At 62.5% G+C, this 56,641-nt stretch carries 56 protein-coding genes, 1 other RNA gene and 1 pseudogene (2 of these 58 running past the window's edge); 42 read left to right on the forward strand and 16 right to left on the reverse strand.

What is annotated here, in order from left to right; translation table 11 throughout:
• From YH63_RS09760 to tkt, 7 genes are all read right to left on the reverse strand, one after another.
• Positions 1-693, reverse strand: partial view of an inositol monophosphatase family protein gene (locus YH63_RS09760; RefSeq protein ID WP_046829620.1) — the 5' portion only. 96 nt of this gene lie to the left of the window's left edge; only the first 693 of its 789 coding nucleotides appear in the window; the start codon lies at positions 691-693; its stop codon lies off the left edge, out of view.
• Between the two features lie 201 nt (positions 694-894).
• Positions 895-1,992 (reverse strand): tetratricopeptide repeat protein, encoded by a 1,098-nt coding sequence (locus YH63_RS09765; RefSeq protein ID WP_046827774.1) that lies wholly within the window; start codon positions 1,990-1,992, stop codon positions 895-897.
• A 7-nt stretch (positions 1,993-1,999) separates the two neighbouring features.
• Positions 2,000-2,680, reverse strand: coding sequence for a thiamine phosphate synthase (locus tag YH63_RS09770; protein WP_046827773.1), 681 nt, complete (start codon positions 2,678-2,680; stop codon positions 2,000-2,002).
• Between the two features lie 192 nt (positions 2,681-2,872).
• On the reverse strand, positions 2,873-3,940 hold the full coding sequence (fba, locus tag YH63_RS09775) for a class II fructose-bisphosphate aldolase (protein WP_046827772.1): 1,068 nt from the start codon (positions 3,938-3,940) through the stop codon (positions 2,873-2,875).
• A gap of 220 nt (positions 3,941-4,160) precedes the next feature.
• Positions 4,161-5,354: a phosphoglycerate kinase gene (locus YH63_RS09780; protein ID WP_046827771.1), complete on the reverse strand. Its 1,194-nt coding sequence runs from the start codon at positions 5,352-5,354 to the stop codon at positions 4,161-4,163.
• A 44-nt stretch (positions 5,355-5,398) separates the two neighbouring features.
• Entirely contained in the window at positions 5,399-6,406 is a 1,008-nt protein-coding gene (gene gap / locus YH63_RS09785; RefSeq protein WP_046827770.1) for a type I glyceraldehyde-3-phosphate dehydrogenase, read from the reverse strand.
• 95 nt (positions 6,407-6,501) lie between these two features.
• Positions 6,502-8,493, reverse strand: coding sequence for a transketolase (tkt, locus tag YH63_RS09790; protein WP_046827769.1), 1,992 nt, complete (start codon positions 8,491-8,493; stop codon positions 6,502-6,504).
• 268 nt (positions 8,494-8,761) lie between these two features.
• Here tkt and YH63_RS09795 point away from each other — a divergent pair, with 268 nt between their 5' ends.
• From YH63_RS09795 to YH63_RS09815, 5 genes are all read left to right on the forward strand, one after another.
• Positions 8,762-9,091: a DUF4164 domain-containing protein gene (locus YH63_RS09795; protein WP_046827768.1), complete on the forward strand. Its 330-nt coding sequence runs from the start codon at positions 8,762-8,764 to the stop codon at positions 9,089-9,091.
• On the forward strand, positions 9,088-9,471 hold the full coding sequence (locus YH63_RS09800; protein ID WP_019195440.1) for a cell division protein ZapA: 384 nt from the start codon (positions 9,088-9,090) through the stop codon (positions 9,469-9,471). Before YH63_RS09795 ends, YH63_RS09800 begins: the two co-directional genes overlap by 4 nt.
• A gap of 54 nt (positions 9,472-9,525) precedes the next feature.
• A non-coding RNA gene (gene ssrS / locus YH63_RS09805) (6S RNA) lies at positions 9,526-9,686 on the forward strand.
• 55 nt (positions 9,687-9,741) lie between these two features.
• Positions 9,742-10,332: a 5-formyltetrahydrofolate cyclo-ligase gene (locus tag YH63_RS09810; protein WP_046827767.1), complete on the forward strand. Its 591-nt coding sequence runs from the start codon at positions 9,742-9,744 to the stop codon at positions 10,330-10,332.
• Complete coding sequence (locus YH63_RS09815) at positions 10,333-11,151, forward strand: TIGR00282 family metallophosphoesterase (RefSeq protein ID WP_046827766.1); 819 nt, start codon at positions 10,333-10,335, stop codon at positions 11,149-11,151.
• Positions 11,152-11,294: 143 nt separating this feature from the next.
• Here YH63_RS09815 and YH63_RS09820 read toward each other — a convergent pair whose 3' ends face one another.
• Complete coding sequence (locus YH63_RS09820; RefSeq protein ID WP_046827765.1) at positions 11,295-13,046, reverse strand: methyl-accepting chemotaxis protein; 1,752 nt, start codon at positions 13,044-13,046, stop codon at positions 11,295-11,297.
• A gap of 230 nt (positions 13,047-13,276) precedes the next feature.
• Here YH63_RS09820 and YH63_RS09825 point away from each other — a divergent pair, with 230 nt between their 5' ends.
• From YH63_RS09825 to ruvC, 3 genes are all read left to right on the forward strand, one after another.
• Complete coding sequence (locus YH63_RS09825; RefSeq protein ID WP_046827764.1) at positions 13,277-14,023, forward strand: YebC/PmpR family DNA-binding transcriptional regulator; 747 nt, start codon at positions 13,277-13,279, stop codon at positions 14,021-14,023.
• A gap of 223 nt (positions 14,024-14,246) precedes the next feature.
• On the forward strand, positions 14,247-15,620 hold the full coding sequence (mgtE, locus tag YH63_RS09830; protein WP_046827763.1) for a magnesium transporter: 1,374 nt from the start codon (positions 14,247-14,249) through the stop codon (positions 15,618-15,620).
• A gap of 37 nt (positions 15,621-15,657) precedes the next feature.
• A complete protein-coding gene (gene ruvC, locus YH63_RS09835) occupies positions 15,658-16,170 on the forward strand; it encodes a crossover junction endodeoxyribonuclease RuvC (RefSeq protein ID WP_046827762.1) in 513 nt (170 codons plus the stop codon).
• Positions 16,171-16,229: 59 nt separating this feature from the next.
• On the opposite strand, the gene YH63_RS09840 is transcribed toward ruvC, so the two are convergent.
• Positions 16,230-16,565: a GIY-YIG nuclease family protein gene (locus YH63_RS09840; RefSeq protein WP_046827761.1), complete on the reverse strand. Its 336-nt coding sequence runs from the start codon at positions 16,563-16,565 to the stop codon at positions 16,230-16,232.
• Between the two features lie 29 nt (positions 16,566-16,594).
• On the opposite strand from YH63_RS09840, the gene ruvA reads away from it, so the two are divergent.
• The 7 genes and pseudogenes from ruvA (at position 16,595) to YH63_RS09875 (ending at position 21,475) form a co-directional block, all read left to right on the forward strand.
• Entirely contained in the window at positions 16,595-17,212 is a 618-nt protein-coding gene (ruvA, locus tag YH63_RS09845) for a Holliday junction branch migration protein RuvA (RefSeq protein ID WP_019195447.1), read from the forward strand.
• The gene (locus tag YH63_RS09850) at positions 17,209-17,742 is read left to right on the forward strand and encodes a hypothetical protein (RefSeq protein WP_046827760.1); all 534 of its coding nucleotides are present in this window, start codon (positions 17,209-17,211) and stop codon (positions 17,740-17,742) included. Before ruvA ends, YH63_RS09850 begins: the two co-directional genes overlap by 4 nt.
• On the forward strand, positions 17,739-18,791 hold the full coding sequence (gene ruvB / locus YH63_RS09855; protein WP_046827759.1) for a Holliday junction branch migration DNA helicase RuvB: 1,053 nt from the start codon (positions 17,739-17,741) through the stop codon (positions 18,789-18,791). The genes YH63_RS09850 and ruvB overlap by 4 nt, the downstream gene beginning before the upstream one ends.
• A gap of 50 nt (positions 18,792-18,841) precedes the next feature.
• Positions 18,842-19,759: a metallophosphoesterase gene (locus YH63_RS09860; RefSeq protein WP_046827758.1), complete on the forward strand. Its 918-nt coding sequence runs from the start codon at positions 18,842-18,844 to the stop codon at positions 19,757-19,759.
• A 40-nt stretch (positions 19,760-19,799) separates the two neighbouring features.
• On the forward strand, positions 19,800-20,252 hold the full coding sequence (gene ybgC / locus YH63_RS09865; protein ID WP_046827757.1) for a tol-pal system-associated acyl-CoA thioesterase: 453 nt from the start codon (positions 19,800-19,802) through the stop codon (positions 20,250-20,252).
• 172 nt (positions 20,253-20,424) lie between these two features.
• Positions 20,425-20,893: pseudogene (locus tag YH63_RS09870) on the forward strand (DUF1348 family protein).
• A gap of 21 nt (positions 20,894-20,914) precedes the next feature.
• Positions 20,915-21,475 (forward strand): TetR/AcrR family transcriptional regulator, encoded by a 561-nt coding sequence (locus YH63_RS09875; protein ID WP_046827756.1) that lies wholly within the window; start codon positions 20,915-20,917, stop codon positions 21,473-21,475.
• Positions 21,476-21,586: 111 nt separating this feature from the next.
• Here YH63_RS09875 and YH63_RS09880 read toward each other — a convergent pair whose 3' ends face one another.
• Positions 21,587-22,231 (reverse strand): glutathione S-transferase N-terminal domain-containing protein, encoded by a 645-nt coding sequence (locus tag YH63_RS09880; RefSeq protein WP_046827755.1) that lies wholly within the window; start codon positions 22,229-22,231, stop codon positions 21,587-21,589.
• A gap of 88 nt (positions 22,232-22,319) precedes the next feature.
• Between YH63_RS09880 and YH63_RS09885 the strand changes: the two genes are divergently transcribed.
• The 3 genes from YH63_RS09885 to YH63_RS09895 all read left to right on the forward strand — a co-directional run bounded on the left by YH63_RS09885 (position 22,320) and on the right by YH63_RS09895 (position 24,318).
• Positions 22,320-22,988, forward strand: a complete 669-nt coding sequence (locus YH63_RS09885) for a TetR/AcrR family transcriptional regulator (protein ID WP_046827754.1) — start codon at positions 22,320-22,322, stop codon at positions 22,986-22,988.
• 50 nt (positions 22,989-23,038) lie between these two features.
• Positions 23,039-23,707: a TetR/AcrR family transcriptional regulator gene (locus YH63_RS09890; protein WP_046827753.1), complete on the forward strand. Its 669-nt coding sequence runs from the start codon at positions 23,039-23,041 to the stop codon at positions 23,705-23,707.
• A 104-nt stretch (positions 23,708-23,811) separates the two neighbouring features.
• A complete protein-coding gene (locus YH63_RS09895; protein ID WP_046827752.1) occupies positions 23,812-24,318 on the forward strand; it encodes a DUF2852 domain-containing protein in 507 nt (168 codons plus the stop codon).
• A gap of 1,139 nt (positions 24,319-25,457) precedes the next feature.
• On the opposite strand, the gene YH63_RS09905 is transcribed toward YH63_RS09895, so the two are convergent.
• Positions 25,458-26,072 carry a DUF6498-containing protein gene (locus YH63_RS09905; protein WP_046827751.1) on the reverse strand — a complete coding sequence of 205 codons (615 nt, stop codon included), beginning with the start codon at positions 26,070-26,072 and terminating at the stop codon, positions 25,458-25,460.
• Between the two features lie 138 nt (positions 26,073-26,210).
• Here YH63_RS09905 and YH63_RS09910 point away from each other — a divergent pair, with 138 nt between their 5' ends.
• From YH63_RS09910 to YH63_RS10005, 21 genes are all read left to right on the forward strand, one after another.
• The gene (locus YH63_RS09910) at positions 26,211-26,450 is read left to right on the forward strand and encodes a hypothetical protein (RefSeq protein ID WP_046827750.1); all 240 of its coding nucleotides are present in this window, start codon (positions 26,211-26,213) and stop codon (positions 26,448-26,450) included.
• Between the two features lie 345 nt (positions 26,451-26,795).
• The gene (locus YH63_RS22025; protein ID WP_083992588.1) at positions 26,796-27,104 is read left to right on the forward strand and encodes a hypothetical protein; all 309 of its coding nucleotides are present in this window, start codon (positions 26,796-26,798) and stop codon (positions 27,102-27,104) included.
• Positions 27,105-27,339: 235 nt separating this feature from the next.
• Positions 27,340-28,053 (forward strand): protein TolQ, encoded by a 714-nt coding sequence (gene tolQ / locus YH63_RS09920; protein ID WP_046829619.1) that lies wholly within the window; start codon positions 27,340-27,342, stop codon positions 28,051-28,053.
• 37 nt (positions 28,054-28,090) lie between these two features.
• The gene (tolR, locus tag YH63_RS09925) at positions 28,091-28,543 is read left to right on the forward strand and encodes a protein TolR (protein ID WP_046827748.1); all 453 of its coding nucleotides are present in this window, start codon (positions 28,091-28,093) and stop codon (positions 28,541-28,543) included.
• A 1-nt stretch (position 28,544) separates the two neighbouring features.
• Positions 28,545-29,486, forward strand: coding sequence for a cell envelope integrity protein TolA (locus YH63_RS09930; protein WP_046827747.1), 942 nt, complete (start codon positions 28,545-28,547; stop codon positions 29,484-29,486).
• A 155-nt stretch (positions 29,487-29,641) separates the two neighbouring features.
• On the forward strand, positions 29,642-30,979 hold the full coding sequence (gene tolB / locus YH63_RS09935; protein ID WP_137325301.1) for a Tol-Pal system beta propeller repeat protein TolB: 1,338 nt from the start codon (positions 29,642-29,644) through the stop codon (positions 30,977-30,979).
• Between the two features lie 184 nt (positions 30,980-31,163).
• On the forward strand, positions 31,164-33,479 hold the full coding sequence (locus tag YH63_RS09940; RefSeq protein ID WP_046827745.1) for a putative bifunctional diguanylate cyclase/phosphodiesterase: 2,316 nt from the start codon (positions 31,164-31,166) through the stop codon (positions 33,477-33,479).
• Between the two features lie 179 nt (positions 33,480-33,658).
• Entirely contained in the window at positions 33,659-34,408 is a 750-nt protein-coding gene (locus YH63_RS09945) for an N-acyl amino acid synthase FeeM domain-containing protein (protein ID WP_046829618.1), read from the forward strand.
• A 264-nt stretch (positions 34,409-34,672) separates the two neighbouring features.
• Complete coding sequence (pal, locus tag YH63_RS09950; protein ID WP_019195469.1) at positions 34,673-35,164, forward strand: peptidoglycan-associated lipoprotein Pal; 492 nt, start codon at positions 34,673-34,675, stop codon at positions 35,162-35,164.
• A 136-nt stretch (positions 35,165-35,300) separates the two neighbouring features.
• Positions 35,301-36,311, forward strand: coding sequence for a tol-pal system protein YbgF (gene ybgF / locus YH63_RS09955; protein WP_046827744.1), 1,011 nt, complete (start codon positions 35,301-35,303; stop codon positions 36,309-36,311).
• Positions 36,312-36,522: 211 nt separating this feature from the next.
• Entirely contained in the window at positions 36,523-37,575 is a 1,053-nt protein-coding gene (tilS, locus tag YH63_RS09960) for a tRNA lysidine(34) synthetase TilS (protein ID WP_046827743.1), read from the forward strand.
• Positions 37,576-37,798: 223 nt separating this feature from the next.
• A complete protein-coding gene (gene ftsH, locus YH63_RS09965; protein ID WP_046827742.1) occupies positions 37,799-39,715 on the forward strand; it encodes an ATP-dependent zinc metalloprotease FtsH in 1,917 nt (638 codons plus the stop codon).
• A 190-nt stretch (positions 39,716-39,905) separates the two neighbouring features.
• Positions 39,906-40,676 carry an AzlC family ABC transporter permease gene (locus tag YH63_RS09970; protein ID WP_046827741.1) on the forward strand — a complete coding sequence of 257 codons (771 nt, stop codon included), beginning with the start codon at positions 39,906-39,908 and terminating at the stop codon, positions 40,674-40,676.
• Positions 40,673-40,990, forward strand: a complete 318-nt coding sequence (locus tag YH63_RS09975) for an AzlD family protein (RefSeq protein ID WP_046827740.1) — start codon at positions 40,673-40,675, stop codon at positions 40,988-40,990. Before YH63_RS09970 ends, YH63_RS09975 begins: the two co-directional genes overlap by 4 nt.
• Before the next feature lie 107 nt (positions 40,991-41,097).
• Positions 41,098-41,790, forward strand: a complete 693-nt coding sequence (locus YH63_RS09980) for a TetR/AcrR family transcriptional regulator (protein WP_046827739.1) — start codon at positions 41,098-41,100, stop codon at positions 41,788-41,790.
• 179 nt (positions 41,791-41,969) lie between these two features.
• Positions 41,970-43,463: an FAD-linked oxidase C-terminal domain-containing protein gene (locus YH63_RS09985; RefSeq protein ID WP_046827738.1), complete on the forward strand. Its 1,494-nt coding sequence runs from the start codon at positions 41,970-41,972 to the stop codon at positions 43,461-43,463.
• Positions 43,463-43,636 (forward strand): hypothetical protein, encoded by a 174-nt coding sequence (locus tag YH63_RS21615; protein ID WP_170978679.1) that lies wholly within the window; start codon positions 43,463-43,465, stop codon positions 43,634-43,636. The genes YH63_RS09985 and YH63_RS21615 overlap by 1 nt, the downstream gene beginning before the upstream one ends.
• On the forward strand, positions 43,624-44,856 hold the full coding sequence (locus tag YH63_RS09990; protein ID WP_046827737.1) for an FAD-binding protein: 1,233 nt from the start codon (positions 43,624-43,626) through the stop codon (positions 44,854-44,856). The genes YH63_RS21615 and YH63_RS09990 overlap by 13 nt, the downstream gene beginning before the upstream one ends.
• An 18-nt stretch (positions 44,857-44,874) precedes the next feature.
• Positions 44,875-46,242: a glycolate oxidase subunit GlcF gene (glcF, locus tag YH63_RS09995; protein WP_046827736.1), complete on the forward strand. Its 1,368-nt coding sequence runs from the start codon at positions 44,875-44,877 to the stop codon at positions 46,240-46,242.
• Between the two features lie 42 nt (positions 46,243-46,284).
• The gene (locus tag YH63_RS10000) at positions 46,285-46,689 is read left to right on the forward strand and encodes a hypothetical protein (RefSeq protein WP_046827735.1); all 405 of its coding nucleotides are present in this window, start codon (positions 46,285-46,287) and stop codon (positions 46,687-46,689) included.
• A 407-nt stretch (positions 46,690-47,096) separates the two neighbouring features.
• A complete protein-coding gene (locus YH63_RS10005; RefSeq protein WP_046829617.1) occupies positions 47,097-48,086 on the forward strand; it encodes a TorF family putative porin in 990 nt (329 codons plus the stop codon).
• A gap of 166 nt (positions 48,087-48,252) precedes the next feature.
• Here YH63_RS10005 and YH63_RS10010 read toward each other — a convergent pair whose 3' ends face one another.
• Positions 48,253-50,001: an ABC transporter ATP-binding protein/permease gene (locus tag YH63_RS10010; protein WP_046827734.1), complete on the reverse strand. Its 1,749-nt coding sequence runs from the start codon at positions 49,999-50,001 to the stop codon at positions 48,253-48,255.
• Positions 50,002-50,343: 342 nt separating this feature from the next.
• Here YH63_RS10010 and YH63_RS10015 point away from each other — a divergent pair, with 342 nt between their 5' ends.
• Positions 50,344-50,748 (forward strand): META domain-containing protein, encoded by a 405-nt coding sequence (locus YH63_RS10015; RefSeq protein ID WP_046827733.1) that lies wholly within the window; start codon positions 50,344-50,346, stop codon positions 50,746-50,748.
• A 4-nt stretch (positions 50,749-50,752) separates the two neighbouring features.
• On the opposite strand, the gene YH63_RS10020 is transcribed toward YH63_RS10015, so the two are convergent.
• The 4 genes from YH63_RS10020 to groES all read right to left on the reverse strand — a co-directional run bounded on the left by YH63_RS10020 (position 50,753) and on the right by groES (position 55,722).
• Positions 50,753-52,297, reverse strand: a complete 1,545-nt coding sequence (locus YH63_RS10020; protein ID WP_046827732.1) for a phytoene desaturase family protein — start codon at positions 52,295-52,297, stop codon at positions 50,753-50,755.
• A 41-nt stretch (positions 52,298-52,338) separates the two neighbouring features.
• Complete coding sequence (locus YH63_RS10025) at positions 52,339-53,541, reverse strand: hypothetical protein (RefSeq protein WP_046827731.1); 1,203 nt, start codon at positions 53,539-53,541, stop codon at positions 52,339-52,341.
• A gap of 148 nt (positions 53,542-53,689) precedes the next feature.
• Positions 53,690-55,342, reverse strand: coding sequence for a chaperonin GroEL (groL, locus tag YH63_RS10030; protein WP_046827730.1), 1,653 nt, complete (start codon positions 55,340-55,342; stop codon positions 53,690-53,692).
• 83 nt (positions 55,343-55,425) lie between these two features.
• Positions 55,426-55,722: a co-chaperone GroES gene (gene groES, locus YH63_RS10035; RefSeq protein WP_046827729.1), complete on the reverse strand. Its 297-nt coding sequence runs from the start codon at positions 55,720-55,722 to the stop codon at positions 55,426-55,428.
• Between the two features lie 317 nt (positions 55,723-56,039).
• Between groES and YH63_RS10040 the strand changes: the two genes are divergently transcribed.
• Together YH63_RS10040 and YH63_RS10045 are read left to right on the forward strand one after the other, a co-directional pair.
• Positions 56,040-56,564: a hypothetical protein gene (locus YH63_RS10040; protein ID WP_046827728.1), complete on the forward strand. Its 525-nt coding sequence runs from the start codon at positions 56,040-56,042 to the stop codon at positions 56,562-56,564.
• 60 nt (positions 56,565-56,624) lie between these two features.
• Positions 56,625-56,641 carry the start of an MFS transporter gene (locus tag YH63_RS10045; RefSeq protein WP_046827727.1) on the forward strand. The gene runs 1,180 nt beyond the window's last position, so 17 of the gene's 1,197 nt are visible here — the first part of the coding sequence; the start codon lies at positions 56,625-56,627; its stop codon lies off the right edge, out of view.

Raw genomic sequence — 56,641 nt, forward strand, 5'->3', positions numbered from 1 at the left:
GCCGCTGATGACACCGCCGGCCTCGCGCACCATGATCAGTCCGGCTGCGATGTCCCACGGCTGGAGATTGCGTTCCCAGTAACCGTCGAGGCGGCCGGCCGCGACATACGCGAGATCGAGCGAGGCCGCGCCGAAGCGGCGCAGGCCCGCGACGCGCTGCTGCATCTCCGCCATTTCGCGGCGAGACTGTTCGTGGTCGCCGCGCCCGATATGCGGCAGACCGCACGCGATCACGCATTCGTTGAGCTGCTGACGGGCCGCGACGCGCAAGCGCTGATCGTTGAGGAACGCGCCCTTGCCGCGCTCGGCCATGTAAAGTTCATCGGTTGCGGGATTGTAGATCACGCCGGCGATGATCGTGCCTTCGCGCTGCAGAGCGATCGAAATCGCGAACTGCGGGATGCCGTGCAGGAAGTTCGTCGTGCCGTCGAGCGGATCGACGATCCATGTGTTGGATTTGTCGGTGCCTTCGCGCGTTCCGCCTTCCTCACCGAGAAATCCGTAACCCGGCCGCGCTTTGGTCAGATCGTCATAGAGCATCTGCTCTGCGCGCTTGTCGGCGAGCGAGACGAAATTCGCCGGCCCCTTCATTGAAACCTGAAGGTTCTCGATCTCGCCAAGATCGCGACTGAGGCTGCGGCCCGCGCGGCGCGCGGCCTTGACCATGACGTTGATGAGAGCTGAATGGATCATGCGTCCGGCTTGATAAGGATCCGAATGAGGCCGGATCGGGATGAAGGATTGGGGCTTTGATGCCGGATGCTTGGCGTCAAAGCGCAGGCGCGTCAAGGGCGTTCAGGGCATTTGGAGAGAAGCGGACGGCGGTTTGCGTGAAGAAAAAGCGTCAAATGAGAGCTTCGGTTCGAATTAAGCCGGACTGAGGAAAATCCCGGCTCATTTCGTGCCAAACCACTTTTTGGCGAGGTCTTCAGCCTTGGCTTTCTCCAGCGGGGAGAGTTGGGCGAACTGCGCATCGAGGTCGGGATCGCCGTTGCCGGCGGTTTTCGCGATCAGATGCCATTTGAAGCCCTGAACCTTGTCCACTGGGACGCCGAGGCCGTCGACGAGAATGCGCGCCAGGCGGTTCTGCGCGATCGGGCTGTTCTGGCGGGCCGCCCTGTTCAGCAGCGCAATCGCGGTGGGCACATCCTTGGGCGTGCCGGTGCCGTTATAGAGCGCGATGGCGTATTCCACTTCGGCGTCGAGATTGTCGACCATCGCGGCGGCGCGCATCAACTTCGCGGCCTCGACAAGATTCTTCTCCACACCGCGGCCCTCCTTGTAGAGCGTCGCGAGCGCGTACTGCGCCTCGGGGTTGCCGGCATTCGCGGCCTGACGGAACAGTTCGGCGGCGCGCTTGACGTCCTGCGGGAAGGTCTGGCCTTCCAGATAAAGCAGCCCGAGATTGTAGGCGGCGGCGGCTTTCCCAAGCTTGGCGGACGACGCCAGTAGCCGGGCGCCTTCTTCGCGATTGGTTGGACCGCCGCGTCCGGCGATCCGCATCATACCGAGCGCGAACATCGCTTCGCGGTCGCCGCGGTCGGCAGCCTGCTTGTACCATTCCGCGGCCTTGGCGTCGTCGCGCTTGATGCCGAGCGCGTTGGAATAGAGTTCGCCCAGCAGCGTCATCGATTTAGGATCGCCCATCTCCTGCGCACGCTTCAGCGCGATGTTGAAGGCGGTGCGGTACAGGCCTTGCTGATAGGCGCCGTAGGCGAGATCGGCGTTGGGATTGTCGGGGGGCGCAGGCGGTGTCGCCGCTTTCGCAGGTTCGCTTTTCGGTTTCGGCGCACTCGCTTTCGGCGCGGCAGCTTTTGGCGGGGTGGATTTGGCCGCCGGAGGTTTCTCGGCGGGCTTGATCGGCTCCGGAAAGGGATTCGGCGTGCCCTGTGCGACAGCACTCGCCGAAAATGCGACAACGCCCGCAACGACAGATGCAAGAAATCTTGCATGAGCGGCTGCGAACGGCGTGGCCCGGCGAAGCGCGGTCATCGTGGTCTTATCCTCCCGTCAGCGTGGCTTGCGCGAGAGAAGTCTCAAAGCCGCGCGCGATGGCCTGGCTGGCCTCGATCAGGGCGGCGTGAGCGCCGCGCGAATCCTGCCAGATGAAATCGCCGACCAGAACAAAGTCCGCGCCGGCTGCCGCGAACAACTGCGCCTCGTCCAGTGTCGTAGCGTAGCCCACGCAAGGCGGTTCGAACAGTTCGGCCCACCAATCCAGCCGTTCGCAGATCGCGTCCGCCGACGGGCGTTCGCCATTCGCATCCGGTTCGCCGAACAGCACGTAATCCGCGCCGGCCTCACCAGCCACCATCGCATCGTGCCGCGTGATCAAGCCGCCGACGCCGAGAATGCGATCGGGCTTCAGCGTCGGCATCGCCTCCTGCATTGCCACAATGCCGATGAGGTTGGCGCCGTCCGCGCCGCCGCGTGCGACCAGTTCGAAATGTCCGTCGAGCAGCACGGCAACGCCGGCCTTCTGGATCACAGGCGCCAGCGCCTTGACGCGCTGGATCATGCCGCGCTCATCGGCCGGCGTGAGCCGCAGCAAGACCGCCGCGACATCGGCGGCTGCCAGCAGCGCGGGCAGATCGGACGCAAGCTGCGCGGGATCGGTCACCGGCGGTGTCGCCAGATAGAGCCGCGGCGCGGGGCGTGGTGGGGGAGGTTTTGTGGCCATGATGGCGTATCTGCCCGTTGACTGCGGCCAAAAAAGGGGCGGGCAATCTGCCCATTGCCCGGATGAAACGAGAACGGCTCAGATTCTGTAACTCGTCATGGCCGGGCTTGTCCCGGCCATCCACGCCTTCATCATCTAACAGGTAAGACGTGGATGCCCGGCACAGGGCCGGGCATGACGCAAGCTATGTTGTTAAGCGATCTTTGCCTGAAGCTCGCCCTTGGCGTAGCGCTGCGCCATTTGGGCGGTGGTCAGCACCTTCTTGATCTTGCTGGCCTGACCCGCGGTGTTGAATTCCTGCAGGCGCTGCTTGCAGAGCTTGGTCATCGCTTCCATCGCGGGCTTCAGATACTTGCGCGGATCGAACTCGCTTGGATTCTCGCTCAGGATCTTGCGGATCTGGCCGGTCATCGCCATCCGGTTGTCGGTGTCGATGTTGATCTTGCGCACACCGTGCTTGATGCCGCGCTGGATCTCGGAGACCGGAACGCCCCAGGTCGGCTTCATCTGGCCGCCGAACTTGTTGATGATCTCCTGCAGATCCTGCGGCACCGACGACGAGCCGTGCATCACAAGATGCGTGTTCGGCAGCTTGCGGTGAATTTCTTCGATCACGTTCATGGCGAGGATGTCGCCGTCCGGCTTGCGGGTGAACTTGTAGGCGCCGTGCGAGGTGCCCATCGCAATCGCCAGCGCGTCGACCTGGGTTTCCTTGACGAACTTCACGGCTTCGTCGGGGTTGGTGAGGAGCTGGTCGTGAGACAGCTTGCCCTCGAAACCGTGGCCGTCTTCCTTCTCGCCTTCACCGCTTTCCAGCGAGCCGAGCACGCCGAGTTCGCCTTCCACCGAAATGCCGCCGAGATGCGCCATGTCGGTCACGGTCTTGGTCACGCCGACATTGTAGTCCCAGTCGCCCGGCGTCTTGCCGTCGGCCTTGAGCGAGCCGTCCATCATCACCGAGGTGAAGCCGGCCTGAATCGCGGTCATGCAGGTGGCGGGTTCGTTGCCGTGATCGAGGTGCACGCACACGGGGATCTGCGGATAGATTTCCGTCACCGCGTCCATCATGTGCTTGAGCATCACGTCGTTGGCGTAGGAGCGCGCGCCGCGCGATGCCTGAATGATAACCGGCGCATCGACGGAACTGGCGGCTTCCATGATGGCCAGCGCCTGTTCCATGTTGTTGATGTTGAATGCCGGCACGCCGTAGTCGTTCTCAGCAGCATGATCCAGCAATTGACGCAACGTGATGCGAGCCATGGGTGCTTGTTCTCCGTGGTCTTGAAGGCAGCGCCAGAGGCGCCAGATCCGTTGAAATCTAGTGTCTAGAATTCGAAGTTCGCTCAATTCTGCAGCATCTTCGGTAGCGAACTTCGAATTCGAAAGGACACTAGAAAATTATGATTCTAGTGTGGTTTTGGTTTGCAAGTCCGCAGACGGAACGTGCTGTAACAGTGATGCGGACTTGCAAACCACCACACTAGCGTACTCTAAGAACCTCGACGCCGGGCAAAGGTTTCCCTTCCATCCACTCAAGAAAGGCGCCGCCGGCGGTCGAAACGTAGGTGAAATCCTTGCCCACGCCAGCGTGGTTCAACGCCGCAACAGTGTCTCCGCCGCCTGCGACGGACACCAGTTTGCCGGCCTTGGTGCGTGCTGCCGCATATTTGGCGGCCTGAACCGTACCACGGTCGAACGGCGACATTTCGAACGCGCCGAGCGGGCCGTTCCATACCAGCGTCGCGGCGTCGTCGATGGCCGCATCGATCCGCTTGATGGACTGAGGGCCGACATCGAGGATCATGCCGCTTGCCGGGATGGCGTCGAGGCCACAGGCCTGCGAGGGCGCATTGGCTTCGAATTTCTCGGCGACCACGGCATCGACCGGCAGGATGATCGCGCAGTTGGTGGAGTTCGCCTTGACGAGGATACGCAGCGCGGTGGCGGCGAGGTCCTTCTCACAAAGCGATTTGCCGACATCGACGCCCTGCGCGTGCAGGAAGGTGTTGGCCATGCCGCCGCCGATCACCAGCGCATCGACCTTGCTGACGAGATTCTCCAGCAAATCGATCTTGGTCGAAACTTTCGAGCCGCCGACAATGGCGATCACCGGATGGACCGGCTGTTCCAGCGCTTTGCCCAGCGCATCGAGTTCGGCTTCCATGGTGCGGCCGGCATAGCCCGGCAGCACGCGGCCGAGGCCCTCTGTCGAGGCGTGAGCGCGGTGCGCGCAGGAGAAGGCGTCGTTGACCCAGATGTCGCCGAGTTTTGCAAGCTGCGCGACGAAGGTGGGATCGTTCTTTTCTTCGCCGGAATGAAAGCGGGTGTTCTCGAGACAGAGAATTTCACCGTTCTTCAGCCCCGCGACTGCTCTCTCGGCGATTTCGCCAACACAGTCGGGTGCGAACTCGACGTGACGCAGCAGCACGTAGCCGAGCGCAGTCGCAACAGGCTTTAGCGACTCCTTCGGGTCCGGCCCTTTTGGCCGTCCGAAATGTGCGAGGATCACGACTTTGCCGCCGGCTTGCGACAGCTCGATGATGGTCTTGGCGATGCGCTGCAGACGCGTGGTGTCGGACACGCGTCCGTTGTCCATCGGCACGTTGAGGTCGACGCGCAGCAGCACGCGCTTTCCCTTCACGTCGACATCATCGAGGGTGCGAAATCCGGACATCAGGACTCGTTGCGACTAACGGGTTGCGGTGAAGGCCGGTGAGATCAGATCAGCTTGCTCATCGCAGCAGCCGTGTCGGCCATGCGGTTCGAGAAGCCCCACTCGTTGTCGTACCATGACAGCACGCGCACCAGCGTTCCGTTCTGCACCTTGGTCTGGTCGAAGGCGAAGGTGGACGAGTGGGCGTCGTGGTTGAAGTCGATCGAGACGTTCTGATCGCTTGTCGTGCCGAGGATGCCCTTCAGCTCCTGCTGGGCGGCGCGTTTGATCGCGTCGTTGATCTCTTCCTTGGACGTCGCGCGCTTGGCGACGATCTTGAGATCAATCACCGACACGTTCGGAGTAGGCACGCGGATCGCGACGCCGTCGAGCTTGCCCTGCAACTCCGGCAGCACGAGGCCGATGGCCTTCGCCGCACCCGTGGAGGTCGGGATCATCGACAGCGCAGCTGCACGGCCGCGATAGAGATCGCTGTGCATGGTGTCGAGCGTCGGCTGGTCGCCGGTGTAGGCATGGATCGTGGTCATGAAGCCGGTTTCGATGCCGACGGTGTCGTTCAGCACCTTGGCGACCGGCGCGAGGCAGTTCGTGGTGCAGGAACCGTTCGAGACGACGAGGTGATCCTTGGTGAGCTTGTCGTGGTTGACGCCGTAGACGATGGTCGCGTCCGCGCCATCCGACGGGGCGGAGACCAGCACGCGCTTGGCGCCTGCGGTCAGATGCGCCGATGCTTTGGCCTTGGCGCTGAAAATGCCGGTGCATTCCATCGCGATGTCGATGCCGAGGTCCTTCCACGGCAGGGTGGCCGGGTCGCGCACTGCGGTGACCTTGATCTTGCCGTTGCCGAGATTGATGGAATCGCCCTCGACCGTCACGGTGCCCGGGAACCGGCCATGCACGGAATCATAGCGCAGCAGGTGGGCATTGGTTTCGACCGGGCCGAGGTCGTTGATGGCGACGACCTCGATGTCCGTGCGCTTGGATTCATAAATGGCCCGCAGGATGTTGCGGCCGATACGGCCAAATCCATTGATCGCGACACGAACTGCCATTCAACTTCTCCTCGATAGGTCGGAAATGACGATTTTCGAGGCGGTTTTTGCCCCGAATGACGCCACGATGCAATCACCTGAATCCCGAATGTTTATCAGGCCTTCAGAGCAGCCTGCGCGGCCTCGGCGACGGCTTCCGCGGTGATCCCGAAATGCCGGTACAGATCCTTGTAGGGGGCGCTGGCGCCGAACCCGTCCATGCCCACGAAAATGCCGTCTGAGCCGATGACCGCGTCCCAGCCCTGACGAATAGCGGCTTCAACGGCGATTTTCACCGGCGTATTGCCGATGATGGCGGCTTTTTGGGCCTTCGGCAGTTCCAGCAGCAGATCCATGCAGGGCACGGAAACCACCCGCGTCGGAATGCCGCGCGCGGCAAGCAGTTTTTGCGCCTCGACCGCAAGCGAGACCTCTGAGCCGGACGCGAAGATCGAGACTTTCGCCTCGCCGTCGGCCTTGGAGATTTCGTAGGCGCCGGCAGCGCACTTGTTGTCGGCGTCGTTCGCCAAGCGAAGCTGCGGCAGGTTCTGGCGGGTCAGCGCCAGCACGCTGGGCCGATCCTTGGCTTGGAGTGCGAGCTGCCAGCATTCCAGCGTCTCGACCGTGTCGCAGGGCCGGAACACGTTGCAGTTCGGGATCGCGCGCAGCGCCGCCAGATGCTCGACCGGCTGATGGGTCGGGCCGTCCTCGCCGAGGCCGATCGAATCGTGGGTGAGAACGTGGATCGCACGTTCGCCCATCAAGGCCGCGAGCCGCAGCGCCGGGCGCAGATAGTCGGAGAACACGAGGAACGTGCCCGAATACGGAATCAGGCCGCCGTGCAGCGTCATGCCGTTCATCGCGGCCGCCATGCCGTGCTCGCGGATGCCGTAGTTGACGTAACGGCCGCCGTAGTTGTTGGCGGAGATCGCGACCATGCCTTTGACGCGGGTGTTGTTGGAGCCGGTGAGGTCCGCCGAACCGCCGATCATCTCGGGCACCGCTGCGCAGAGCACTTCGAGCGCCTGTTCGGACGCGGTGCGGGTGGCGATGTCCTTCGGGCTCGCGGCAAGAGAGGCTTTCATCGCCGCCACTGCGTCCGCGAGCGCCTTGGCGGGAAGCTCGCCCTTCACGCGGCGCTCGAATTCGGCGCGCGCGCCAGCGTCCTTGGTGCCGATGGTCTTGGTCCATGCCACGTGGGCATCCTTGCCACGCGATCCGGCCGCGCGCCAGGCGTCGAGAATATCCTGCGGAACTTCGAACGGTGCCGAATCCCACTTCAGGTTCTTGCGGGCGCCGGCGATTTCGTCCGCGCCGAGCGGCGAGCCGTGGGATTTTTCCGAGCCCGCCTTGTTCGGCGCACCGAAGCCGATCGTGGTCTTGCACGCGATCAGGGTGGGGCGGTCGGATTTTTGCGCGCGCGTCAGCGCGTCCGCAATGGCCTTCTGGTCATGGCCGTCGATACGCTCGGCAGCCCAGCCGGCGGACTCGAAACGCTTCACCTGATCGACCGAATCCGACAGCGAGATCGCGCCGTCGATGGAAATGCCGTTGTCGTCGAACAGCACGATCAGCTTGTTGAGCTTGAGGTGACCGGCAAACGCGATGGCTTCCTGGCTGATGCCTTCCATCAGGTCGCCGTCGGAAGCCAGCACGTAGGTATGGTGATCGACGATGTCGCCGCCGAACTCGGCGGCCATGCGGCGCTCGGCCAGCGCCATGCCGACGGCGGTGGCGATGCCCTGGCCGAGCGGGCCGGTGGTGGTCTCGATGCCCGGCGTGATGAAGTTTTCCGGATGGCCCGGGGTCAGCGAGCCGAGCTGACGGAAGTTCTTGATCTGCTCGATGGTCATCGACGAATTGCCGGTGAGATACAGCAGCGCATAGAGCAGCATCGAGCCGTGGCCGGCGGACAGCACGAAACGGTCGCGGTCCGGCCAGGCCGGGTCGCTGGCGTCGAATTTAAGGAACTGCGTGAACAGCACGGTGGCGACGTCGGCCGCGCCCATGGGCAGGCCGGGATGGCCCGATTTCGCCTTTTCCACGGCGTCCATGGCCAGTGCGCGAATCGCATTGGCCATACGGGAGGGGTCGACACGCACAGTCATGGGATGTCCGCCTGACATTCGATGTGGGAAGTGGCCGTATGTCTCAAAAATGCCACGGCCGGGGAAGCTTTCGCAGGGTGGATAGCATCGTGAAACCCTTGAGTCCAAGGGCATTACGGCCTTTTCGCCGTGAGTTTTCGCTTTGTGTGCATAGCTTGCGGCCAGCGTTGCGCGCGGCTCGTCCGGGTCGTAAATTTACCCGCCTAAATGCTTGCCGGTTCGCTGCTTTTCAAGCCGGGCCAGAGTCGAAAAAGGCCGCCGTTCCGTGATGACCGACCGCAGTGCCAACGGTTTTGCCAATCCAGAGCCCGCACCTGCCGGTGCGAGCGACATCGAACTCGCCACGCGGCGGCTGGCGGCGGCGCTCGATGCGCTTGAAAGCGCCGTGGAGCGGCGGAGGGAATCCGACCGCATCGACGATGATCTGGGCGCGCGGATCCAGTCGCTCGGCGCCGATCGCTCGCGCCTCGCCAACGAACTCGATGGAACGCTGGTGCGCTCGCGCGCGCTGGAGCGGACCAATCGCGAGATCGCGGAACGCCTCGATGTCGCCATCGACACCATCCGCTCGGTGATCGATTCGGGAGAATCTCCATGAGCCACATCAACGTCACCATCAACGGCCGGCAGTACCGCATGGCCTGCGAGGCCGGGCAGGAAAGCCGGCTGCTGCGGCTGGCGGAAAGCCTGGAGGCCCGCATCGCCAGCCTGCGCGGCAAGTTCGGCGAGATCGGTGATGGACGCCTGACCGTGATGGCCGCGCTCACCGTTGCTGACGAACTGGTGGATGCCGGGCAGCGTATCCGCGCGCTCGAGGAAGAACTCAACGCCCTGCGCGACGTCCGTGTCGTCGCGGCCGACCGCGCCCGGGCGACCCAATCGGCCGTCGCCAATGCGCTGAATTCAGCCTCCGACCGGATCGAGAAAATGACCCAGGCGCTGAATCGCCCGGCCCGCAACGGCATCGCGATCGGCTGACGATTGACGGCGGCACCGCTGGCGCTCCGGCGTGATCGTGACTACATTGGTCAGGCGAGGCTGCGTCGCGCGTCAGAAGCCATAATATCCCCGGGGCCTTATCGATCCTTCAGGGAACTGTCCCTGGCCGGATCCGTGGATCCGGTCACATGGTGCCCACCTACTTTCGTAGGTGCTCCGGGATCGAGTGCTTCAACGGCCATCGTGGCTTCGCACTTTCTTTTCGCCTCCGCCCCTTTCGCGCAGGAGAGGTGACAAGGACTCTCCGCGGTGGATGGAAATAAATTTCTCGACAATCTGAAAGACGATTTCCGGCGCGGCGCGCTGGCGCAGCGGGACGCGTTGAGCGTCGAAGCGCGCGCCGATGCTGCGAGGGTCATCGCAGCGGCGTCCCTGCCGGTCGAACTGCCGCCCGGTGTCATCGTCGCGGGCTACTCGCCAATCAACAACGAACTCGATCCGTATCCATTGATGCGAGCGCTTGCGGACAAAGGCGCCACGCTGGCGCTGCCGGTTATCATCGCGCGAAATGAGGCTCTGATCTTTCGTGCGTGGCAGCCCGACGAGGGGCTCGTGCGCGGGCCTTTCGGGATTTTCCAGCCATCGTCTGACGCGGATGAGGTCGATCCGGACATCGTGTTGGTGCCGCTCGCGGCCTTCGATCGCGCCGGTCACCGCATCGGCTATGGCCGCGGCTATTACGACCGCACCCTGCAGGACCTGCGTACCATCAAGAAAATCACCGTCATTGGCGTCGCGTTCGCGGTGCAGGAAATCGAAACTGTGCCGCGACTTCCGCACGACGAACAGCTCGATTGTGTGCTAACGGAACGCGAACTGATCGATCTGCGGGGGTTGTAAGTGCGCATTCTGTTTGTTGGCGATGTGGTGGGACGCAGCGGCCGCGTGGCCGTCAACGAAACGCTTCCGGGTCTGATCCGCGACTGGATACTCGATCTGGTCGTTGTGAACGGCGAGAATGCCGCCGGCGGTTTCGGCATCACCGAAGCAATTTATCATGAATTGCTGGAAGCCGGCGCGGACGCGATCACGCTCGGCAATCATTCGTGGGATCAGCGCGAGGCGCTGGTCTTCATCGAACGCGCGCCCCGCCTGATCCGTCCGGCGAATTTTCCGCCCGGCACGCCGGGCCGCGGCGCTGCGCTGATCGATACCCGGAACGGCAAGCGCGCATTGGTCATCAACGGCATCGGGCGCGTCTTCATGCAGCCGTTCGACGATCCTTTCGCCATCATCGACCGCGAACTGAATGCATGTCCGCTGCGCGAGGTCGCCGATGCGGTTGTTGTTGATTTTCACGGCGAAGCGTCGAGCGAAAAACAGGCGATCGGCTATTTCTGCGACGGCCGCGCCAGTCTCGTGGTCGGTACGCACACCCATGTGCCGACTTCGGATCATCGTATTCTTCCCTCCGGCACGGCCTACATGACCGACGCGGGCATGACGGGAGATTATGAATCCATCATCGGGATGCAGCGCGATGAGCCGCTTGGGCGCTTTCAGCGCGGCTATCCGGCGGGACGTTTCGAACCTGCGGAGGGTGTCGCGACCTTGAGCGGCATCGCGGTCGAGACCGATGACACGACCGGCCTTGCAACGCGTGTGGCCGCTGTGCGGATCGGTCCGCTGCTGGAACGGGCCGTGCCGGATTTCTGGTAAACCTCGTCATTGCGAGCCAACGGGTCCGGCTTCGCCGGCCCGATGACAGGCTCCGCGAAGCAATCCATTCTTGGAATACGAAAGCTGGATTGCTTCAAACGCTCCTCGCAATGACGTTGCAAGAACTTTTGCTCAGGATCAGCTCAGATCTTATACGCCGTTCTGAACCCGCCCCAATGACGGCCCCTGACGCGGATCGGCACGTCGATCTCGCGCATCATGATCGTTTTGCCGTTGCCCATGTCGCGGGCATAGCTCTGGATCAGATAGGAGCGGATATTGCGGCCCGCGGCGAGCCCTGCGGGATCGTTGAAAATGCGGCGGTTGCGCGAGTTCGCGGTGTTCCAGGCGATGTCGCCGGCACGTTGCGGATGCGAATACAGCTTGTTGTGGACTGGCAGGTAGCCGTTGCGGTCGATCGCCACGGAAAACGCGAGACGTGAGTCCTTCGCGAGGAAGCTTTCCTGAAATTCCGGCAGCGCCCGGTCGGCCCAGTTGAGAAACCGCGTGCGATACTGCACCGGATCGGAGCCCTCGATTTTCACGTAATCTTCGTCGAACAGATCATCGAGGGTGATGTCACCCTTGGCGACGGCGTTCTCGAAGATCTTCGTGATCGTATCGCCGGCTTCCATGGCCCGCGTCACGAACTCGGTGTTCTCGTCGTGAATGCTCCAGACCTTGTCTTCGATCCTGTCCTTGAGCGCAGCGTCGGGTGATACGAATTCGGCCAGCGCGCCGCCGGCGGTTTGTCCGGTCACGCGGATGCTGCACACACCGATATCTCCCAGTGTCGCTTTCAGCACCTGATGTGATGGAATGGACCCGGCGCCCGCGCCGCCGATCAGGAGGCCGTCGATGGAAATCTCGAATACCTCGGCCTTGATCGGGGAGGGCTGGGTGCCGATCTCGATCTGAAGGCGGCACGGCATGCGCTCGGCCTTGCGTTCCTCGTTTTCGTTCTGGCGCAGCAGAACCGCGCAGCGCGTTTTCAGCTTCTCGGCAAACATCGTCACGGCCTTGCCGGCCTGCGCGACGCTCTCGCCGTGGGCTTCGGCTTCCTTGGCGGCGTTGTCGATCTCGGCGCTGCTGGTGCCGACCGAAGCGATGAACTGCGAAGCAGAGGCTGCGTTTTGCGTGATCTCGCCGGTGGTTTCGTTTTGCTCGGCCACCGCGCCGTTGACGTGCGCGAACACCGGCTTGATGGCGTCGATGGCGGCGGAGATCCGATGCACCGCGTCGAACGACGTTGCGGCGTCCTGCTGCAGGGCGTCGATCTTGGCCTTGATTTCCTCGGTTGCGTTCTGGGTCTGGACCGCGAGCGCTTTGACCTCGGACGCGACGACCGCGAACCCGCGGCCTGCAGAACCGGCGCGCGCCGCTTCGATGGTGGAATTCAGCGCGAGCAGCGTGGTCTGCTTGGCGATGGTCGCGATCAGGTTGACGACGTTGCCGATGGCCGCTGAGGACTCGCGCAGACGGTCGACATTGAGGCTGGCTTCGCGCGCCGCGGCGCTGGCCTCATCCGCGAGCTTGCTGGCGTTGCGCACCTGAGTGCCGATGCCGTGGGCCGATTGGGTGAATTTTTCCGCCGCCTGCGAAAACGTCTCTGCTGTGGCCTGCGCGTCGCTGGTGCGGTCGGTCAGGGCGTCGGCGCGATGACGGATGGCGTACAGGGTGGTCGCGGTGGATTGCGCCCCGCTGGCCACCGAGTTCGCCGCACGCTCGAGCTGGCGGATCATCGCCACCAGTTCAAGTTCCAGCAGTTCGAGAATCTCGCGGGCCGAGTCGTGATCGGCGGCCGCAACGGGCTCAGGCGCCGTCACCGGCGCGTCGAGGGACGTATCCGGCTTGACCTGTTCTGGCAGCCGCTTCCGAAAAAGACCGAACGCCATAAGGGGGCTCTAAAATATGTGCAATAGGTAGGCATTATCGCACCCCGGCATGAAGTCATGGTTAACTTTTGCCGCTGTCATGGCCGGCCGGGCGTATCGCCGTACCGAAAATCGGGCGTTCTGCCTTTAAATTTGACCGTTCCCGGAATATAACGCCGCCCCGCCGGGCGGTTGCGTTAACAATGCCCGGGAATCATGCAACGCGTCGCTGAACACCCGAGAGATTTCCGATGGCCGGTCATTCCCAATTCAAGAACATCATGCACCGCAAGGGCAAGCAGGACGCCATGCGGTCCAAGATGTTCGGCAAGCTCGCGCGTGAAATCACGGTGGCGGCGAAGCTGGGAACTCCGGACCCGGCGATGAACCCCCGCCTGCGGCTGGCGATCACGGCGGCCCGTGCTGAAAATGTGCCCAAGGACAACATCGAGCGCGCCATCAAGAAGGCGCTCGGCAACGAGGGCGAAAACTACGATGAGATCCGTTACGAGGGCTACGGTCCCGGCGGCGTCGCGGTGATCGTCGAGGCGCTGACCGACAACCGCAATCGCGCTGCGTCGGACATCCGGTCCTACTTCACCAAGTCTGGCGGCAATCTCGGCGAAACCGGCTCGGTATCCTTCATGTTCGACCGCGTCGGCGTGATCGAATACGACGCCAAGGTCGGGTCCGATGACGCCATGCTGGAAGCCGCGATCGAGGCCGGCGCCGACGATGTGGCGTCGAGCGAAGACGGCCATGAAGTCTTCGCTTCGCCGGAGACGTTCCGCGAAGTGGCCAAGGCGCTGGAAGCGAAGTTCGGCGAAGCGCGCAAGGCAGCGCTGGTGTGGAAGCCGCAGAACACCATTACGGTCGACGATGAGACCGGCGAGAAGCTGTTCAAGCTGCTCGATCTCCTGAACGAGCATGATGACGTCCAGAACGTCTATGCGAATTTCGAGGTGTCGGACGCCCTCGCGGCCAAGATGAGTGCGTAAGGCCGAACAGACCCCATCCCTGAAGATTTTTTCTTGACGTCGCCCTGCTGAAGGATCATGTCAGCCGCGGGGGCGCGTCCGCTCGCGTTCGATGCCCATCACTGGAAACCAATCAACTATGCCAAGCGACAGTCCACGTATTTCGCCGACAATGGTCCCAGTGGTCTAGAGCACCTGTCAGCTCACCGACCCTGCCGTTGCCGGCAGAACCTGAAGGTGAGCTATGACTGATACCCATGCAGCGCATGAAGGCGCTTTCAATGCGGCTGTTCTGGCCGCGAGCCTGATCGGCGAGCACGCCGCCGACACTGTCGAAATTCTCAACACACTCCCGCCGCCGGACGCCGCGGACGTTATGCGGCTGCTGCCGCGTGAGTTCGCGATCGAGATTCTCGACAAGCCGGAACTCGATTTCGGCGCGGAGATCATCGAGGCGCTGCCTCGTCATGTCGCGGCACCTTTGCTCGCAGGGATGTCCGCCGACATGGCGGCGGACATCGTGCAGCAGCTCGACGAGCCCGCGAAGACGGAGCTTCTGGCCGGGCTCGATGCCGTATCCCGCGGAGCGATTGTCGGCCTGCTGGCCTATCCGGAGAACACCGCCGGCGCGATGATGACGACCGAGTTCGTCAGCGTGCCCAGTAACTGGACCGTCGAACAGACGCTTCAGCATATTCGCAAGGTCGAGCGGACCCGCGAGACCGTCTATGCGATCTATCTGCTCGATCCTTTCACCCGCCGTCTCGTCGGCGCAGTCACCCTGCGTAGGTTGATCTCGGGTGAACCGTCGGCGAATATCCTGACCCTTGCTCCGACCCGCGAGCCCATCACCACATTCCCCCTGATCGACCGCGAGGACGTTGCGCGCCTGATCACGCGGCACGATCTGCTGGCGGTCCCGGTGATCGACAAGGCCGGGCATCTGCTCGGCATCGTCACGGTGGACGACATCATCGACGCCATCATCGAGGAGAATACCGAGGACGTGCAGAAGTTCGGCGGCATGTCCGCGACCGAAGAGCCCTACATGCAGATCGGGTTGCTCGGCATGATCCGCAAACGCGGCGGGTGGCTGTCCGTGTTGTTTGTCAGCGAGATGCTGACGGCGAGCGTTATGCAGCATTTCGAGGGCGAGCTGGAAAAGGCCCTGGTGCTGACCCTCTTCATTCCGCTGATCATGAGTTCTGGCGGCAATTCCGGTTCGCAGGCGACATCGCTGCTGATCCGGTCCCTCGCGTTGCGTGACGTGAAGCTGGCGGACTGGTGGCGGGTGATGCTGCGCGAACTGCCGACCGGCCTGATCCTCGGCGGATTGCTCGGCGTCATCGGCATGGCGCGGGTCGTGATGTGGCAGAAGCTTGGCATCTATGACTACGGCGAGCACTGGATGCTGGTGGGGCTGACCGTTGCCGTAGCACTTGTCGGCGTCGTCACATTCGGTTCCGTGGCGGGATCGATGCTTCCGTTTGCCCTGCAAAGGGTCGGATTCGACCCGGCCAGTGCGTCCGCGCCTTTTGTCGCGACCCTCGTCGACGTCACCGGGCTGATGATTTATTTCAGCGCGGCACTGCTGATCCTGCGCGGCACCCTGTTGTGACCCGGACGCTTCAGCCGGATTCGAGTAGAATGCCGGCATGACATCGCGCGCGATTCGCATTCTTGGGATCGATCCCGGTCTCCGCCGGACCGGCTGGGGCGTGATCGACATTGACGGCAACCGGCTGATCTATGTCGGTTGCGGTTCGGTTGAATCCCGCGAGGCCGCGCCGCTGGCGGAGCGCCTGCTGGCGATCCATGAAGGGCTTGCGCGGGTGCTCGGCGACTTCAAGCCGCTGGAAGCCGCTGTCGAGCAGACGTTCGTCAACAGGGACGGGGCATCGACCCTCAAGCTCGGTCAGGCGCGGGGCGTCGCCATGCTGGCGCCCGCGATGTTCGGCATTTCGGTCGCGGAATACGCACCCAATCAGGTGAAGAAGACGGTGGTCGGGGCGGGGCATGCCGACAAGAACCAGATCCGCGTCATGCTCGGCGTCTTGCTGCCGAAGGCCGATCCGAAAACGCCGGACGCGGCCGACGCGCTGGCGATTGCGATCACCCATGCTCATCATCGCCAGAGTGCGATCCTGAAATTGAAGGTCGTTGGATGAGGACGCGCGGGCCTCAACATCAATCGTCATGGCCGGGCTTGTCCCGGCCATCCACGTCTTCATTCAATGATCTTTGGATAGAGGTCGACCCAGTCGGGATTCTCGACAAGAATCTTCCTCACCTTCCATGCGCGCGGCCAATGTTTGATGTTGTGCTCACGCTGGATTGCGTCGCGAATGTCGTCAAACTGCTCGAAGTAAACCAGCAGCTTCAATTCGTGACGTTTGGTGAAGCCATCGACGAATCCAGAGCGATGTTCGTGGATTCGACGAACGAGGTCGTTGGTCACTCCGACGTAAAGAGTGCCATTTGGTCGATTTGTCAGAATGTAGACGAACCCACCGGTCATGATGCAGTTTTGCAAGACGTGGATGGCCGGGACAAGCCCGGCCATGACGGACCTATAGCGTACAGGGTCGTTTTATGATCGGAAAACTCAAAGGGCTGATCGATTCCTACGGTGAGGATTACGTAATCCTCGATGTGCAGGGCGTCGGCTATCAGGTGCATTGCTCGGCGCGCACGCTGCAGGCGCTGCCGCAGCCTGGCGAAGCCGCAGTGCTTTCCATCGAAACCTATGTCCGTGAAGACCAGATCAAGCTGTTCGGCTTTCGCAGTGACATGGAGCGTGAATGGTTTCGCCTGCTGCAAACCGTGCAGGGCGTAGGCGCGAAAGTGGCGCTCGCGGTGCTGTCCACCTTGCCGCCGTCCGACCTCGCCAATGCGATTGCGTTGCGCGATAAGGCGGCGGTGGCGCGCACGCCGGGTGTCGGCCCGAAAGTCGCCGAGCGCATCGTCACTGAGTTGAAAGACAAGACACCGGCCTTCGCTAATGTCGATCCTGCGGTGGTGCATCTGTCCGGCGCGCTCGACGACAACCGTGCGCCGCGTCCCGTTACCGACGCGATCTCCGCGCTGGTCAATCTCGGCTACGGCCAACCGCAGGCGGCGGCGGCGATTGCTGCGGCCTCACGCAGCGCAGGCGAGAAGGCCGAGACCGCGCAGCTTATCCGACTCGGGCTCAAGGAATTGTCGAAGTGACCGGCGCACAGGATGCAATGGCCGGGCGCGAAGGTCTCAAGCGTGTCTTACGGTTTTTCGGCATCGTCGCGATCTTCACGGTGGTCGGACCGCTGACGGTCGCTGCGATCGTTTCCCTGTTGATCGTCGCCTTGGGCGCGCCGCTGCTGCAACTGCTGCTCGCGGTGGCGGACCTCGACGCGCTGCGCAGCGTGGCGTCGTTTGCTGCGTGGCTGCTGGCGGCGGTCGCCATTCTCGCATCGTTTTTGCCGTCGGTGGCCGCCGGAACCATCTTCGCATGGACCGCGGTCTATGCCGACATCAATGCGATCTGGATGGCATGGCTCGCAGCAGGCATCGCCGCAGCGGGCTTCATCGTGTTCGGCATGTTCATCCACCCGAGCGAATCATCCGCGCTGATCCTGCCGAGCGTGCAGTCGCCCGCGCAGGCGCTTTCGCTGTTCTCTATGCTGGGCGTGCTGGCATTTCTTGCGGCCAGCTTCTGCTGGTGGCTTGCCCGTCCGCTGCATCGGGTTAAACATACGCCATGACTTCGCCCCGCATCGTCACCCCCGAGCGCCGCGCCGACGACATCGGCGATACCTCGCTGCGTCCGCAGAATCTGTCCGAATTCGTCGGCCAGCAGCAGGCCCGCGCCAATCTTCAGGTGTTTATCGATGCAGCGCGCAAGCGCAGCGAAGCGCTCGACCACGTGCTGTTCGTCGGACCGCCTGGTCTCGGCAAAACCACGCTGGCGCAGATCGTGGCGCGCGAACTCGGGGTCGGCTTTCGCGCCACCTCAGGCCCTGTGATCGCCAAGGCCGGCGATCTCGCAGCGCTGCTGACCAACCTTGAAGAGCGCGACGTCCTGTTCATCGATGAGATTCATCGGCTGAGTCCCGCCGTGGAAGAAGTGCTCTATCCGGCGATGGAGGATTTCCAGCTCGATCTCATTATCGGCGAGGGACCGGCGGCGCGGTCGGTGAAAATCGATCTGGCGAAATTCACGCTGGTCGGCGCAACCACGCGGGCCGGGCTTCTGACCAATCCGCTGCGCGATCGCTTCGGCATTCCGATCCGGCTGAATTTTTACACCGAGGAAGAACTGGAAAAGATCGTCACCCGTGGTGCGCGGGTGCTCAACATCGGCATGACGCCGGACGGCGCCAACGAAATCGCCCGACGCGCGCGGGGCACGCCGCGCATCGCGGGGCGCTTGTTGCGGCGGGTGCGCGATTTCGCCTCGGCCGCGGATGCGAGCGCCATCGACCGCAAGATCGCGGACAATGCGCTCGGCGCCCTTGAAGTGGACAAAGCCGGGCTCGATGCGATGGACCGCCGTTACCTGACGACCATCGCCATGAACTACGGCGGCGGCCCGGTCGGGGTCGAGACCATGGCGGCGGCGCTCTCCGAGCCGCGCGACGCCATCGAGGACATCATCGAGCCGTTCCTGATCCAGTGCGGCTACCTGCAGCGCACGCCGCGCGGGCGGCTTCTGACGTCGCATGCCTTCCGGCACCTCGGTCTCGCCGAGCCGTCGCGCGATCCGGCGCAATTCGGGCTGTTTGGCGGAGGCGAAAGCGACGGGGAACCGTAATTCCGCTTCAATTCATGGGCATGGATGGGGTGCATCACAATTAACCATTCATGATTTCTCGCCGACATTTTCTCCGTTTCATCGCCGGGCTTGGCGCTTTTGGCGCTTCGACCACGGCCTATGGATTCGGCGTCGAGCCGGCCCGGCTGCGGGTCACGCGCTACAACATCGCGCCGCCGCAGTGGCCGGCAGACTTCAATCTCAAAATCGCAGTCATCACAGACCTTCATGCCTGCGATCCGTGGATGTCGCTGGATCGCATCCAGGGCATCGTCGATCGTACCAATCGTCTCAAAGCGGATGTCATCGTGCTGCTGGGCGACTATGTCGCCGGGCATCGTCAGGTGACGCGTTTCATTCCCGCTGATGAATGGGCCGCTGTGTTGGGCGGCCTAAAGGCGCCGCTCGGTGTGCATGCGATCCTCGGCAATCACGACTGGTGGGACGACAAGACGATCCAGCGCGCGGGCGAGGGCCACACAGTTGCGCGGCGTGCACTCGAGGCTGCCGGTATCCCGGTTTACGAGAATGATGCGCAGCGCCTGACCAAGGACGGCCACCCGTTCTGGCTGGCGGGTCTCGGGGATCAATTGGCGTATCTGCCTGCGCGGCGCTTCCGGCCGGTCAGCCGGATCGGTGTCGACGATCTCTCGGCGACCCTGGCGAAAGTCAAAGACGATGCGCCGGTGATCCTTCTGGCTCACGAGCCGGACGTTGCCATGCGGGTTCCGGCCCGCGTGGCTTTGCAACTAAGTGGTCACACTCATGGCGGTCAGGTCAGGCTGTTCGGCTGGTCGCCGGTGGTGCCCACACGCTACGGCGGCAAGTTCGCATATGGCCACAGCCGCGAGAAATGCGACGTGATCGTTTCCGGTGGTCTTGGCTGCAGCATCCTGCCGTTCCGTCTGGGCGTTCCTCCGGAAATCGTGCTGGTGACGCTGGGCGGATCTGCTCCCGGCACGGCATAGCGGCTTGCACGGGCCGGGCAATTTGCGCAAAACGGTGACCATGACCATTCATCTCGACGGATCGATCCGCGACGGCAAGCACGTGATGCAGGTGCGTGTCTATTACGAAGACACCGATTTCACCGGCATCGTCTATCACGCCAATTATCTGCGTTTCATGGAGCGCGGCCGCACCAACTATCTGCGGCTGCTCGGCGCCGACCAGCATGCGCTGTTCGCGGAAGCGCAGAACGAGGCACCCGGTTTCGCCTTCGTGGTCCGCTCGATGCAGATCGAATATCTCAAGCCCGCACGCATGGACGATGTGCTCGATGTCGTGACGGTGCCTGCCGATATTCGGGGCGCATCGATCACGCTGGCACAGGAGGTCCGCCGCGGCGACGAGGTGCTGGTGGAAGCGCGGGTCAAGGTCGCGTTCGTCTCGGGCGGCCGTGCGCGGCCGATTCCGAAGGCGCTGCGCATCGCCATGAAAGCCGATCAGGACGCGGCCTAGCGTCATTGCGAGCAAAGCGAAGCAATCCAGAATTACAAGCAGGGACTGGATTGCTTCGTCGCAAGTGCTCCTCGCAATGACGGCTTGTATCGGCTGATCAGCATGTCGGACTTGACGGCTTGTACCGATTGGTACAAGTTTGTACTCATCGGTACAAACTGGAGCCGCCGTCATGTCCCGTCCGCCGCTGCCGCCATTCACCCGGGAAAACCGCCGCGCAGAAGGCGCGCATGGCGGAAGACGCCTGGAATTCGCGCGATCCCGTGAAGGTCTCGCTCGCTTACACCGAGGACAGCATCTGGCGTAACCGCTCGGAATTCTTTCAGGGCCGCGCCGCGATTGTCGAATTCCTCACCCGCAAGTGGGCCAAAGAACACGAGTACCGCCTGATCAAGGATCTGTGGGCGTTCGATCGCAATTTCATCGCTGTCCGTTTCCAGTACGAATGGCATGACGATGCGGGGAAGTGGTTCCGGTCCTACGGCAACGAGCAGTGGGAATTCGACGAACACGGCTTGATGAAGCGCCGTGAAGCCAGCATCAACGATGTCGCGATCAACGACAGCGAACGCCGGTTTCACTGGCTGGCGCCGGGTGCGCGGCCTGCGGATGTGCCGGGACTGGCGCCGGTTCCGACGTGAGTTCGCTTCCAAAGGATTGAAATGGCGAAAACCGATACCCCGCGCGACGACATTCTGGCCGCTCTGGCCGAAGTGTTCCGCGCGCACGGCTATGAAGGAGCAACACTCGCACTGATTTCAGAGGCGACGGGTCTGGGCAAGGGCAGCCTCTACAATTTCTTTCCCGGCGGAAAAGAGCAGATGGCGGATGAGGTGCTGGCCGCTATCGATCGCTGGTTCGTCGACAGGATCTATACGCCGCTGCGCACCGCACCCGATCCTGTGCAAGGCATTGCGGACATGTACGCCGCGACGAATGACTATTTCCGTTCGGGTCAACGGGTCTGTCTCGTCGGCGTCGTCGCGCTTGGCGCCTCGCGCGATCTGTTCGGCGAAAAGGTGAAAGACTATTTCGCCGGCTGGGTCGATGCGCTGGCCGCAGCGCTCCGGCGCTATGGCGACAACAGGGCCGAGGCCCGCCGCAAGGCCGAACATGCGGTTTTGGAGATTCAGGGTGCGCTGGTGCTGGCGCGTGCTTTTAATGACGCGAAAGTTTTTTCGCGGGCGCTCAGAGAGTCAGAGCAGCGGTTGCTGGCCCAATAGTCCGTCATTGCGAGGAGCGAAGCGACGAAGCAATCCAGCCCTTCCTTTGGGGATGGCCCGAAGAAGATGGATTGCTTCGCTTCGCTCGCAATGACGAAAGAATAGCGTCCGTTATGCCGCCGCCTTGTGACGCGCGATTTCGGCCTTATAGAGTTCGAACTCTTCGGCAAGAGCTTTCATCACGCTTGGCCGTGTCTTGAACCGAGCCAGATAATCGTTGATCGCAGGCCATTTCTTGAGATCGATCGGCGGCGTCGCCATGGTCCAGTTCAGCACTGTGCCGAGATAGGCGTCGGCCACGCTGAAATGATCGAGCAGGAATTCGCGGCCTTCCAGATAGCTGTTGAGATAGTCGAGCCGCGAAATCCCCTTGGCCAACGTATATGCGTGGACATCAGCCGGCGCCTTCCGGTCGAGCAGGGTGACGAACAATCCCTTGTGCAATTCGGTGCCGACGAAGCACAGCCACTGCTGCAACCGGCTGCGCTCGATCCCCGCATCAGTGCCGATGCCGGCATTCGGGAAACGGTCGGCCACATACTGAAGGATAGCGGCGTTCTCGGTGAGGACGAGACCGTCATCGGTGCTGATGGTCGGGACGAGGCCGAGCGGATTCACGCTGCGGAAATCCGAATTGTCCTGCAGCACTTTCTTGGATTTCGGATCGACCTCGAGGTAGCGGGCGTCGGCGCCGGCTTCATAAAGCGCGATGCGGGTTGCCATCGAGCAGGCGAGGGGAGAGAAATAGAGGTCCATGGTGCATCTCCTTGGTTGAAACCGGTCCGTCCTTGATTTTTATACCGTTCCGCATAAATTAAATGCGGTCAAGAGAATTCTTTGCGATATGGTACAAAAAAAGCAGAATCCGCCGAAGCCAGCAGTTGATCCGCCGAAAAAGCGCGGGCGTCCGCGCGCCTTCGAGCCGGACGTGGCGCTGGGCAAGGCCATGGACACGTTCAGGGACGGCGGCTTCGCCGCGACTTCTCTCGACGATCTAAGCGAGGCGATGGGCATCAACCGGCCGAGCCTCTACGGGACATTCGGCGACAAGCGTGAGCTGTTTCTGAAGGCCTATGAGCGTTACCGCGCCGAAATGGCGGCGACCTTTGCGCCTGCTTTCGCGCCGGGGCTGACGCTGCGGCAGATGCTGGAAAGGATCTATGCGATCGCGCTCGATGTCTATCTCGCCGGTGAAAATGGCCCGCGCGGCTGCTTCACGGTGATGACGGCGACATCGGAGGCGATGGCCGATCCGGAGATCCGTCCTCTGGTGCAGAGGGCGCTGGGTTCGACCCAGCGCACGCTGGCCAAGCGGTTTCAGATTGCGGTGGAGACTGGCGAGCTGCCGCCGACGGCGAATGTGCAGGTCCTGTCGCAAATCGCGGCGTCGACCGTCGAGGCGCTGGCGATCCGCTCGCGGGCCCGCCTGCCGCGCGCCGAGCTGGAAGCCATTGCAAAAGGAACGGTGGATTTGATCTGCGGACCTTCGCCAGCGGGGACAAAGGCTTGGTGACGGCTGGGCGCAACTCATGTAAAAGAGGTTTACATGAGTAGATACGCAAAATGAGCTGGAACAAGGGTCGCGGCCGTCGTGACGGCGGGTACCATCACGGCAATCTGAAAGAAGCGCTGGTGCAGGCCGCGCTCGATCTGATTGCGAACAAGGGTCCGGCAGGTTTCACCTTCGCCGAAGCCGCCCGGTCGGCCGGTGTCAGTCCGGCAGCGCCGTATCGCCATTTCCGCGACCGCGACGAGTTGCTCGCCAGTGTGGCGCAGCAGGGCTTCGAGCAATTCGAAGCGCAACTCACTGCGGCGTGGGACGATGGCCAGCCCGATACGCCGACGGCATTCCAGCGCATCGGCAAAGCCTATCTCGCCTTCGCCCGCGAAAACCCCGCCTATTACTCGGCAATGTTCGAATCGGGCGTTCCGCTCGAGAGCAATCCGGCTTTGCTGCTCGCCGGCGAACGCGCCTTCGCGGTCATTCGTGCGGCGTCTGAACGGCTGGTCGCGATGGCGCCTCCGGGCGTACCGCGTCCGCCCGCGATGATGATGGCGCTTCACATCTGGTCGATGTCCCACGGCATCGCGTCGCTGTTCGGGCGCGGCGATGCGGCGCGGCGCAAGCTGCCGATGTCGCCGGAGGATCTCCTGGAAGCGGGCGTGCTGATCTATCTCAAGGGGCTCGGGTTCCCGACCGATCAGCACCGGCACGCCGCGCCCTCCAAATAATTTTTCGGACCCGAGTGAGGCCCCGCTTGACAAAATCCCCGGATGTTTTATCTATGTAAATGTTATTTACATTCACGGAAGCGTGAAACTCAGGGAGGACGTTTATGGCGAACCCCGCAAACGCCAACACCGCACACCTCGACCGATGGGGCCGCCCCGCTTGGGCCGGACCGCGTCACGACAACTACGAATCTCGCCCCGACTGGCGTCCGGGTTTTCATCCCGGCCGGATCCTCCTGATCGTGGCCGGTTTCATCATCTGGTGGCCGCTTGGGTTGGCCGCTCTCGCTTACTCACTCTGGAGCAGAAACATGGGTTGCTGGTCTCATGATCGTCACGGCCGCTGGGCCGACAAGATGGAGCGCATGCAGGACAAGATGGAGCGGATGCGCAGCCGCATGGAAGGCCGCGGATACTACGCGCCGTCGAGCGGCAACCGCGCCTTCGATGACTACCGCATGGAGACGCTGCGCCGTCTCGAGGAAGAGCAGACCGAGTTCAAGGACTTCCTCGATCGCCTGCGTCACGCCAAGGACAAGGAAGAGTTCGACGCCTTCATGGCGCAGCACAAGCAGCGCCCGACGCCGCCGAACGATCAGCCGCAGGGATAAGACAGGCCCCGGTCTCCTGACTGGCTAACGAAACCGCCCATCTCGCTCAGAGATGGGCGGTTTTGTTTTTGAGCGGCATTCACAGTTGTCATCACCGGGCGCCTGTCCTCGACTTGATCGGGGATGTCCCGGTGATCTCGATGAGGTGAGCACGGTGCTTCGATAATCGGGATGGCCGGAACAAGTCCGGCCATGACAACGGTATGCCGGTGCCTTCATGGCCCATCATCGTCATTTTCCAGATTCAATTTTCAAACAGCGTGCGCGTGGGGCTTGCCCCATTGCGCTAACGAAAGACACGCATGATCGTTCTCGCGCATCGCGCGAGGTGAGCTTTTAGTTCTGCCCCTGAAACGCGCGCGCGAGGCTTGCCTCGTTCGCGCCCCTTTAAAAAGACGAGGGGCATGGAGCGCCGCGAGGCGCACCTTGTCTTGTTTCGCTTCCGGCACCGCCTGCGAGGCGATGAACTCCGGAAGCGCATCGCCTTGCGGCGATTTTGGGCGAGGGGACCGTGCTTCCGGGTGAGGACAGATGCCGAGCATCCTTATCCGGACGGCTTTCGCCGCCTTCATCCTCGCCGCGTCCAGCCGCGAACGGCAGAGCCACGTAGTTGGCCCGGACGGTGACCCCAGCCTCCCGGACGACGTGTGTGCGAGACACGCGCGCAGGCGCCGCATCCTGCTCCGCTTCAAAGCGCCCTCGAGAAGCGCCCCTCGCGAACAGGACACGCCGAACATAAGAGAGCTTCAGAGCGCGGGGATTGCTATCCTCATCACGAAATGTTGCGGCGGACTGTTTCGTATCTCTCCACGTCGTCCCTGCGAAGGCCGGGACCCATACTCCCTGAGGCATCAATTTGAGGGAGGTATTGGAGCTATCTTTTCGCCGTCATCACTACGTTCGGTGGTTATGGGTCCCCGCCTGCGCGGGGACGACATCGAAGGTGTTGATCCGCCGTCATTCCGGGGCGCGAGCGCAGCGAGCGAACCCGGAATCCACAGCCACTCAGGAGATTTTCGCAGTCATGGGCCTGCGCCAAGAGGCGCATCCCGGAATGACAGGGTGGGAAGTCGTTCGGTGGTTATGGGTCCCCGATTTCGCGGGGACGGCCGTTAAGCGGCAAGCGATCAGAATTGATATCAGGCTTTGATGCTTCGCGCCTTGATCTGAAAGCGGATCTCAATCGTGACCTTGAGCAGCACCAGCACAATGAGCGGCGCGGCGGTTCCGATCGCTTGCGCGATGAACGCGCCGCCCATGATCGCCAGATGCATGATCACGATGCGCTTGTAGAAGCCGCCCATGATCGCGCCGGTGTCGGCGCCGGTCAGCGGCGCCTTCGCGAACACGAAACGGTTTACCGCGTCGTTGATGAAGATCGCGCCTTGACCCACGAACAGCGCTAGCAGCGGAATCCACAAATCCTTGCCGATCACGATCAGGCTGATGAAATCCCGCGCATCGTGAATGCGCCCGGCCCACGGGCCCGCGAACAGCGTGTAGATGAACAGCATGTGCACGGTCATGAACAGCCCGGCATGCACAGTAAAGAATCCCGCCAGCGCAAGCGTGCCGGCAATGCTGCGTCCCGCGACCGAGCCCGGATCGCGGGACATCGTCGCGACCCGCGCAATAGTCCAGAATCCGATCGCCGCGGTCTCCAGGCAATAGAGACACAGCAGCACGAACGTGTCCCAGCCCCAGAACAGGATTCCCAGCAGCGGTACCAGATTCGACAGGACAATGAGCGACATCAGCACTGGACGGATTCCCGGAGGCCAGACTTTTGGCGTGCGATTGGATTCACAACTAATGGTTGTATATTTTAGATTGTTCGGGTAATTACAACTTTACCGCGTATTTGCGGTTCTATGGTATTTGGAGATTTCATTATGCCTGTTTCCAAAAAGTACCTCGACGACCATAAAGCCACGCTCCATACGCCCGAGTCCTGGGCACGGGCGCTGGCTGAACAAGTGATGAATGCTGGAATTGCGAAGCTCGGCGAAAAAAGCGCCGAAAGCGTTTCGATCGACGCTCAGTTTCATGTTTCGGCATACGAGCCCAAAGGTTGTATCCGGATCTGCGGTGTCATCAACGGCATCTACATTTGCTATCACGTGAACATCTGACCAGAACAGGAAGGGCCTACCGGCCCTTCCTGTTTCCGCAACGAGGTCGGCTTCTGTTCGGGGTCTTAGCCGCATGGAATGCCCGCAAAACTTTGCTCATAGCGTTTCCGGTTGTCAGCAAGGGCCGGATACGTATGAATGAGGGATGATCACGCGGATAACATCTATCCGCGGCCGCTGGTGGCGATCCGTCTCATGCAACGGCACATGGCGATTTGCCGTGGCGCTTTGACCTCGTGCGCTGAGTGCAGAGTGCGCAACACGGGCGTACATCGCCTCTCAATCCGCCTGTCATAGTCCATCAGTTTCGGCCCTTCAGTGGGGGCGCGGCCCTTCGGAGAGATCATGCCTGCGACTATGCAGCATTCATTTGCCTTGCCTGTGGCGGCGCTCGCCTGGCTTGGCCGTCAGGGCGCGCGCGCAATTGCGGCGCTGGTTTTCATCGGCATCGCCGTTCCACAGCTCGGCGTCCTGGCTGTACTTCGCGCTGGCCCAGTTCCCGATTTACGTCTCTCCGCAACTGCTCAAACCGCTGGTGCGGCGGCTGCGGGGCACTGCCGCGCCCTCGCCATGATCCGGGCCGGAACCGGCCGTCCCGCTGCGCTACAGGGCTGGTTTCGAGGGCATTTTCGGGCCTTGAATGGCCAGCGGTAACTCCGCCTTAACCCTGATTAGCGTTTGGTTATATGGGCTGACAGCCCTCGTTTTGACACGTTAGCAGGGGATTCAGGACCCGGCCTTGGGACAGGCCATCCCACGCGACACGAGACCGGAACGGGGCGATCGGCAGCGTTAGCGTTTTCGCTGCGACGGTCGTCGCTTGGCGGCGGCCATGACCAGCCGCCGTTCGCGCGTGAAACAGGACAATCGCCTTGAGAGGATACCGATCATGAATCCAGCAGACGTAGCGCAGTCGGCCTTGCCGTTGGCATCCGCTGACGTGTCGCTGATCTCGCTGTTCTGGCATGCGCACTTCGTCGTCAAAACGATCATGCTCGGCCTGCTGGCCTGTTCGGTGTGGGTGTGGGCCATCGCGATCGACAAAATGCTGCTTTACGCGCGCACCAAGAAGGCCATGGACCGCTTCGAGCAGGCATTCTGGTCGGGTCAGTCGATTGACGAACTGTACCGCGCGCTGGCCGCGAAGCCGACGCAATCGATGGCGGCTCTGTTCGTGGCCGCGATGCGCGAGTGGAAGCGCTCGTTCGAGAGCCAGTCGCGCTCCTTTGCAGGTCTGCAGATGCGGATCGACAAGGTGATGAGCGTGTCGATCGCCCGCGAGGTCGAGCGGCTGGACCGGCGGTTGCTGGTGCTGGCGACGGTCGGCTCCGCAAGCCCGTTCGTCGGCCTGTTCGGCACCGTCTGGGGCATCATGTCGAGCTTCCAGTCCATTGCCGCCTCGAAAAACACCTCGCTTGCAGTGGTCGCCCCCGGCATCGCCGAGGCGCTATTTGCCACCGCCATCGGCCTGATCGCCGCAATTCCGGCGACAATTTTCTACAATAAGTTCACCTCGGAGGTGAACCGGCAGGCCCAGCGGCTTGAAGGGTTCGCCGACGAGTTTTCGGCGATCCTGTCGCGCCAGATCGACGAGCGCGCGTGAAGGTGAGCGGCTTGAACTACGGCTTGGGATATTCGACATGGGCATGAGCATCGGGGGCGGTTCGAGCGGTGGTGGACGCCGTCACTACCGCCGCGCCAACGTCATGGCCGAGATCAACGTCACGCCCATGGTGGACGTGATGCTGGTGCTGCTCATCATCTTCATGGTGTCGGCGCCGTTGCTGACGGTCGGCGTGCCGCTCGATCTGCCGCAGACCGCGGCCAAGAGCCTCGATCAGGACAAGGAGCCGCTGACCCTCTCGGTGCAACTCACCGGCAAGGTGTTTCTCAACAACACCGAGATCCCGATGAACGAACTGGTGCCGAAATTGACCGCTGTTACCCAGGCGCGTGGCGGCCTGGATGAACGTATCTTTGTTCGCGGCGACACAAAGGTGGATTACGGTACGGTGATGCGCGTGATGGGACGCCTGTCCGCCGCAGGGTTCAAGCGCGTAGCTCTGGTGACCGAGGTCGAGCAGGGAAACTGACGTGAAGATCGACAAGACCGTAGCAGCGTCTGTCGCTTTGCATGCCCTGGTGATCGGCTGGGGCATGGTCTCGTTCTCGACCAGGGCCTACGAGTCGATGCCGGAGGATTCGGTTCCGGTTGACATCATTTCCGCCGACCAGTTCGCCAAGGCGATGGCGGGCATGAAAACCGGCAAGAAGGAAAATCCGAAGCCGATGGTGGAGAAGGTCGCCGAGCCCAAACCGCCGGTGGATGACGCTGTGGGCAAGATCGACGACAAGAAGCCGCCGGTCGTCACCGAGGCGGCGCCGCCGCCCACACCCAAGCCTGAGGAAAAGCCGGTCGAGAAAAAGCCCGATCCGCCGAAGCCTGTGGTCGAGCACAAGCCGAAAGACGAGCCGAAGCCGGCCGAGAAAAAAATCGAGCAGCCGAAGGTTGATCCGATCGCCGAGGCGCTGAAGAAGGACGAAAGCAAGAAGCCGCCGCCGCCGAAGCCTCAGGCCAAGGCCACGCCGCCTGAGCCGCAAAAGCAGAAGGCCGAGCGCACCTTCGATCAGTCGAAGATCGCAGCCCTGCTCGACAAACGCGATCCGTCGCGCGAATCCATCACCGGCGCAGCGTTGAATTCGCAGGCCGCACTCGGCACGGCCAGGGGCAAGGCCGCCGACAACTCCGCGACCTGGGGCGCGATGTTCCGTCAGCAGGTGGAGCGGTGCTGGAAGAAGCCGTACGGCGGCGTCGAGGCGCAGAAGGTCGAGGCTGTCTTCACCATCAAGCTGAAGCGTGACGGCACGCTGGAAGCCATGCCGGTGCCGTTGCCGGGCGGATCAAGCCCGTATTTCCGCGTTTATCAGGAGAGCGCGCAGCGCGCGATCATCGAGTGCCAGCCGTATAATCTGCCTGCGGCCTATTTCGACGAGTGGAAATTCTTCGAACCGGCATTTACCGAAAAATTTTCGTGATACGAAAAATCCCAGACATGCCCCCGAAAAGTGGAAGCCGGTTTTCGGAACAGGTCATGGCAAATTAAACGGCGACATCGCCAGAATGAAGTTTGGATAGCATGCGAGACTTGAATAACGAAGATCCGGACGAGTTGCAGGCCAGGTTACAGGCGATGATTGCGGCAGCCCCTTTGAAACTTTCACGCCGTCAGGTGATGTCGGGTGTCGCTTCCGCCGGCCTGCTGCTGGCGATGCCGGTCAGCAAGGCGCTGGCGCAGGCGCGCGTCACCGTCACCGAAGGCAACTTCCAGCCGATTCCGATTGCGATCCCGAACTTCGTTCCCGGCTCGCAGGGCGACGGCGAAGTCGCGGCCGGCATCGCGCAGGTCATCACCAACAATCTGAAGCGCAGCGGACTGTTCGCGCCAATCGATCAGGCTGCGTTCATCGAACGCATTTCCAATATCGACGTGCCGCCGCAGTTTGCGAGCTGGCGGCAGATCAATGCGCAGGCGCTGGTCACCGGCCGCGCCACGCGGCAGGGCGACGGCCGCCTCAAGGCTGAATTCCGGCTGTGGGACGTTCCACAGGCGCAGCAGCTCACCGGCCAGCAGTATTTCACGTCGCCGGAATCCTGGCGTCGCATCGCGCACATCATCTCTGACCAGATTTACGAACGTCTCACCGGCGAAAAGGGTTACTTCGACAGCCGCGTCGTGTTCGTCGACGAGACCGGTCCGAAGGACCGCCGGGTCAAGCGGCTTGCGATGATGGATCAGGACGGCGCCAACGTGCGTTATCTCACCCGTGGCGCGGATCTCGTGCTGACGCCGCGGTTCTCGCCGTCCACGCAGGAAATCACCTACATGGAATTCGGCAAGGGTGATCCACGCGTTTATCTGTTCAACGTCGAAACCGGTCAGCGCGAGATCGTCGGCAACTTCCCCGGCATGTCGTTCTCGCCGCGGTTCTCGCCTGACGGCCAGCGTATCGTCATGAGCATGCAGCAGGGCGGCAACTCGAACCTGTTCGTGATGGACCTGCGCTCCAAGTCGATGACGCGATTGACCGACACCCCGGCGATCGACACGTCGCCGTCCTATGCGCCTGATGGCGGGCGGATCTGTTTCGAGTCCGATCGCGGCGGCAAGCCTCAGATCTATGTGATGGGCGCGGGGGGAGGTGCGGCGCAGCGCATTTCCTTCGGCGAGGGTAGCTATTCGACGCCGGTATGGTCGCCGCGCGGCGACTACATCGCCTTCACCAAGCAGGGCGGCGGCCAGTTCTCCATCGGCATCATGAAGCCGGACGGTTCGGGCGAACGCATCCTCACCTCGGGTTACCACAATGAAGGGCCGACCTTTGCGCCGAATGGCCGCGTGGTGATGTTCTTCCGTGAAGCGGGCGGCGGGCCGTCGCTCTACACCGTGGATATTTCCGGCCGCAACGAGCAGAAGGTGCCGACGCCCGGCTTCGCATCCGATCCGGCCTGGTCGCCGCTGCTATCGTAAATGAAGCGTTAACGGACGTCGGGTTCGCCGCTTCGGTCGGCAACCCTTGCCTACTTTGATGAATTTGCAGGCAGATTTCGTTTCTTCACCGAGCGCGGCAACGTATCGGTAACGATGTTCGCTCAGAAAGACTTCATCTGCGGCGGGTAAAGCTGTGCGTTCAAAAGGACGTGCGCGCGCCCCTATGCAACTGATCAAACCACGACCGATCAATCGGGAAGAACTTCCACCGCGAATCTACGCGGCGCTGGTCGATTCGATGTGCCAGAATTCCTGGCCGATGCTGTTCGGGGCTATCTGTGCCGCCGCCGCGGCTTTGATGACGGCGCTCAAGACCGGCTACGCTCCGATCTGGCCGTGCGCACTGCTGATCATGACCATCGGTATCGCGCGCGCGATCCAGATGCGCAAATACGAGAAGCGCACCACGGTTCTTACCCCCGAACAGGCCGCCGATTTTGAACCGCGTTACATGGTCGGCGCGATGCTCTACGCCGGCGTGCTTGGACTCTGGTGCGCGGTGGTGCTGCTCGGCACTGACGATCCGATCGCCCACATGCTCTGTACGACGGTGACCATCGCCTATACCGGCGGCGGCGCTGCGCGCAATTACGGCCGCCCGCGTATCGTCCAGCTCCATATCCTGCTGTCCTGCGGGCCGATGTCCCTCGCGCTCGCCGTCCATGGCGATCCTTACCATATCGGGCTGGCGGGCCTGCTGGTGCTGTTTTTCCTCGGGTTGAAGGACATCAACCTGAGCCTGCACTCGATTTTCGTGAAGGCGCTGGAGGCCAGCGAACGCGAGGCGGCGATTGCCGCGCAGTTCGATACCGCGCTGAACAACATGCCGCATGGTCTTTGCATGTTTGATGCAACTGGCCGGCTTGCCGTTATGAACTATCGCTTCAACGACATGATGGGTTTGAAAGTCGATCTCATCAGGTCCGGGGCGTCCGCTGCCGATGTCGTCGCGGCCTGTCTAAAGGCCGGCACCGTCACCGCGGCCAGCGCCGACGCGATCATTTCCCAGACTGGAAAGAGCCAAAAGGCCGAGGTCGTCACGCTGTACTCCACGGGCTCCGAGGAGCATGCGCTGGCGTGGACCTTCCAGCCGATGGTGGACGGCGGCACCGTTGTCCTGGTGGAGGACATTACCGCGCGCCGGAATGCCGAGGCCAGGATCGGTCACATGGCGCGTTTCGACGAATTGACGGGACTGCCCAACCGCGTGCATTTCCGCGACGAAATCGGGCAGATGCTGGCGTCCGGCAATGGGCTGTCCGCGCTGCTGTTCATCGATCTCGATCAGTTCAAGCAGGTCAACGATACGCTCGGCCATCCGAGCGGCGACAAGCTGCTGTGCGCGGTCACGGCGCGACTTCGGCGGCTGCTGCGGCCTGAGGATTTCGTGGCGCGGTTCGGCGGCGATGAATTCGTTGTGTTCCAGCGCGGGCTTCAGTCCACGGAGGATGCCGCATCGCTGGCGCGCAGAATCGTCGAGCGTCTCAGCGAGCGCTACGAGATCGATCATCATCTGGTCGAGATCGGCGCCAGCATCGGCATCGCGATGACGTCGCCCGATGCCAGCGTCGACGTTCTGTTGAAGAACGCCGACATGGCGCTGTATCGCGCCAAGGCCGATGGCCGCGGCACCTACTGCTTCTTCCGCGATGAGATGGCGCACACCGTCGAAACGCGGCGCGTGCTTGAACTGGATCTGCGTCATGCGCTCGCGCATGAGGAGTTCGAGCTGTACTATCAGCCGCTGGTCAATCTCAAATCGGGCCGCATTTCGACCTGCGAAGCGCTGCTGCGCTGGAATCATCCGACGCGCGGCGCGGTTTCCCCGGCCGACATCATTCCGGTTGTCGAGGACATGGGCCTTGTCGTGGACCTCGGCCGATGGATTCTGCGCAAGGCCTGCATGGAATGCATGAAGTGGCCGGATCCGGTCAGCGTCGCGGTCAATTTCTCGCCGCAGCAATTCCATCAACGCGACGTCATGACCGAGGTGCGCTATGCGCTCGAGGTGTCCGGCCTGCCGGCGCATCGGCTGGAAATTGAAATCACCGAGTCATCGTTGTTGCGAAACACGCAATGGACCCTCGACGTGCTGTCGCAACTGCGCGAGGCGGGGGTTCGCATTTCGCTCGACGATTTCGGCACCGGATACTCGAGCCTGAGCTATCTGCATAACTTCCCGCTTCAGAAGGTGAAGATCGACCGCTCGTTCCTCGAAGATATCGGCAGTAGCCATCGGCCGTTGACGCTGCTGCGCGGCGTCGCACGCCTCAGCGCAGATCTCGGCATGTCGGTCGTCGTCGAGGGCATCGAAACCAACGAGCAGCTCGAACTCATCAGCGCCGAAGGAACGGTCACCGAAGCGCAGGGCTTCCTGTTCAGTCGTCCGGTTCCTGCGCCCCGCGTGCGTGAGCTGTTGAAGGCATCGCACGGTGCCTCGACTAAGGGTGTCATTCCGCTGCGGCAGACATTGCGCTGATATTCGCCCCGGCGATCCACACGCCTTCTTCATCCGACATGGCCGCAATGCAGGTAACAGCTTTGATCGTTGACACGGGTTAAGGTTAACTCCTGCAACACTTTGCGATTTTGTTAAGAAGGTATTAACCTCTGTTCATGTGGCGCGGTACTGTCGTATCGCTCGTCGGAGCATCGAAAATGGTCTCTGCTGTCCGAACGACCGGCCGTTCGTCGGAACGGTTAAGCTATCCGCTCGAAGCCGTTGATTATAAACTTGCCGAAACCCAAGCCGACAAAGAACAGGTCTATCGTCTGCGTTATCGCGCCTACCTGCGCGAAGGGACGATCGAGCCCAACGCAGCGCAGATGGTTCAGGACCAGTACGACGAGCTTCCGAACTCCTGGAACTTCGGTGTGTACCGCGATGGCGTGTTGATGAGCTCGCTGAGGATCACCGTGTCCTCGCCGGAAATGCCGACCTGTCCGTCGCTTGGGGTATTTCCCGATTTGCTCGAGCCCGAAATCGACAAGGGGCGTGTGCTGGTGGATCCGACGCGGTTCGTTGCGGACCCCGATCGTGAAGCTCGCTGCCCCGAGTTGCCCTACATCACGCTGCGCCTTGCCTATATGGCCTGCGAGTATTTTGCGGCGGATATCGGACTGGCGAGCGTTCGCGCCGAGCATCAGGCATTCTACCGCCGCGTGTTCCTGCACAAGTCGATCAGCGAGCCGCGGGACTATCCCAGTCTCACCAAGCCAATCTGTCTGATGGCGGTCGATTATCCGGCGATGCGCGAACGGGTTTACGAGCGCTATCCCTATTTCCGCTCAAGCTTCTTCGAGCGGCGCAAGCTGTTCGAGCGCAGCCAGTCGCCGATGGAAGCCGCACCGGTTCTCACCCTGCCGCAGTTTCCGTTCGCGCAGGCGACCATCGCCCCGCGGGCCTGAGGCGTCTCCAGCAGGAGATTTCCGCGAAACAGCCGGAATCCCTATCAAATAAAGGGCTCCAGCCAGTGGCTGGGGCCCTTTTTGCCTGGCGCATTCACCGTCGCGCCATATTCATCCCGCATTAACCATCGGCATCGGTTTTGCCGGATGTGTGGCATTTGAGCGTGTCCGGCAACGCCTCATCAAGGTTGACGGAACGTTCGCTTAACCAAGCCGCTGTAGACCGGACCAGTCCTTTACTAACCAGAGCGTGGAGGCTCCGGAATGAAACATCAGATGCGTATCCTCCAGGGATTGAAGCTGGCTGCGGTCTTGGCTGTGGCGCTTTCAATGGGCGCTTGCGCCAACAAAACCGGAGTCGGCGGCGATGCCATGGCGAGCGCGGCGGTGCCGGGCAGCCAGCAGGATTTCGTGGTCAATGTCGGCGACCGCGTGTTCTTCGAGAGCGATCAGACCGAACTGTCGCCGCAGGCCATCGCGACCCTCGACAAGCAGGCGCAGTGGCTGCAGCAGTACAACCGCTATGCCTTCACGATCGAAGGTCACGCCGACGAGCGCGGCACCCGCGAGTACAACATCGCGCTCGGCGCAAAGCGCGCGCAGTCGGTTCGCAGCTTCCTCGCGTCGCGCGGCATCGATCCCGGCCGCATGCGGACGATCTCCTACGGCAAGGAACGTCCGGTCGCGGTCTGTAATGACATCTCGTGCTGGTCGCAGAACCGCCGCGCCGTGACCGTGCTGAACGCCAGTTCGTAGGAACGTCGTTGAGAGCCCTTTGAAAACGGCGCCTGCGGGCGCCGTTTTTGTTTTGTCGGCCCTGTCGTCAGCCACATTTTTGGCGTACTGAAACCGACAATGTTGTTCGCGAAACCGCTTTATTCGCCGGGTCAAAATGTCATCCAGATTTCAAATTCTCGTCTGTGCGGTGCTCGCGTCCGCTCCCGTGTGGCTGTCTGCCGGCGCGTCCGCCCAGCAGGACATTGATCCTGAACTCCGCATCGAGCGGCTGGAAAACCAGCTGCGCACGCTGACCGGACAGAACGAGGAATTGCAGTACCGCAACCGCCAGCTCGAGGAGCAGTTGCGGGCGCTCCAGGGCGGACAACCGGCGCAGCCTGGTCAGGCCGCCGCGCCGCGACCCGTAGCGCCAAACGTCGCTGTCGCGCCGCAGCCTCAGCCCAATGCAGGGTATCAGCCAAATCCCGGTTATCAGCCGCCGCCCGCCAGCGGTCCGGCGCCTGCGGTAATTGCGGCGCCCGTCGCCAGCAGTGGTCGTCGTGGCGATGCTTTCGATCCGAGCAAGAACCCCAGTGCGCCGGGTGTGCCGCGCGCGCTCGGCGGAGGTCAGGCGCCGCTGGCCGAAGGTCCGATCGGTGCGCCGGGCGGCCGTGATGCAGGCGAACCGCTCGATCTGTCGAATGTCGGCAATTCGCGTGATCCCAACCGTGCGCCGGTCCAGCAACGCCCGGTGCTGCCGGCTCCGAACACGACGGCATCTCTCACAACGTTGCCGCCGTCGGCGACGCCGCGCGACGAGTTCGATCTCGGTATCGGCTACATCCAGCGCAAGGACTACGCGCTCGCCGAAGAGACGCTGCGGAATTTCGCCCAGAAATATCCGACCGATGCGCTGTTGCCGGATTCGCAATACTGGCTCGGCGAGAGCCTCTACCAGCGGCAGAAGTATCGCGACGCGGCCGAAGTGTTTCTTGGCGTGACCACGAAGTACGACACCTCGGCGAAAGCGCCGGACTCGCTGTTGCGTCTTGGCCAGTCGCTTGCGGCACTCAAGGAAAAGGAAGCCGCCTGCGCCGCGTTCGGTGAAATCACCCGGAAATATCCCCGTGCCTCGAACGGGGTGAAGCAGGGCGTCGGCCGCGAGCAAAAGCGCGTTGGCTGCTGAGGATAATCCGCCTTCAAGGGATGGAGTATTTTCGTCATGGCCGGGCGTCGTCCCGGCCATCCACGTCTTTGCAACGCCAGCAAGTAAGACGTGGATGCCCGCGACAAGCGCGGGCATGACGAGTTTATAAGTTTCGAAACGGCCCGAGCGACTTCGCACCGTTTTTGGGGCATGATCCCGCTAAACAAATCCGGACGTCCGGACGAATATCATGCCCAGGCCAGAAGAATCTCCCATCGTCAGCGCTGCCGAAGCCCGGAACCTGTTTTTCGAATGGAGGAGCGCGCCGGCGCTTGTGCTGGCGGTCTCCGGCGGTCCGGATTCGCTGGCCTTGATGTGGCTCGCCGCGCGCTGGCGGCGCGCGCTGAAAAAAGGTCCGCGTCTCGTTGCGGTCACGGTCGATCACGGCCTGCGCAAGGAGGCTGCGCGCGAGGCGCGCGACGTCAGGCAACTCGCCAAGGCGCTGGATGTCGAACACCGGACGCTGCGGTGGCGGGGCGAAAAGCCGAAAACCGGATTGCCGTCGGCGGCGCGAGAGGCGCGCTATCGATTGCTTGCGCGTGCCGCGCGGAGTTGCGGAGCATCGCATGTCTTCACCGCCCATACCCGGGACGATCAGGCCGAGACCGTCATCATGCGGCTGTCGCGCGGCAGCGGCATCGCCGGACTGGCGGCGATGGCGCGGCAATCGGATCGCGATGGCGTGGTTCTGGCGCGGCCATTTCTGGATGTGCCGAAGTCGCGGCTCGTCGCTACGCTCGCGAAAGCCGGCGTCGCGTTCGCCGACGATCCGACCAATCACGATCCGCGCTTCACGCGGCCGCGATTGCGCGCGCTGATGCCGGCGCTCGCGGCGGAAGGCGCCGATGCGCGCGGTCTGGTGCGTCTGGCGGCGCGTCTTGCCCGCGCCAATGCCGCGCTCGATGTCATGACCGACGGCGCGGAGCGGTATCTGGCCAGCATCGATGGAGTGAGTTCTGTGGCAGGGTTCGACCTCGCGGCGTTCTCGGCATTGACCGACGAAATCCGGGTGCGGCTCCTGATGCGCACGATCAACCGCGTCGGTCACGAAGGACCGGCCGAACTCGGCAAGGTCGAGGCGCTGCTGCAGGCGATGGATCAGGCTGTAACAGCGGGAAAGTCCGTCGTCGGGCGCATCCGGCTGAAGCAGACGCTGGCCGGTGCTGTCATCAGCATCCAGAGTAACCGTATCCAGATCGCGCCAGCGCCGCCGCGGGGCCGGCGCAAGGCTGGATTGCTTTAATAGGGCTGGTTTGCCTTAACCACTGTTGAAACAGCCGCGCCAAACCGCCCTTATTTCACCCGGAATGGCATTAAGATGCGTTAAATAGTCCCGCGAGGTTCCCTTGGCATCAGGGGGCCCCGCACCTAGATTGTAATGCAACCGGCACCGAAAACGTGTTGCAGACCCAAGACTTGTTAGAAGAACATCAGGCCGCGATCCATGCGGCCACGAAGGAAGCCCAATGAACGCCAATCTGCGCAATTTCGCCCTCTGGGTCATTATCGTCTTGCTGCTGTTGGCATTATTCACGCTTTTCCAGAATCCGGGACAGCGGACTGCCTCCCAGGACATTTCATTCTCCCAGTTGTTGACCGAGGTCGATCAGAACCGCGTCCGTGACGTGGTCATCCAGGGACCGGACATCAACGGCACCTTCACCAACGGCTCGACCTTCCACACCTATGCGCCGAGCGATCCGACGTTGGTCAAGCGCCTGTACGACGGCAAGGTGTCGATCACCGCCAAGCCGCCGGGCGACAACGTGCCGTGGTTCGTGTCGCTGCTGGTGTCATGGTTGCCGTTCATCGCGCTGATCGGCGTGTGGGTCTTCCTGTCGCGCCAGATGCAGGGCGGCGCAGGTAAGGCGATGGGCTTCGGCAAGTCCCGCGCCAAGATGCTGACCGAGGCGCATGGCCGCGTGACGTTCGAGGACGTCGCGGGTGTCGATGAGGCCAAGCAGGATCTGCAGGAAATCGTCGAATTCCTGCGCGATCCCGGAAAATATCAGCGCCTCGGCGGACGGATTCCGCGCGGCGTGCTGCTGGTCGGACCTCCGGGCACCGGCAAAACCTTGATCGCGCGCGCGGTCGCCGGCGAAGCCAACGTGCCGTTCTTTACCATCTCCGGTTCCGACTTCGTCGAAATGTTCGTCGGCGTCGGTGCATCCCGCGTCCGCGACATGTTCGAGCAGGCGAAGAAGAATGCGCCGTGCATCATCTTCATCGACGAAATCGACGCGGTCGGCCGTCATCGCGGCGCCGGCCTTGGCGGCGGTAACGACGAGCGCGAACAGACCCTCAACCAGTTGCTGGTCGAGATGGATGGCTTCGAAGCCAATGAGGGCGTGATCCTCATTGCCGCGACCAACCGTCCCGACGTGCTCGATCCTGCGCTGCTGCGTCCCGGCCGCTTCGACCGTCAGGTCGTGGTGCCGAATCCCGACGTCGTCGGCCGCGAGCAGATCCTCAAGGTTCACGTCCGCAAGGTGCCGTTGGCGCCGGACATCAACCTCAAGACCATCGCACGCGGCACGCCCGGTTTCTCCGGCGCGGACCTGATGAACCTCGTCAACGAAGCCGCATTGACCGCCGCGCGCCGCAACAAGCGCATGGTCACGCAATCCGAGTTCGAAGAGGCCAAGGACAAGGTGATGATGGGCGCGGAGCGCAAGTCGCTCGTCATGACCGAGGAAGAGAAGATGCTGACGGCCTATCACGAAGGCGGCCACGCCATCGTCGGCCTCAACGTCATCGCGACCGATCCGATCCACAAGGCGACCATCATTCCGCGCGGCCGTGCGCTCGGCATGGTGATGCAGTTGCCGGAGCGCGACAAGCTGTCGATGTCGCTCGAACAGATGACCTCGCGTCTCGCCATCATGATGGGTGGCCGCGTCGCGGAAGAACTGATCTTCGGCAAGGAGAAGGTGACGTCGGGTGCGTCGTCCGACATCGAGCAGGCCACACGGCTTGCCCGCATGATGGTGACGCGCTGGGGCCTGTCGGAAGAACTCGGCACCGTGTCCTATGGCGAAAACCAGGACGAGGTGTTCCTCGGCATGTCGGTGTCACGCACCCAGAATGCCTCCGAGGCGACCGTTCAGAAGATCGACAAGGAAATCCGCCGCTTCGTTGAAGAGGGTTACAAGGAAGCGACGCGCATTCTCACCGAGAAGCGCGCCGATCTCGAAACCCTCGCCAAGGGTCTGCTTGAGTTCGAGACCCTGTCGGGCGACGAGATCACGGATCTTTTGAACGGCAAGAAGCCGAACCGCGAATCGGTTCTGGAGCCGACCGGTCCGCGCACCTCGGCGGTGCCGCCTGCCGGCAAGCCGCGTCCGCGTCCGGATGCCGGCCTCGAGCCGCAGCCGCAGGCATAAAGAACGAGACGATACGTTTGAGAAAGGCCGGTTCGTGAACCGGCCTTTTTCTTTTCACTTATGTCCGCGCTCCGCGCGGTCTGCATGGGCTTTTGCAGTTGCCCCCTTATCCAACATAGGTGGCAGCCAGATTGCTTGACCCTTCGCCGCAATCGCCGCACGCAGAGAAAATCTTCTTGCGGATGAATCGATGACCACCCCGACGACTCCAGACCATTTTCATGCGCCGGCCTACTGGTCGCGCAACGCCATCATGCCGGGCATCGTCGCCATCGCACCGATGCTGCCGGGCACGCTCGCCTTCGGCATGGCGTTCGGCGCACTTTGCGCGCAGAAGAATTTCACCCTCACCGAAGTGCAGGTGATGATGGCCTTCGTCTATGGCGGGCTGTCGCAGTTCGTCGCGGTGTCATCCTGGCCGGATACGCTGACGGTGTCGTCGATCGCAACGCTGGCGCTGCTGACCCTGACCGTCAACATCCGCTTCGCCCTGATGAGCGCCAGTCTCCGCCCCTGGTTCGGCACGCTGCCGGCGTGGCAGTCCTATCCGTCGATGCTGCTGGTCACCGACGGCGGCTGGCTCGCCGCCACGCGCTATCGCAATCACGGCGGGGCCGACGCATCGTTCTTCGTCAGCGGCGGCGTCGTGCTTTACGTTCTCTGGTTTGTGTCGTCGCTGCCGGGATATCTGCTCGCCGGGCAATTGAGCGACCCGAAGAAATACGGCGTCGATCTCGTGGTGCCGGCGTTTTATGCGGCGATGCTGGTACCGGCCTGGAAAGGTCCGCGGCGAGCGATCCCGTGGGCGGTGTCGGGTGCGGTGGCGCTCGCCGTGCACTGGCTGATGCCGGGCTGGTGGTTCATCATTGCAGGCGCTGTGTCGGGTGCGATCTGCGCCGGATTGATGGACGACCCGCCCACCGGCGACACACAAGCCCCGCAACACGGCGAGGCTGCATGAGCGAGTTCATGCGCTCCGATGTGATGATCGCATTCGCCGTGATGACGGCGGTGACGGTCGCTTCGCGTCTCGGCGGCTACTGGCTGATGGGTTACGTCAACGTCACCCCGCGCGTGCGACGGATGCTGGATGCGCTGCCGGGCTCGATCATTGTCGCAGCATCGCTGCCGGTCGCGGTCAATGGCGGCGCGGTCGTCCTGTTTGCCATCGGCGCGGCCGTCGCAATCACCATTATCCGGCGCAATGAGTTCGTCGCGGTGATCACCGGCATGGCGGTAGCCGCGCTGGCACGAGCGCTGGGATTCAGCGGCTGAAATTTCCCAATTTTTGCTGCACTGCGAATTTGAATCTGGCTGCACCGAATCGCTTGTCTCCGCTTTTGAACTGGTGTTCACTTCTTTTTGGGAGACGAACGCCATCAATGGTTTACAGGCGAACTCATCAGGTCGTGAAGCGCCTTGCGGCACGCCGCAATGCGATCCTTGCGGCAGCGCGCGACGCCGCTGCTGAAGGCGGAATGGCCGCGGTCCAGATCGCGCCGGTCGCCACCCGCGCCAATGTCGCGGCGGGCACGGTCTATCGCTATTTTCCCTCAAAAGCCGACCTGATTTCCGAACTGATCGCCGATGTGTCGCGCGCCGAATTGACCGCGATCCGCCGTGCGGCCGACGCGGCACCCGGGCCGTCATCCGCTCTGGCCGCCGCCGTGACCACCATCGCAGTGCATGTGGTGTCGAATCGCAAACTGGCCTGGGGCATCCTCGCCGAGCCGGTCGATGTCGATGTCACCGAAACCCGGGTCGCCAGCCGCCGCGAGATTTCGGCTGAGGTCGAAGCGCGCATCGAAGCCGCGGTGCGGGCAGGGCACCTGCCGGCGCAGGATATCGCGCTGGCGGCCACGGCCCTGATCGGAGCGCTGCATGAATCGCTGGTCGGGCCGCTGGCATCCGCCGAGATCGACGATCCGGTGAAGCTGCGCGATTCGGTGCAGGCGATCACGCTGTTCGCCCTGCGTGCTGTCGGTGTCCTTGATGCGCGCGCCCGCGGTCTGGTGGTGCAGGCGGTGATGCCGGTGATGCCGATGCGCCGGGAACTGGGAGCGCTGGTCGGATAGCGCGGCCGGATCGGCACCGATCTCCGGTGTCCCTTCGAATCCGAACTTTGCTCAAGCACTGTGAAATGCGGCGAACTCAGATTCGCCATGCCAGTTTGGAACTGTTCAAATAGCGCAAGACGTGCTGATATATCAGAGCAACAAGGCGTGACACCACGCGCCGTTTTTGGAGTGCGCGTATGTCCATCATGATGCCTGAAGCGGATCAGGCGGTGCTTGGCCGCCGCGACGAGATCGTCGCCGCTTTGCGCAAGATCGTTCCTGGCGAGGGCGTCATCGCCACGACGCGGGAAATGCAACCCTACGAGTCCGATGCGCTGACCGCCTACCGTCAGCCGCCGATGGTCGTGGTGCTGCCGGACACCACCGAGCAGGTCTCGCATGTCCTGAAATACTGCTACGATAATGGCATCAAGGTGGTGCCGCGCGGGTCAGGCACCTCACTGTCGGGTGGCTCGTTGCCGCTGGCGGACGGCGTGTTGCTGGGGCTCGGCAAGTTCAAGCGCGTGCGCGAGATCGATTTCGACAACCGGGTGGCCGTGGTCGAGCCCGGTGTCACCAACCTCGCCATCAGCCAGGCCGTGGCGCACGAAGGCTTCTACTACGCGCCCGATCCGTCATCTCAGATCGCCTGCTCGATCGGCGGCAATGTCGCGGAGAATTCCGGCGGCGTTCACAGCCTGAAATACGGCATGACGACCAACAACGTGCTCGGCTGCGAATTCGTGCTGATCACCGGCGAGATCCTGCGGATCGGCGGCAAGGCGCCCGAGAATGACGGCTACGACCTGATGGGCATCATCAACGGCTCGGAAGGCCTGCTCGGCGTCGTCACCGAAGTGACGGTGCGCATCCTGCAGAAGCCGGAAACCGCACGCGCGCTGATGGTAGGCTTCGCGGAGATCGAGGCCGCCGGACAATGCGTCGCCAACATCATCGGCGCCGGGATCATTCCGGGCGGCATGGAAATGATGGACAAGAACGCCATCGTCGCTGCCGAAGCATTCGTGCACGCGGGCTACCCGCTCGATGTCGAGGCCCTGCTGATTATCGAGCTCGATGGTCCGAAGGTTGAAGTCGACGAACTGATCGAACGCGTCGAGAAGATCGCGCGCGCCTGTGGCTCGACCACCCTGCAGATCTCGAATTCAGAGCAGGAGCGGCTGCTGTTCTGGTCGGGCCGCAAGGCGGCGTTTCCGGCGGTCGGGCGGCTCTCGCCGGATTATCTCTGCATGGACGGCACCATTCCGCGCGGCAAGCTGCCGGAAGCGCTGGCCGGCATCCGCGACCTGTCCGAGAAATACGGCCTGCGCGTCGCCAACGTCTTCCACGCGGGCGACGGCAACCTTCATCCGCTCATTCTGTACGATGCCAACATCGCCGAAGAGATGGACAAGGCCGAGGCCTTCGGCGCGGACATCCTGCGCCTGTGCGTCAAGCTCGGCGGCGTGCTGACCGGCGAACATGGTGTCGGCGTCGAAAAGCGCGACCTGATGCCGGAAATGTTCAGCGACATCGATCTCGCGCAGCAGCAGCGGCTGAAGTGTGCGTTCGATACGCAAGGACTGCTCAATCCCGGCAAGGTGTTTCCGACGCTGCATCGCTGCGCCGAACTCGGACGGGTTCATGTCCACGGCGGCAAGCTCGCGTTTCCGGACATTCCGAGATTCTGATGTCAGGCACCTTGGCCGGCCAGATGCTCTGGATGGTCATTGCCGGGCGTGACCCGGCAATCCATCGCTTCAGTCACTTTTCATTTTTGATGGATGCGCGGGTCAAGCCCGCGCATGACGAGCAGAAAATGCTTGTTGATACGGATAAAGGGCCGTCGGCGTGGATACGTTGAAAGTACGTGATGCGAAAGATGTAGAGCAGGCGGTGCGCGATGCGCTCGCTGCCGAGCAGCCGTTGGAGGTCGTCGGCCACGGCAGCAAGCGATTGATCGGCCTGCCGATGGCGACCAATGCGGTGCTCGATCTGTCGGCGCTCAACGCCGTCACGTCCTACGAGCCCAATGAGCTGATCGTCACCGTTCAGGCCGGCGCGCCAATGGCCGATCTGCTCTCGCTGATCGATTCCAAGAACCAGCAATTCGCATTCGACCCGATGGACACCTCGGTGCTTCTGGGAACGCCGCGCGACGCCGGCACCGTCGGCGGCATGATCGCCGCAGGTCTGGCCGGTCCACGGCGGATCAAGGCCGGCGGCGCGCGCGATCATCTGCTCGGCGCCAATGCCGTCTCTGGATTCGGGGAGTCATTCAAGACCGGCGGCAAGGTGGTGAAGAACGTCACGGGTTACGACCTCTGCAAGCTGCTGGCGGGATCGTGGGGCACGTTGTCGGTGATGACCGAGGTGACGCTCAAGGTGATGCCCAAGGCGGAAACCGAGCGCACGCTGGTGCTGCGCGGCCTCGATGACGTTGCGGCGAACCGGGCAATGACCATGGCGCTTGGATCTCCCTATGACGTATCGGGCGTGGCGCACCTTCCGGCATCGATCTTCCGGGCTGCAGGCGGGGCGCTGTCCGGTCTTGGCGAATCCCGTCAGTCGGTGACGCTGATCCGGCTCGAGGGCATCGGCGCCTCGGCCTCCCATCGTGCGGGGTCGGTGAGCCAGGCGCTCGCCGCGTTCGGGGCCGCGGAAATGATAGAGGACGAGGTGTCCGCATCGGTCTGGGCCTCGATTCGCGATGTGACGCCGTTTGCGGCGTCAGGCTCGCTGGGCGCATGGCCGGTGTGGCGGATCGTCTGCCCGCCGGCTTCCGGCGGCGCGTTCGGTCAGGCGCTGGCGCGCGAGACCGGCGGCGACGTGATCTACGACTGGGGCGGCGGGCTGATCTGGGCGGCGCTGCCTCCGGCGATGGACGCCCATGCCGCTTTGCTGCGGGAGCGCCTGAAACCCGTGGGCGGCCACGCCACGCTGCTTCGCGCCACCGATCAGGTGCGCAATACCGTCGATGTTTTCCACCCGCAGGAGGCGGGCGTCGCGGCGCTGGGTCTGCGCGTCAAGGCCAGCTTCGACCCCCGCAATATCCTGAACCGCGGCCGGATGGTGCGCGCATGATCCGGAACCGGTGACGTCATGAAGACCGAATTTTCCCTCGCCCAGCTTGCCGATCCCGACATTCGCGAAGCCGACAAGATCCTGCGCGCCTGCGTGCATTGCGGATTCTGCACCGCGACCTGTCCGACCTACGTCCTGCTCGGCGACGAACTCGATAGTCCGCGCGGCCGGATCTACCTGATCAAGGACATGCTCGAGAACGACCGCAAGCCGACACAGGAGGTGGTCAAGCATATCGATCGGTGCCTGTCGTGCCTGGCCTGCATGACCACCTGTCCGTCGGGGGTGAACTACATGCACCTGGTCGATCAGGCGCGGGTAAAGGTCGAAGACGAGTATTCAAGGCCGCTGTCCGAGCGATTTCTGCGCGGCATCCTCGCGCAGGTCCTGCCGCGTCCCGGCCTGTTTCGCGCCAGCATGATCGCGGCCCGGCTGGCCCGGCCGTTCGCGGCGTTGCTGCCGGCCTTGCCCCAAGGCCAGACCACGCCGACATTCTTCGAGCGGCTGCGTGCGATGCTTGCGCTCGCGCCAGGACGATTGCCGCCGCCGGGGCCGTCCGGTGGCACGGTCTTCCCCGCCGAGGGCCGGAGGCGCGGCCGTGTCGCGTTGTTGCAGGGCTGCGCCCAGCAGGTTCTTTCGCCGGGGATCAATCAGGCGGCGATCCGGATGCTGACCCGCAACGGCATCGAGGTCGTGCTGGTGGCGGATGAGCAGTGCTGCGGCTCGCTGACCCATCACATGGGCCGCGACCGCGATGCGCTGACGCGTGCGCGGGCGAACATTGAGGTGTGGACAAACGAGATCGACCGGAACGGTCTCGACGCCATCCTCGTGACCACGTCGGGATGCGGGACGACCATCAAGGACTATGGCTACATGCTGCGCGAAGACGCGGCCTTTGCAGCAAAAGCCGCACGTATTTCGGCTCTTGCGAAGGATGTGACCGAGTACGTCGCGGGCATCGAGATCGCGTGGCCGCAAAGCAAAAACGATCTCGTCGTCGCGTATCACTCCGCATGTTCGTTACAGCACGGACAGAAAATCACGCAGCTTCCGAAAGAATTGCTTTCCAAGAGCGGATTCGTGGTGAAAGATGTGCCTGAGAGTCATCTGTGTTGCGGTTCGGCGGGAACGTACAACATCCTCCAGCCCGACATTGCGAGGCGACTGCGCGAACGGAAGATCGCCAACATCGCATCGACGAAGCCGGACGTTATCTCCGCCGGTAACATCGGTTGCATGGTGCAGATAGGCTCGGTGGAAAGTGCCGATGGAACGTCAGTCCCTGTGGTGCATACGATTGAACTGCTCGATTGGGCGACAGGCGGGCCTCGGCCGGATTTGTTGATGGGATCAATGAAGGGCCCCCACGTTGGGAGAGCTTGAGCGCCGGTGCAACGTGTGGCTGGCGGTAACAGGAGGACCACAATGGCTAAGGCAAAGAAGAAGAAATCGAAGGCCAAAAAAGCTAAAAAGCTGATGGCGAAGAAGAGCGCCAAGAAAGTTTCCAAGAAGGCTGCGAAGAAGAAGTCAGCGAAAAAATCCGCCAAGAAGTCGGCGAAAAAGGCCGTGAAAAAGTCCGCCAAGAAGGCTTCCAAGAAAGCTGCGAAGAAGTCGGCAAAGAAATCGGCGAAGAAATCATCCGCAAAAAAGGCCACTCCGAAAAAGAAGGCCGCTCCCAAAAAGGCCGCCAGGAAGCGCGCTCCGAAGCCTGCTCCCGCCCCGGCACCCGAGCCGGCTCCTGCCGAATCGAGCTGGTCCAGCCCGGCTCCGGCATCAACTCCCAGCTGGTCGTCGGGCTTCGGCTCCGGCAACGACGACAGCAACAATTGAGGTCGGGCGCCTGCTTCGGCAGGTGCGCTGCATTCCTCCCGCAAAGCCGCAGCGCAGATCGCTGCGGCTTTTGTCGTTTTGGGACCCCCCGGGAGGTCGAATCACACCGGCACCGGACAATTTCCTGCGGTATCGAGGGCCTGACTTGATCGCCATTGGGGATCGAACCCGTCGCGCATTCAATTGGGGCCGAAATTTGTTGTTGGAATGCAACACTGCGGCAGAACCGCATTCACAGGGCTTGAAACGCCTAAAAAGGCGGCAATTGCTTGGGTTTTTTGCTTCACGCACATGAATTTGGCCACCACTGTGGGGGCACGAAATTGAATTCCACGCAGTCGATTTGCGCTTGTCATTCGGACCTTCGGCAATCGGACTGGATTTTTTAAACGATGATGGGGATCGTCATGAAGAAAGTAAGTTTGTCCGTTGCAGCAGTCACCGTTGCGATGGGTCTGGGTTCGGCATCGGCAGCCGATCTCGGCAAGGTCTACACCAAGGCTCCGGCACCGATTGTCGTGTCGCCTTGGGATGTCGCCTTCGGCGCGTCGATCGCGAGCAATTATGTGTTCCGCGGCATCACGCAGTCGAACAAGAATGCTTCGGTCGCCGCTTACTTCGAGCCGCGCTACAACATCAACCCGAACCTGCAGCTCTACGCCGGTGTCGGCGGTGCGAGCATCTCTTTCACCAACCGCGCTGCTGCTGAAATCGACGTCTACGCCGGTATCCGCCCGACCTTCGGCGCCCTCGCATTCGACTTCGGTGTGTTCGGTTATCTGTATCCAGGCGGGCAGTGCACCGATGGCCAGCTCGGCGGTGGCCTTGTTTGCCCGGTCGGCGCGAACGCCGTTCTTCCCAGTCTGAACGCCCTCAAGGGTGACGTCAGCTTCTATGAAGTCTACGGCAAGGTGAACTACACCTTTAACGACTACTTCGCGATGGGCGGCAACGTGTTCTACTCGCCGAACTTCCTGAACTCCGGCGCTGACGGCACCTACGCTTCGATCACCGGTAAGCTGACTGCACCGGGCACCTTCTTCGGCACCAGCGGCATCGGCGCCTACGTGTCGGGTGAATTCGGCCGCCAGTGGCTCGGCACCACCGACTCGTTCTACTCGCTTGCAATCGCACTGGGACCTAACGGCATCGACTATGCCGATTACAACACCTGGAACGTGGGCGTCGGCTTCACCTACAAGGTCTTCACTCTCGACCTGCGCTACTCTGGCACTGATCTCTCGAAGGCCAATTGTAACGCCTTCACTGGCGACTTCACCGCTCAGCAGACTGGCTCGTTCAGCCCGATCAATCCGGGCGGGTTCGGCTCCAAGTGGTGCGGCGATCAGTTCATCGCCAAGCTCTCGGCCGACGTGACCCTCGGCGCTCTGAAGTAATCTTTCTCATTTGAAGGTCTAAGGGCGGCAGAGAAATCTGCCGCCCTTTTTCTTTGAGTCCGGTTGTGCTGATTCTCGCCGGAGCGCTGCTGCTGGCAGCGTTCGCCTTGGTCTGGCACCGCCGGGGCGGCGCGAACCATGGCCGCAACACTGGCTCAAGGATGGATCACGTCACTGTCGCGGGCCGCTCGCTATCGCCAAGCGTGAACTGCTCGCCGGATCGCACCAGCGACACCTCGCGCTGATGGAATGCTTCGAGCGTGCTGCGGTGCCCGATCGAGACGATGGTGGTCTGTGGCAGCTTCTCCGCGATCAGGCGATAGAGCAGCGCCTCGGACGGTTCATCCAGTGACGCGGTGGCTTCATCAAGGAACAGATATTGCGGCGTGTGCAATAGCGCGCGTGCGATGCCGAGCCGCTGCTGTTCGCCCAGCGACAGCGTCCTGTTCCAGTGTCCCTCCTCGTCAAGCCGCGCCGCCAGCGCGGGCAGACCGACGAGCTTCAGGACATCGCCGAGCTGGGCCGCGCTGTAGGTATCGTCCTTCGAGGGATAGGTGATTGCCGACGCAAGCGAGCCGACCGGAAAATAAGGCCGTTGCGGCAGCATCATCAGCGACGCGCCCTTCGGAATCGAAATCGCGCCCTTGCCGAATGGCCAGATCCCGGCGATGGCGCGGAACAGGGTGGATTTGCCCGAGCCCGAAGGACCTGTGACCAGCGTGCGTTCGCCGCTTCGCAGCTTGAAGCCGGAGGTTTGCACCAAGGGCTTCCCGTTCGGCAACGTAAGCAGCAGATCGTCCAGCGCGATAACGCCCGAGTCCGGTGTGGCGACAGGCTGGATCGAGCCGGGGCTGACCGCGAGCGCCTTGGCCGCGTCGATTCCGGCCTCGAAGCCGTTGAGGCGGGCGACCACGGCCTGCCATTCGGCGAGGGTGCGATAGGTCGAGATGAAGAACGACAACGCGCCCTGCACGCTGCCGAAGGCGGACGCGGTCTGCATCATGCCGCCGAGCTGCATCTTGTTGGCGAAGTAGGCCGGCGCGACGAGGATGTAGGGAAAGATCACCGAAGCCTGCGAGTAGCTCGCGGTGAACGCCGTTATCTTCTTGGTACGGCTCATGATGCCGAGCCAGTTCTCGACCACGAATCCGAACCGCGTCAGCAGGCGCTGGCGCTCGGCGGTGTCGCCGTCAAGCAGCGCGATCTGTTCGGAATTTTCGCGAACCCGCACCAGATTGAAGCGGAAATCCGCCTCGTATTTCTGTTGCCTGAAATCCAGTCCGACCAGCGGGTGCCCGATCAGATGCGTCAGCCATGTGCCGAGCGCCGCATAGATCAGAGCGCCCCAGACCATGTAGCCCGGAATATTGATGTCCTGGCCGAACAGATGCAGCGGGGCTGCGCTCGACAGCGTCCAGAGGATCACGACGAACGAGACCAGTGTGACGATGGCGTTCAACAGGCCGACGCCGATGTTCAGCGTGCGGTCCACGAACAGCTTGACGTCGTCGGTGATGCGCTGGTCGGGATTGTCCGCGGCGTCGCCCTGAAGCTGCATCCGGTAATGGGTGGCGTGGCTGAGCCATTCGCCGAGGTAGCGTTCGGTCATCCATTTGCGCCAGCGGATCTGCAGCCACTGGTTCAGGTAGAGCTGATAGACCGCGATGATGATGAAGATCGTGACGATGACCGTGAAGTAGATGATCTCGGAGACGAAGCTCTCCCAGTTGCGTTCCTGAAGCGCGTTGTAGAAGCGGTTGTTCCACGAGTTCAGCAGCACGTTGATGCCGACGGTCGCGAGTTCGATCACGATCACCGCGGTCAGCAAGGCGAGACCGGCCCATTTGTCGTCGGAGCGGAAATAGGGTGCAGCAATCCGCCACACCGTTTTGAGCGTCGAGCCAATACCGTTCACAGAAAAATTCTCCTTGAAAGAGCCGTAAGGTTCTGAGATTTCGCGAGAAATGTCTCTCTACCTGAAAGTGGAAAAACGTCGGATCTGCGGCATGTCGTCTATCATGCGGTGCTCACTCCTAGCATGCTGCCGACAGCGGGAGACTGGCGGGCCGTTGAGCGGCATTGTGAGTATATTGGGGCCTGGGTCCGCGCGCTCACCGTTCTCATCACACGCTTGTGCTCTCCAGCTTGCAGACGCGCCGACCCGGCGGTGCGAGATCAGTTTAGGCCGCGCGCGCACTGGAAAATTCAGGTGCAAACGTCTAGAACCGCGCGCGGTTGAAATCTTCCTGAGGTCACCATGACGGTTCTGCGACACGCCATCGTCGGTCTTGCTTTCGCGGCCAGCATCATTGGACTTGCACCGGCCCAAGCCGCCAGTGAATTTCCGTTCGGACTGGAAATGACTCTCGAGGCCCGCCCGCAGCCGGGATCGAAGAAAATTCCGACGCTTGAGATCGGTGACAACGGTGAAGCCACACTGGATTTGTGGTGCAAGGCGGGCAAGGGGCAGTTCTCGGTGGCCAACGACACCGTTATCTTCGTCCCCGGCGCGATGGAAGATCGCGGCTGTACGCCCGAGCGCGCACAGGCTGACGATGCGCTGCTGAATGCGCTCGGCGCGGCGGCGACCTGGAAACGGCAGGGCGATTTCATTTCGTTCATCGGTGCGACGACATTGCGGTTCCGGCTGAGTACGAACTGAGCAGTCAGCGCTCGCGCAGGATCATGTCCGCACACGCTCCGCCCGACTGGATCACGCCGGTATAGCCGCCGAATCCCGTATAGGCCGACGCAAGGTAAAGTCCCGGGATCGGCGTCGCCGGTGATCGTTTCTGTGTGCTGAACAGCGAGCATGGCGGCGTCGGTGCGAAACCGTAGACAGCGCCCTGCGGCGCGCCGAGATATTGCTGCACCGACAGCGCGGTGTTGAAGGTCGATGCGGTGATGGATTGTCTCAGGCCGGGATAGTGTCCGTCGAGATATCCGACGAGGGCATCCTGCCAGCGAGCGCGCTTGGCGCGGTAACTGTCCTGATCGCCGCCGGTCCAGTTCGACAGCAGATCGGGCCCGACGACAGACAGCACGTAAGGCGGCGCGGGAACTCCCGACTCGATCGCTGCATAATCGACGATCGCCAGCGGTGGCATCCGTCTCCCCGGTTCATCGGCCATCAGCGCGGTTGCCTGCGCATAGTCGTTGAGCTTCGTCATCCAGTCCGGCAGCAACTGTGTCGAATAACTGCTGACGCCAAGTTCGCGCGGCGGCCTCATAAGGCCGAGCGTAAGCGCGAACAACGAGATCGAGCGCTGGCGATGGCCGTAAGCGGCGAGGAGTTTCGCGCCGCTGGTTTCGGGCAGCAGCGCGGCCAGTATTTCCGGCGCGGCGTTGCCGATGACACGCGTAGTCTCCACGGATTGCGGATCGCTGCCGTCCTTTGCCGTGTGCGTGATGCTTGCGATACGGTCGTTCGAATCCACGCTGATCGCGCTGGCTGTTCGCCGCAGGATCACGTCACTCCCTGCAGTCTTGATGGCCCGCGCCAGTGCGCTCGAGAGGCGTTGCGATCCGCCCTGCACGAAACGGCCGCTGCTCAAGAGATAGCTGCCTTGGGCGGCTGCAAAGAACACCCACCAGGTCGTGGCGGGATCGTCATGGTAATAGGACAGGTTCGCGGCCAGTGCGGCCTTGACCGCTTCGTTGTTGCCGAACACCCGGTCAAGCTTTTGCGACAGCGACAGATTCCAGTCGCGGATCGCGGGCAGCATGCTGCGCAATGCGCCGAGGGCTTGCGATGGCGATTTGAAGATACGCGCGCCACGCGACAACACGCCGACCGCAGACGCGATCTGTTCCATTTCGCCGAGCAGGCGCTCGATGCCCTCACGAACATCAGGAAAACGCTGAATCAATGCGCGCCGCGCCGCATCGAAATTGTCGGGCAAGGTGAGCGGTGCGCCAACCGGCCCGCCCCGCACCTCATAGAAAGTGTTTGACGGAATCCATGTCACGGCGTCGAGCACACCGGCGCGCATGAGCGGGTCGTGCTTGGGATCGCGCGGATTGTTCGGGTCGCTGGTTTCATGCAATGAGCCTTCGACGAACAGGTCGCCGACCTTATAGCTCGAGGCCGCGCCGCCGACCGAATTGCTGCGCTCGATGACGAGCACCTTGCGGCCCGCCCGCGCCAGGATCGCGCCGGTGGTGAGACCGCCGAGGCCCGCGCCAACGATGACGGCGTCGTAGCGCGCCATGCGCTATCGAATCCTGCGGCGGAGAGGTGCGCGTCGGTGGGCTATTTCCATGTTGCCTTGTCGGTGTCCCAGCGCTGACCTTTCAGCTCGGTTGCGACCGCCTTGATCATTCCGTCGTCGTCGTTGAACGTGCTCTCTTCCTCGCCGCCGGAACTCTCCGAGAACTGCAACTGAGGACTGGCGGTCTCGTCCGTGGTTTTGCTCGAAGGCACACCAAGCCAGACGATCAGGCGGTCCGATCCGCCGGGCTTGTCAGGACTGACGAGCGCGGTGATTTCCAGCGTTTCGGTCAGGTCCAGCGCCGGCGCCAACTGGCTCGGGCGCTTGAGGGTGAAGGTGAGTTCGCCGGTGGCGTCGTTCCATGTCGATGTTGCCGGCTTCGCGCCCATGACTTTCGCTGCGATGGCGGTCAGCGCCGATGTGAACCTGTCGCGGTTCAGTTTCCCGGCTTGGCTCCAGTCGCCGGCGGCAAAGCGGATCGCCCGCTCCATGTCGTAGGTGCCGGAGGTCCAGCCCGCCGCGACCACGCCCGACGCTGTCTTCAGGCTCGCGATCAGGCCGGGCGCGCGCGCCGGATCGACGAAGAAACGCAGCACCTGCTCGCCCGAGCGCAGCGCATTACAATCGGTCGCGATGCTGTCGAGGGCGATCTGCACGTTCTGGCCTTTCAGGCTCTTGACGAGCTCGGCGAAATTCTCGCGCTTGACCCGCACCGCCACCGACTGCGGCGACACCAGGGTAAAATCCTTCGGTGCTTCGCTGAGATCGTCATCGACCACCTGCGACTGCTGGAATTCCTTTTCGTCCACGTCGGAGTTGTCCGGCGACGACACCGAAGTGAGATGGCCGCCCAGCGTAATCTTGCCATCGAAGGAGACCGATTTGCCGCCCTTGCGGATCAGGCTGACCGTCACGGGAGTTTTGTTCTCCATGCTCTGTCCGCTGCCGGAGAGCTTCTCGCCGTCCACCTTCAGGTCGATGGTGAAACGATCCTTGCGATCCGAACTGGTCGACACCGAGTAGCAGACGTCGAGCAGCGCCGAGACCACCTTGCCGCCCTGACGGGTTTCCTTGATGAAGGTATCGACCGGAAGTTCGCCGAGCAGATCGCCCAGCGTGTTGAAGTAGCGCACCTCGCTCGCGGGAGGTCCGGCCTTTGCGTCCTTGGCGGTCTGGGCCTGAACCGCTGACCATGATCCTGCTCCCACCAGTGCGAGGGTGCAGCCAATCATCAATGCGCGCATGAGTTAGATCCTGAATCGGAATGGTTCGCAGCCGCCGGACAATCTCAAAAGCGGACCGGATTGTCGCGGTGATTCTTGGATATGAGACAATAAAAAAGGCCGCCCGCAGGCGGCCTTTGATGATGTCGTTGAGGCGAGGGTCGCGGGCTCAGAAGCCCATGCCACCCATACCGCCCATGCCACCCATTCCGCCGCCGCCCGGCATTGCCGGCGCTGCTTCCCTCGGCAGCTCGGCGACCATGGCTTCGGTGGTAACCAGCAGACCGGCGACAGAGGCTGCGTCCTGCAGGGCGGTGCGAACCACCTTGGCAGGATCGATGATGCCCTTGGCGACCATGTCGACATACTCTTCGTTCTGCGCGTCGAAGCCGAAGGTCTCGGTCTTGTTGTCGAGGATCTTGCCGACAACGATGGAACCTTCAACGCCGGCGTTCTCGGCGATCTGGCGGATCGGAGCTTCCAGCGCCTTCAGCACGATGTTGATGCCGGCCTGAACGTCGGAGTTGTCGTTCTGGATGCGGCCGACAGCCTTCTTGGCGCGCAGCAGCGCACAGCCGCCGCCGGGAACGATGCCTTCCTGAACGGCGGCGCGGGTTGCGTTGAGCGCGTCCTCGACGCGATCCTTCTTTTCCTTCACCTCGATCTCGGTGGCACCGCCGACGCGAATGATCGCGACGCCGCCAGCGAGCTTGGCCAGACGCTCCTGAAGCTTCTCACGGTCGTAGTCCGAGGTGGTTTCCTCGACCTGCGCCTTGATCTGGTTCACGCGCGCCTCGATGTCGGTCTTCTTGCCGGCGCCGTTGACGATGGTGGTGTTTTCCTTGTCGATCACGACCTTCTTGGCGCGGCCGAGCATCTTCAGGGTGACGCTTTCGAGCTTCATGCCGAGATCATCGGAGATCAGCTGACCGCCGGTCAGGATCGCGATGTCTTCCAGCATGGCCTTGCGGCGATCGCCGAAGCCCGGCGCCTTCACAGCAGCGACCTTCAGGCCGCCACGCAGACGGTTGACGACGAGCGTTGCGAGTGCTTCGCCTTCGATATCTTCGGCGACGATCAGCAGCGGCTTGCCGGTCTGCACCACGGCTTCGAGCACGGGCAGCATCGCCTGCAGGCCGGAGAGCTTCTTCTCGTGCAGCAGCACGTAAGCGTCTTCCAGTTCGGCGGTCATCTTCTCGGGGTTGGTCACGAAGTACGGCGAGAGATAGCCGCGGTCGAACTGCATGCCTTCGACGATGTCGACTTCAGTTTCGAGCGCCTTGTTTTCCTCGACCGTGATGACGCCTTCGTTTCCGACCTTCTGCATCGCCTTGGCGATCATGCTGCCGATCGTTGCGTCGCCGTTGGCCGAGATGGTGCCAACCTGCGCGATTTCAGCGGAGGAGGCGACCGGCTTGGCGCGCTTCTCGATATCCTTGACCACGGCGGTCACGGCAATGTCGATGCCGCGCTTCAGATCCATCGGGTTCATGCCGGCGGCAACCGACTTGGCGCCTTCCCGCACGATCGCCTGGGCCAGCACGGTGGCGGTGGTGGTGCCGTCGCCCGCGGTGTCGTTGGTCTTGGAGGCGACTTCGCGCAGCATCTGCGCGCCCATGTTCTCGAACTTGTCCTCGAGTTCGATTTCCTTGGCGACGGTGACGCCGTCCTTGGTGATGCGGGGAGCGCCGAACGATTTGTCGATGACGACGTTGCGGCCCTTCGGACCGAGCGTCACCTTGACGGCGTTGGCGAGGATATCGACGCCGCGCAGCATGCGATCACGCGCGTCTCCGGAAAATTTAACGTCCTTGGCAGCCATGGGGTTTACTCCTGATGATGTGTGTTCCCGCCATCCTGAAGCGCGAGCCTCGAAGGATGACGGCAGATGGAGAATGGGTGGGCTTAGTTCAGCACGCCCATGATGTCGGACTCTTTCATGATGAGGAGTTCCTCACCGTCGAGCTTCACTTCGGTGCCGGACCACTTGCCGAACAGCACCGTGTCGCCGGCCTTCAGATCGATCGGGATCAGCTTGCCGGATTCGTCACGGCCACCGGGGCCGACGGCGACAACCCGACCCTGCGAGGGCTTCTCTTTGGCACTGTCGGGAATGATGATGCCGCCTTTGGTCTTCTCTTCAGCATCGATGCGCTTGACGACGACACGATCATGCAGCGGGCGAAAAGTTGTCTTGGCCATCGGATGTCCTTTGGGCGTTGGTTAGGTAAGATTTGACGTGCGGCGGGGCGCGAGGCGTGGATAATGGGCTCAGCTAACCCCTTGGGGATGAAGCCTTGCCCTTAGCAATCGCGCTCCAAGAGTGCTAATGACGGGGCCGGAATATGGGTTGCCGCCGATCCTGTCAAGCAAGGCTCTTAAGGCCTTGGTGAGGCCAATATAGGATGATCTGGAAACCATAAAGGGGAACGCTGCGTATTGACGGGGGTCAGCTCACGCAGTGTGACGGCGGGTCTGTCGGTCTGGCAGGCAGCCACGTGTTCTTGCCGGGAGACACCATGACAATAGTGAGCGAACGAACCAACGCCTCCAAGATCGTCACGCTAGCGGGCGTCTCGCTGCTGGCGGGTTTTCTCGGTGCCTGCGGTGGCGGCGGTTTTGGCGGCTTCGGCGGCGGCCAGGCCACGGTGCAGGAACCGGCCATGGCGCCCGAAGTCCCCGCAACCATCAGGGCCGATGAAATCGTCGGACGGTGGGGTCTCGCCTCCTATCACAAGCCCGACGACAAGACCCGCACGGAAACCGCCGCGCGCGGGCAGTGCAAAAATCCCTACGTGATCGGGCAGGGTGCCAGCGGCGGCGTCATCATGCATCTGCCGGACGAAGCCACGCCGCAGGAATTGCGCCTGAAGGGCAGCCAGGGCGGCAAGAATTACATCGGCCCGGCAGGGCCGGCCGGCGGTGATAAAGACCGCGAGATCGTCTCGTTCGACGGACGGGTGTTGATGACTCGGTTCATCGACAAGGATGCCTCCAGCCGCTATGGAACCATGGTGTACGTCCGCTGCGCACCGCGCGCCTGAGGCGCGGGGTTATAATCCCGCCGGACGGATAATTGTCGACGTCGGGGACGTGCAAGCGCAATGGCCGGGCTGCAGGT

The sequence above is a fragment of the Afipia massiliensis genome (assembly GCF_001006325.2).
Classification (GTDB): Bacteria; Pseudomonadota; Alphaproteobacteria; order Rhizobiales; family Xanthobacteraceae; genus Afipia; species Afipia massiliensis_A.

Bases quoted from the DNA above. Each gene is read 5' to 3' on its own strand.
- YH63_RS09765 (WP_046827774.1), bottom strand. From the start codon at position 1,992: ATGACCGCGCTTCGCCGGGCCACGCCGTTCGCAGCCGCTCATGCAAGA.
- YH63_RS09770 (WP_046827773.1), bottom strand. From the start codon at position 2,680: ATGGCCACAAAACCTCCCCCACCACGCCCCGCGCCGCGGCTCTATCTG.
- fba (WP_046827772.1), bottom strand. From the start codon at position 3,940: ATGGCTCGCATCACGTTGCGTCAATTGCTGGATCATGCTGCTGAGAAC.
- YH63_RS09780 (WP_046827771.1), bottom strand. From the start codon at position 5,354: ATGTCCGGATTTCGCACCCTCGATGATGTCGACGTGAAGGGAAAGCGC.
- gap (WP_046827770.1), bottom strand. From the start codon at position 6,406: ATGGCAGTTCGTGTCGCGATCAATGGATTTGGCCGTATCGGCCGCAAC.
- tkt (WP_046827769.1), bottom strand. From the start codon at position 8,493: ATGACTGTGCGTGTCGACCCCTCCCGTATGGCCAATGCGATTCGCGCA.
- YH63_RS09795 (WP_046827768.1), top strand. From the start codon at position 8,762: ATGACCGACCGCAGTGCCAACGGTTTTGCCAATCCAGAGCCCGCACCT.
- YH63_RS09800 (WP_019195440.1), top strand. From the start codon at position 9,088: ATGAGCCACATCAACGTCACCATCAACGGCCGGCAGTACCGCATGGCC.
- YH63_RS09820 (WP_046827765.1), bottom strand. From the start codon at position 13,046: ATGGCGTTCGGTCTTTTTCGGAAGCGGCTGCCAGAACAGGTCAAGCCG.
- YH63_RS09825 (WP_046827764.1), top strand. From the start codon at position 13,277: ATGGCCGGTCATTCCCAATTCAAGAACATCATGCACCGCAAGGGCAAG.
- mgtE (WP_046827763.1), top strand. From the start codon at position 14,247: ATGACTGATACCCATGCAGCGCATGAAGGCGCTTTCAATGCGGCTGTT.
- ruvC (WP_046827762.1), top strand. From the start codon at position 15,658: ATGACATCGCGCGCGATTCGCATTCTTGGGATCGATCCCGGTCTCCGC.
- YH63_RS09840 (WP_046827761.1), bottom strand. From the start codon at position 16,565: ATGGCCGGGCTTGTCCCGGCCATCCACGTCTTGCAAAACTGCATCATG.
- ruvA (WP_019195447.1), top strand. From the start codon at position 16,595: ATGATCGGAAAACTCAAAGGGCTGATCGATTCCTACGGTGAGGATTAC.
- ruvB (WP_046827759.1), top strand. From the start codon at position 17,739: ATGACTTCGCCCCGCATCGTCACCCCCGAGCGCCGCGCCGACGACATC.
- YH63_RS09860 (WP_046827758.1), top strand. From the start codon at position 18,842: ATGATTTCTCGCCGACATTTTCTCCGTTTCATCGCCGGGCTTGGCGCT.
- ybgC (WP_046827757.1), top strand. From the start codon at position 19,800: ATGACCATTCATCTCGACGGATCGATCCGCGACGGCAAGCACGTGATG.
- YH63_RS09875 (WP_046827756.1), top strand. From the start codon at position 20,915: ATGGCGAAAACCGATACCCCGCGCGACGACATTCTGGCCGCTCTGGCC.
- YH63_RS09880 (WP_046827755.1), bottom strand. From the start codon at position 22,231: ATGGACCTCTATTTCTCTCCCCTCGCCTGCTCGATGGCAACCCGCATC.
- YH63_RS09885 (WP_046827754.1), top strand. From the start codon at position 22,320: ATGGTACAAAAAAAGCAGAATCCGCCGAAGCCAGCAGTTGATCCGCCG.
- YH63_RS09890 (WP_046827753.1), top strand. From the start codon at position 23,039: ATGAGCTGGAACAAGGGTCGCGGCCGTCGTGACGGCGGGTACCATCAC.
- YH63_RS09895 (WP_046827752.1), top strand. From the start codon at position 23,812: ATGGCGAACCCCGCAAACGCCAACACCGCACACCTCGACCGATGGGGC.
- YH63_RS09905 (WP_046827751.1), bottom strand. From the start codon at position 26,072: ATGTCGCTCATTGTCCTGTCGAATCTGGTACCGCTGCTGGGAATCCTG.
- YH63_RS09910 (WP_046827750.1), top strand. From the start codon at position 26,211: ATGCCTGTTTCCAAAAAGTACCTCGACGACCATAAAGCCACGCTCCAT.
- YH63_RS22025 (WP_083992588.1), top strand. From the start codon at position 26,796: ATGCCTGCGACTATGCAGCATTCATTTGCCTTGCCTGTGGCGGCGCTC.
- tolQ (WP_046829619.1), top strand. From the start codon at position 27,340: ATGAATCCAGCAGACGTAGCGCAGTCGGCCTTGCCGTTGGCATCCGCT.
- tolR (WP_046827748.1), top strand. From the start codon at position 28,091: ATGGGCATGAGCATCGGGGGCGGTTCGAGCGGTGGTGGACGCCGTCAC.
- tolB (WP_137325301.1), top strand. From the start codon at position 29,642: ATGATTGCGGCAGCCCCTTTGAAACTTTCACGCCGTCAGGTGATGTCG.
- YH63_RS09940 (WP_046827745.1), top strand. From the start codon at position 31,164: ATGCAACTGATCAAACCACGACCGATCAATCGGGAAGAACTTCCACCG.
- YH63_RS09945 (WP_046829618.1), top strand. From the start codon at position 33,659: ATGGTCTCTGCTGTCCGAACGACCGGCCGTTCGTCGGAACGGTTAAGC.
- pal (WP_019195469.1), top strand. From the start codon at position 34,673: ATGAAACATCAGATGCGTATCCTCCAGGGATTGAAGCTGGCTGCGGTC.
- ybgF (WP_046827744.1), top strand. From the start codon at position 35,301: ATGTCATCCAGATTTCAAATTCTCGTCTGTGCGGTGCTCGCGTCCGCT.
- tilS (WP_046827743.1), top strand. From the start codon at position 36,523: ATGCCCAGGCCAGAAGAATCTCCCATCGTCAGCGCTGCCGAAGCCCGG.
- ftsH (WP_046827742.1), top strand. From the start codon at position 37,799: ATGAACGCCAATCTGCGCAATTTCGCCCTCTGGGTCATTATCGTCTTG.
- YH63_RS09970 (WP_046827741.1), top strand. From the start codon at position 39,906: ATGACCACCCCGACGACTCCAGACCATTTTCATGCGCCGGCCTACTGG.
- YH63_RS09975 (WP_046827740.1), top strand. From the start codon at position 40,673: ATGAGCGAGTTCATGCGCTCCGATGTGATGATCGCATTCGCCGTGATG.
- YH63_RS09980 (WP_046827739.1), top strand. From the start codon at position 41,098: ATGGTTTACAGGCGAACTCATCAGGTCGTGAAGCGCCTTGCGGCACGC.
- YH63_RS09985 (WP_046827738.1), top strand. From the start codon at position 41,970: ATGTCCATCATGATGCCTGAAGCGGATCAGGCGGTGCTTGGCCGCCGC.
- YH63_RS21615 (WP_170978679.1), top strand. From the start codon at position 43,463: ATGTCAGGCACCTTGGCCGGCCAGATGCTCTGGATGGTCATTGCCGGG.
- glcF (WP_046827736.1), top strand. From the start codon at position 44,875: ATGAAGACCGAATTTTCCCTCGCCCAGCTTGCCGATCCCGACATTCGC.
- YH63_RS10000 (WP_046827735.1), top strand. From the start codon at position 46,285: ATGGCTAAGGCAAAGAAGAAGAAATCGAAGGCCAAAAAAGCTAAAAAG.
- YH63_RS10005 (WP_046829617.1), top strand. From the start codon at position 47,097: ATGAAGAAAGTAAGTTTGTCCGTTGCAGCAGTCACCGTTGCGATGGGT.
- YH63_RS10015 (WP_046827733.1), top strand. From the start codon at position 50,344: ATGACGGTTCTGCGACACGCCATCGTCGGTCTTGCTTTCGCGGCCAGC.
- YH63_RS10020 (WP_046827732.1), bottom strand. From the start codon at position 52,297: ATGGCGCGCTACGACGCCGTCATCGTTGGCGCGGGCCTCGGCGGTCTC.
- YH63_RS10025 (WP_046827731.1), bottom strand. From the start codon at position 53,541: ATGCGCGCATTGATGATTGGCTGCACCCTCGCACTGGTGGGAGCAGGA.
- groL (WP_046827730.1), bottom strand. From the start codon at position 55,342: ATGGCTGCCAAGGACGTTAAATTTTCCGGAGACGCGCGTGATCGCATG.
- groES (WP_046827729.1), bottom strand. From the start codon at position 55,722: ATGGCCAAGACAACTTTTCGCCCGCTGCATGATCGTGTCGTCGTCAAG.
- YH63_RS10040 (WP_046827728.1), top strand. From the start codon at position 56,040: ATGACAATAGTGAGCGAACGAACCAACGCCTCCAAGATCGTCACGCTA.